General features: G+C 58.9%; 48 protein-coding genes. 24 read left to right on the top strand and 24 right to left on the bottom strand.

What is annotated here, in order from left to right; translation table 11 throughout:
- Positions 1-145: 145 nt before the first annotated feature.
- The 9 genes from G8764_RS15330 to G8764_RS15290 all read left to right on the top strand — a co-directional run bounded on the left by G8764_RS15330 (position 146) and on the right by G8764_RS15290 (position 8,514).
- Complete coding sequence (locus G8764_RS15330) at positions 146-556, top strand: rhodanese-like domain-containing protein (RefSeq protein ID WP_166165550.1); 411 nt, start codon at positions 146-148, stop codon at positions 554-556.
- A 7-nt stretch (positions 557-563) separates the two neighbouring features.
- On the top strand, positions 564-839 hold the full coding sequence (gene grxC, locus G8764_RS15325; RefSeq protein ID WP_481859750.1) for a glutaredoxin 3: 276 nt from the start codon (positions 564-566) through the stop codon (positions 837-839).
- 319 nt (positions 840-1,158) lie between these two features.
- Positions 1,159-1,662, top strand: a complete 504-nt coding sequence (gene secB / locus G8764_RS15320; RefSeq protein WP_166165549.1) for a protein-export chaperone SecB — start codon at positions 1,159-1,161, stop codon at positions 1,660-1,662.
- A 149-nt stretch (positions 1,663-1,811) separates the two neighbouring features.
- Complete coding sequence (locus G8764_RS15315) at positions 1,812-2,360, top strand: fused DSP-PTPase phosphatase/NAD kinase-like protein (protein WP_207951916.1); 549 nt, start codon at positions 1,812-1,814, stop codon at positions 2,358-2,360.
- A gap of 58 nt (positions 2,361-2,418) precedes the next feature.
- Positions 2,419-4,092 carry a peptide ABC transporter substrate-binding protein gene (locus G8764_RS15310; RefSeq protein ID WP_166165547.1) on the top strand — a complete coding sequence of 558 codons (1,674 nt, stop codon included), beginning with the start codon at positions 2,419-2,421 and terminating at the stop codon, positions 4,090-4,092.
- A 13-nt stretch (positions 4,093-4,105) separates the two neighbouring features.
- On the top strand, positions 4,106-5,053 hold the full coding sequence (locus G8764_RS15305) for an ABC transporter permease subunit (protein WP_166165546.1): 948 nt from the start codon (positions 4,106-4,108) through the stop codon (positions 5,051-5,053).
- Between the two features lie 2 nt (positions 5,054-5,055).
- Complete coding sequence (locus G8764_RS15300; RefSeq protein ID WP_166165545.1) at positions 5,056-6,480, top strand: ABC transporter permease; 1,425 nt, start codon at positions 5,056-5,058, stop codon at positions 6,478-6,480.
- A 1-nt stretch (position 6,481) separates the two neighbouring features.
- The gene (locus G8764_RS15295; RefSeq protein WP_166165544.1) at positions 6,482-7,510 is read left to right on the top strand and encodes an ABC transporter ATP-binding protein; all 1,029 of its coding nucleotides are present in this window, start codon (positions 6,482-6,484) and stop codon (positions 7,508-7,510) included.
- Positions 7,507-8,514: an ABC transporter ATP-binding protein gene (locus tag G8764_RS15290; RefSeq protein ID WP_166165543.1), complete on the top strand. Its 1,008-nt coding sequence runs from the start codon at positions 7,507-7,509 to the stop codon at positions 8,512-8,514. The genes G8764_RS15295 and G8764_RS15290 overlap by 4 nt, the downstream gene beginning before the upstream one ends.
- A 30-nt stretch (positions 8,515-8,544) precedes the next feature.
- Here the strand turns inward: G8764_RS15290 and glnG are convergent, their stop codons facing one another.
- The 4 genes from glnG to glnA form a co-directional block, all read right to left on the bottom strand.
- On the bottom strand, positions 8,545-9,963 hold the full coding sequence (glnG, locus tag G8764_RS15285; RefSeq protein ID WP_166165542.1) for a nitrogen regulation protein NR(I): 1,419 nt from the start codon (positions 9,961-9,963) through the stop codon (positions 8,545-8,547).
- Positions 9,953-11,026, bottom strand: a complete 1,074-nt coding sequence (gene glnL, locus G8764_RS15280; RefSeq protein ID WP_166165541.1) for a nitrogen regulation protein NR(II) — start codon at positions 11,024-11,026, stop codon at positions 9,953-9,955. Before glnL ends, glnG begins: the two co-directional genes overlap by 11 nt.
- A gap of 327 nt (positions 11,027-11,353) precedes the next feature.
- Complete coding sequence (locus G8764_RS15275) at positions 11,354-11,893, bottom strand: DUF4124 domain-containing protein (RefSeq protein ID WP_166165540.1); 540 nt, start codon at positions 11,891-11,893, stop codon at positions 11,354-11,356.
- A 187-nt stretch (positions 11,894-12,080) separates the two neighbouring features.
- Entirely contained in the window at positions 12,081-13,487 is a 1,407-nt protein-coding gene (gene glnA / locus G8764_RS15270) for a glutamate--ammonia ligase (protein WP_166165539.1), read from the bottom strand.
- Positions 13,488-13,887: 400 nt separating this feature from the next.
- Between glnA and thiI the strand changes: the two genes are divergently transcribed.
- The 5 genes from thiI (at position 13,888) to G8764_RS15245 (ending at position 20,109) form a co-directional block, all read left to right on the top strand.
- Complete coding sequence (gene thiI / locus G8764_RS15265) at positions 13,888-15,354, top strand: tRNA uracil 4-sulfurtransferase ThiI (RefSeq protein ID WP_166165538.1); 1,467 nt, start codon at positions 13,888-13,890, stop codon at positions 15,352-15,354.
- Between the two features lie 159 nt (positions 15,355-15,513).
- Positions 15,514-15,714, top strand: coding sequence for a hypothetical protein (locus G8764_RS15260; protein WP_166165537.1), 201 nt, complete (start codon positions 15,514-15,516; stop codon positions 15,712-15,714).
- Positions 15,715-18,141, top strand: coding sequence for a bifunctional diguanylate cyclase/phosphodiesterase (locus G8764_RS15255; RefSeq protein WP_166165536.1), 2,427 nt, complete (start codon positions 15,715-15,717; stop codon positions 18,139-18,141). It begins immediately after the preceding gene.
- Positions 18,142-18,274: 133 nt separating this feature from the next.
- Positions 18,275-18,892, top strand: coding sequence for an RNA polymerase sigma factor (locus tag G8764_RS15250; protein WP_166165535.1), 618 nt, complete (start codon positions 18,275-18,277; stop codon positions 18,890-18,892).
- 98 nt (positions 18,893-18,990) lie between these two features.
- Complete coding sequence (locus G8764_RS15245) at positions 18,991-20,109, top strand: hypothetical protein (protein ID WP_166165534.1); 1,119 nt, start codon at positions 18,991-18,993, stop codon at positions 20,107-20,109.
- 1,071 nt (positions 20,110-21,180) lie between these two features.
- On the opposite strand, the gene G8764_RS15240 is transcribed toward G8764_RS15245, so the two are convergent.
- Positions 21,181-23,475: a TonB-dependent receptor plug domain-containing protein gene (locus G8764_RS15240; RefSeq protein ID WP_166165533.1), complete on the bottom strand. Its 2,295-nt coding sequence runs from the start codon at positions 23,473-23,475 to the stop codon at positions 21,181-21,183.
- 159 nt (positions 23,476-23,634) lie between these two features.
- On the opposite strand from G8764_RS15240, the gene G8764_RS15235 reads away from it, so the two are divergent.
- The 4 genes from G8764_RS15235 to G8764_RS15220 all read left to right on the top strand — a co-directional run bounded on the left by G8764_RS15235 (position 23,635) and on the right by G8764_RS15220 (position 28,945).
- Positions 23,635-24,675, top strand: coding sequence for a hypothetical protein (locus G8764_RS15235; RefSeq protein ID WP_166165532.1), 1,041 nt, complete (start codon positions 23,635-23,637; stop codon positions 24,673-24,675).
- A 253-nt stretch (positions 24,676-24,928) separates the two neighbouring features.
- Positions 24,929-26,743, top strand: a complete 1,815-nt coding sequence (gene typA / locus G8764_RS15230) for a translational GTPase TypA (RefSeq protein WP_166165531.1) — start codon at positions 24,929-24,931, stop codon at positions 26,741-26,743.
- Between the two features lie 295 nt (positions 26,744-27,038).
- Positions 27,039-27,845 (top strand): glucosaminidase domain-containing protein, encoded by an 807-nt coding sequence (locus G8764_RS15225; RefSeq protein WP_207951914.1) that lies wholly within the window; start codon positions 27,039-27,041, stop codon positions 27,843-27,845.
- A 5-nt stretch (positions 27,846-27,850) separates the two neighbouring features.
- Positions 27,851-28,945, top strand: a complete 1,095-nt coding sequence (locus G8764_RS15220; protein WP_166165529.1) for a polysaccharide deacetylase family protein — start codon at positions 27,851-27,853, stop codon at positions 28,943-28,945.
- On the opposite strand, the gene G8764_RS15215 is transcribed toward G8764_RS15220, so the two are convergent.
- Both G8764_RS15215 and G8764_RS15210 read right to left on the bottom strand, forming a co-directional pair.
- Positions 28,939-29,253 carry a VanZ family protein gene (locus G8764_RS15215; RefSeq protein ID WP_207951913.1) on the bottom strand — a complete coding sequence of 105 codons (315 nt, stop codon included), beginning with the start codon at positions 29,251-29,253 and terminating at the stop codon, positions 28,939-28,941. The genes G8764_RS15220 and G8764_RS15215 overlap by 7 nt on opposite strands.
- 96 nt (positions 29,254-29,349) lie before the next feature.
- Positions 29,350-30,084 (bottom strand): NYN domain-containing protein, encoded by a 735-nt coding sequence (locus tag G8764_RS15210; protein WP_166165527.1) that lies wholly within the window; start codon positions 30,082-30,084, stop codon positions 29,350-29,352.
- 314 nt (positions 30,085-30,398) lie between these two features.
- On the opposite strand from G8764_RS15210, the gene G8764_RS15205 reads away from it, so the two are divergent.
- The gene (locus G8764_RS15205) at positions 30,399-32,813 is read left to right on the top strand and encodes an acyl-CoA dehydrogenase (RefSeq protein ID WP_166165526.1); all 2,415 of its coding nucleotides are present in this window, start codon (positions 30,399-30,401) and stop codon (positions 32,811-32,813) included.
- A gap of 28 nt (positions 32,814-32,841) precedes the next feature.
- Positions 32,842-33,453 carry a hypothetical protein gene (locus tag G8764_RS15200; protein WP_166165525.1) on the top strand — a complete coding sequence of 204 codons (612 nt, stop codon included), beginning with the start codon at positions 32,842-32,844 and terminating at the stop codon, positions 33,451-33,453.
- A gap of 12 nt (positions 33,454-33,465) precedes the next feature.
- On the opposite strand, the gene G8764_RS15195 is transcribed toward G8764_RS15200, so the two are convergent.
- The 11 genes from G8764_RS15195 to G8764_RS15145 form a co-directional block, all read right to left on the bottom strand.
- Positions 33,466-34,158 (bottom strand): nucleoside deaminase, encoded by a 693-nt coding sequence (locus G8764_RS15195; RefSeq protein ID WP_166165524.1) that lies wholly within the window; start codon positions 34,156-34,158, stop codon positions 33,466-33,468.
- A 2-nt stretch (positions 34,159-34,160) separates the two neighbouring features.
- The gene (locus G8764_RS15190) at positions 34,161-34,421 is read right to left on the bottom strand and encodes a CDGSH iron-sulfur domain-containing protein (protein WP_166165523.1); all 261 of its coding nucleotides are present in this window, start codon (positions 34,419-34,421) and stop codon (positions 34,161-34,163) included.
- A gap of 170 nt (positions 34,422-34,591) precedes the next feature.
- The gene (locus G8764_RS15185; RefSeq protein WP_166165522.1) at positions 34,592-35,590 is read right to left on the bottom strand and encodes an LLM class flavin-dependent oxidoreductase; all 999 of its coding nucleotides are present in this window, start codon (positions 35,588-35,590) and stop codon (positions 34,592-34,594) included.
- Positions 35,591-35,733: 143 nt separating this feature from the next.
- Positions 35,734-36,828 (bottom strand): CNNM domain-containing protein, encoded by a 1,095-nt coding sequence (locus G8764_RS15180; protein WP_166165521.1) that lies wholly within the window; start codon positions 36,826-36,828, stop codon positions 35,734-35,736.
- A gap of 11 nt (positions 36,829-36,839) precedes the next feature.
- Positions 36,840-38,171, bottom strand: a complete 1,332-nt coding sequence (locus tag G8764_RS15175; RefSeq protein ID WP_166165520.1) for an alpha/beta hydrolase — start codon at positions 38,169-38,171, stop codon at positions 36,840-36,842.
- A gap of 111 nt (positions 38,172-38,282) precedes the next feature.
- Entirely contained in the window at positions 38,283-38,855 is a 573-nt protein-coding gene (locus G8764_RS15170) for a TetR/AcrR family transcriptional regulator (protein ID WP_166165519.1), read from the bottom strand.
- Positions 38,856-38,888: 33 nt separating this feature from the next.
- A complete protein-coding gene (locus G8764_RS15165) occupies positions 38,889-41,975 on the bottom strand; it encodes an efflux RND transporter permease subunit (protein WP_166165518.1) in 3,087 nt (1,028 codons plus the stop codon).
- A complete protein-coding gene (locus G8764_RS15160; protein WP_166165517.1) occupies positions 41,972-42,955 on the bottom strand; it encodes an efflux RND transporter periplasmic adaptor subunit in 984 nt (327 codons plus the stop codon). The genes G8764_RS15165 and G8764_RS15160 overlap by 4 nt, the downstream gene beginning before the upstream one ends.
- Positions 42,956-43,316: 361 nt before the next feature.
- A complete protein-coding gene (locus G8764_RS15155) occupies positions 43,317-43,946 on the bottom strand; it encodes a trimeric intracellular cation channel family protein (RefSeq protein WP_166165516.1) in 630 nt (209 codons plus the stop codon).
- Between the two features lie 186 nt (positions 43,947-44,132).
- Positions 44,133-45,161: a patatin-like phospholipase family protein gene (locus G8764_RS15150; protein ID WP_166165515.1), complete on the bottom strand. Its 1,029-nt coding sequence runs from the start codon at positions 45,159-45,161 to the stop codon at positions 44,133-44,135.
- A gap of 127 nt (positions 45,162-45,288) precedes the next feature.
- Positions 45,289-47,361 (bottom strand): hypothetical protein, encoded by a 2,073-nt coding sequence (locus G8764_RS15145; RefSeq protein ID WP_166165514.1) that lies wholly within the window; start codon positions 47,359-47,361, stop codon positions 45,289-45,291.
- Positions 47,362-47,603: 242 nt separating this feature from the next.
- On the opposite strand from G8764_RS15145, the gene G8764_RS15140 reads away from it, so the two are divergent.
- Together G8764_RS15140 and G8764_RS15135 are read left to right on the top strand one after the other, a co-directional pair.
- On the top strand, positions 47,604-48,167 hold the full coding sequence (locus tag G8764_RS15140; RefSeq protein ID WP_207951912.1) for a lipid-binding SYLF domain-containing protein: 564 nt from the start codon (positions 47,604-47,606) through the stop codon (positions 48,165-48,167).
- A gap of 138 nt (positions 48,168-48,305) precedes the next feature.
- Positions 48,306-49,061, top strand: a complete 756-nt coding sequence (locus G8764_RS15135) for a hypothetical protein (protein ID WP_166165513.1) — start codon at positions 48,306-48,308, stop codon at positions 49,059-49,061.
- A 39-nt stretch (positions 49,062-49,100) separates the two neighbouring features.
- Here G8764_RS15135 and G8764_RS15130 read toward each other — a convergent pair whose 3' ends face one another.
- The 6 genes from G8764_RS15130 to G8764_RS15105 all read right to left on the bottom strand — a co-directional run bounded on the left by G8764_RS15130 (position 49,101) and on the right by G8764_RS15105 (position 52,994).
- The gene (locus G8764_RS15130; protein WP_166165512.1) at positions 49,101-50,063 is read right to left on the bottom strand and encodes a calcium/sodium antiporter; all 963 of its coding nucleotides are present in this window, start codon (positions 50,061-50,063) and stop codon (positions 49,101-49,103) included.
- Positions 50,064-50,159: 96 nt separating this feature from the next.
- Positions 50,160-50,621 carry a methyltransferase family protein gene (locus G8764_RS15125; RefSeq protein ID WP_166165511.1) on the bottom strand — a complete coding sequence of 154 codons (462 nt, stop codon included), beginning with the start codon at positions 50,619-50,621 and terminating at the stop codon, positions 50,160-50,162.
- A gap of 18 nt (positions 50,622-50,639) precedes the next feature.
- Positions 50,640-50,945, bottom strand: a complete 306-nt coding sequence (locus G8764_RS15120) for a putative signal transducing protein (RefSeq protein WP_166165510.1) — start codon at positions 50,943-50,945, stop codon at positions 50,640-50,642.
- Positions 50,946-51,158: 213 nt separating this feature from the next.
- Positions 51,159-51,647, bottom strand: a complete 489-nt coding sequence (locus tag G8764_RS15115; RefSeq protein ID WP_166165509.1) for a P-loop NTPase family protein — start codon at positions 51,645-51,647, stop codon at positions 51,159-51,161.
- Between the two features lie 305 nt (positions 51,648-51,952).
- The gene (locus G8764_RS15110) at positions 51,953-52,402 is read right to left on the bottom strand and encodes a DUF1294 domain-containing protein (protein WP_166165508.1); all 450 of its coding nucleotides are present in this window, start codon (positions 52,400-52,402) and stop codon (positions 51,953-51,955) included.
- Positions 52,403-52,487: 85 nt separating this feature from the next.
- Positions 52,488-52,994 carry a GNAT family N-acetyltransferase gene (locus tag G8764_RS15105; RefSeq protein ID WP_166165507.1) on the bottom strand — a complete coding sequence of 169 codons (507 nt, stop codon included), beginning with the start codon at positions 52,992-52,994 and terminating at the stop codon, positions 52,488-52,490.
- A gap of 874 nt (positions 52,995-53,868) precedes the next feature.
- On the opposite strand from G8764_RS15105, the gene G8764_RS15100 reads away from it, so the two are divergent.
- The gene (locus G8764_RS15100) at positions 53,869-55,188 is read left to right on the top strand and encodes an ABC transporter substrate-binding protein (RefSeq protein ID WP_166165506.1); all 1,320 of its coding nucleotides are present in this window, start codon (positions 53,869-53,871) and stop codon (positions 55,186-55,188) included.
- A gap of 95 nt (positions 55,189-55,283) precedes the next feature.
- Positions 55,284-57,047, top strand: a complete 1,764-nt coding sequence (locus tag G8764_RS15095) for a purine-cytosine permease family protein (RefSeq protein ID WP_166165505.1) — start codon at positions 55,284-55,286, stop codon at positions 57,045-57,047.
- The last annotated feature ends 624 nt before the right edge of the window (positions 57,048-57,671 follow it).

The raw sequence follows: 57,671 nt of genomic DNA, 5'->3' as shown, positions 1-57,671 counted from the left end.
TACTGCCCCGCTTTGTCGCTGTGCACTTGGCCCGGGCGTGATTTTGGTGCGCCTCCGCTCTCATTAGTGCCCAGCGTTATGACTGAAATTACCCAATTAACCCGCTGCCGACGTGCAGCACGCCAATACCTGGATAGCCTACACCGTGGAATTTTTTACTTTTGTCAGTGAACAGTGGCTGCTGGTCAGCCTGCTGCTGGTACTTTTATACCTCTATGCCTGGAACGAGAAGCGCAAGAGCGGCAGCAGCCTGTCGATTCATACCGCCACCCGCATGATCAATGATGGCTCCGCCGTGGTCGTGGATGTGCGCGACAGCAAGGAGTTCAAGCAGGGTCATATCGTCGATGCCATTAACATCCCCTACAACCAGATCGAGGACAAGGCGGGGCAGTTGGCCAGTCACCAGGAAAAAACCCTGGTGTTAGTGGATAAAATTGGCCAGCACGTCGGCAGCGCCGGACGCCTGCTGAGAGCCAAGGGCTACAAGGTCAGCCGCCTGGAAGGCGGCATGGCCGAGTGGCAGAACCAGAATTTACCGGTGGTCAAGAAGTAGCACGGCTATGAAAGAGAAGAAGAGCCCAATGGTTCCGGTGGTTATTTACACCACGCGTTTCTGCCCTTATTGCATTCAGGCAAAAATGTTACTCGATAAAAAATCAGTGCCCTACACGGAAATTGCCGTCGACGGTAACCGCGAGTTGCGCCACGAAATGATGGCTAAAAGTGGTCGCCACACGGTGCCGCAAATCTGGGTGGGGGAAACCCACGTCGGCGGCTGCGACGATTTGATGCGACTGGAATACAACGACCAGCTGGACCAATTGCTGGCGGGATGAAAGAGATTCTGGTCGCCGGGATTGTCAACGGCGTACCGCTTCTGCCAAACTTCGGCGCGGGGCCGGGCGCGTATCAACCGGTGGCAGCTGCTGACCCTTGCAATTCCCGGCGTCGAAAGGCCCAATGTTGCAGGATCCAATGTTGCAGGATCCAAAGTTGCAGGGCCCATATTTCAAGGCCCAAATTTGATCGGCCAACAATTGAAGTGCAAGCCCAGGAAAAGTTTAGCGTTGAAATAGCCCGGATTGTCCCAATATAGGCTCTTTCACCTTCACCCCCAATAACCGATAACCGCAAAGAGATAAACAAGGCATTATTATGGCAGACGAACAGATCACCGACAGCAATGAAGCGGCCACCGACAAGCCGGCGCAGCAATTCGCCATGCAGCGCATCTACCTGAAAGACTTGTCCTTCGAGTCGCCGATGGGTGTCGAGGCGTTTCGCAAAACCTGGAAACCACAGGTAAACCAGGAACTCAATACCAAGGCCAGCAAAGCCGCTGATGATCTGTACGAGGTGGTGTTAACCCTCACGGTCACCGTCAAGCTGGAAGATGAAACCGCGTTTTTGATCGAGGTGCACCAGGCAGGCCTGTTCGCCATCAAGGGTATTGAAGGCCAGCAACTGGCCCAGGTGTTGAACAGCACTTGCCCCAATATCCTGTTCCCCTATGCCCGTGAGTCGATCGATAGCACCCTGACCAAGGGCAGCTTTCCGGCGCTGATGTTGCCGCCGATCAACTTTGATGCGCTTTTCGCCCAGGCGGTTGCCCAGGCCAAGCAAAAAGCCGAAAACGGCGAAAACTCGACCGTTAACTAGTAGCGGCCAGCGCCACAGCAGCACAACAAGGTTACCCGGAGCCACACAGGCCCGGGTGCATTTATTCGGCGCACCAGTGCGCTGTGCTAAAGCCTCCCTCGCGGAGGCTTTTCAGGTTAGGGGTCAAACAAATGATATCCAGGGTTACTGTGGCTGTATCTTCTGCGCGCCGAGCGCTGCTGGGGTTGTTACTGGTTGCCGTACAGGCGACGCTGCTGTTAGCCTGTGCGCCAGTGGAAACGGCCCGGGTCAACCCGGCGCTGGTGGAGCAGGCAGGTATCGTCAATCTGCGCACCACTGGCGAGGCTGAATTTGCCAGTGGCCAGCCCACCGCCGAGCAGTTGCAGACCCTGGCCGCCGCCGGCATCAAGCACGTCATCAACCTGCGTCCGAGCAGTGAACAGGAGTGGGATGAGGCGAAGGCGGTGCGAGCGCTGGGTATGCACTATCACAGTATCACCGTCGCCGGGCCGGCCGGAGTGACCTTTGAAAATGCCGCGGCGCTGGACAAATTGTTGCACAGCTTGCAGGGCGAGCCACTCCTGTTGCACTGCTCCAGCGGCAATCGGGTGGGCGCCTTGATTGCCCTGGCCGCACAGCAGCACCACGGCGCCGACCTCGAGGCGGCAATTGCCGAGGGCCAGCGCTGGGGCTTGACCCGGCTGGAACCTTTGGTGCGCGCAAAGCTGGCGCAGTAGCTAAGCCGGCGTAAAAACAAATTCTCGCTGTGCGCGGTTACAGGTAGTATGTTGCGCCATGATCAAAACTGCTTCTATCTACTGCCGGTTGGGATTCCGGGCCTGGCTGGGGCTCGCGCTGCTGGGTCTCACGCTACCGGGTCTCGGGTTAATAGCGCCGCAGGCTGGCGCCGAGGCGCTGGATTTCGAGGCCCGGCGCATCAACCTGGCCATGAGCCAGGAGCCGCCGGATCTCAACAGCATTACCAGCACTGACGCGGTCAGTGGCCTGGTGCTCGACCACGTGCTGCAGGGCTTGATGACCTACAACCAGCAGCGTCAGCTGGTGGGCGGAGTGGCGGAGCGCTGGCAACTGCGCGATGACGGCGCCACCTTCTGGCTGCGGCCACAGGCCCGCTGGAGTGACGGGCGACCGGTCACCGCCGCCGATTTTGTGTTTGCCTGGCAGCAGGCGGTGGCCCCCGGAAGCGGCTCTGAGTACGCCTTTATCCTGTTTCCTATTCGCAATGCCCAGGCCATCAACCGGGGTCAAATGCCAGTGACGGAGCTGGGGGTGAAAGCCATCGATGCCCACACCCTGGAAGTCCAGCTGCACCAGCCCTGCCCCTATTTTCTCGATCTCACCGCGTTCAGGACCTACTACCCGTTGCGGTCGGATTTCTACCAGGCGCAGCAGGGCAAGTACGGGGCCGAAGCGGCGAACCTGCTGTTCAACGGCCCCTTTATGCTCACCGAGTGGATTCACGGTGCCTCCCTGAAAATGCAGAAAAACCCGCACTACTGGGATCGGGCGTCGATCTGGCTCGAGCACATTGATGTGCCCTATATCACCGAAGACCCCAACGCCCACATGAACCTCTACCGGGACCAAAAGATCGCCATGGTGGACGGGCTCGGCAGCGACAGCCTGGAGGGGGCGCTGCAGTCGCGTATGCAGATCAAATCGTTTCTCGACGGCGCCATCTTCTACCTCGAGTTCAACCATGTGCCTGGCCGGGTGACCGCCAATCGCCACCTGCGCAAGGCCATTCAATCGGTACTGAACACCGATGACCTGGTCTACAAGGTCATCGGCAGCCCGGGCACCCATCCCGCCTACACCATTTTCCCGCGCTGGATGCAGGGCCACCGGGACCTGTTTACTCGCGAATATCCGCCGTCAAGACCCGTTCTCGATGCCGCCCGCGGTCGCCATTATATGGAGCTGGCACGGCAGGAGCTGGGCCTCGCGCAATTGCCGGCCATCAATCTGCTAGCCGACGACAGCCCCGGCGGGCAAAAGGTGACCCAGTTCCTGCAGACCCTGTTGCAGCAGAGCCTGGGGCTGGAAGTACGGGTCGATATGCAGATTTTCAAGCAGCGGCTGGCAAAAATGAGCGCCGGCGATTTCGACCTGGTGATCGCCGGCTGGGGTCCCGATTACAACGATCTGCTCACCTATGGCGATCTGTTCTACAGTGAAAATATGAACAACCGCGGCCGTTACAACAGCGCCGACTACGATCACTGGGTGCGGGTCGCCCAGGCGTCTCTGCAACCGGAGCTGCGCATGCAGGCGTTCGCCGCCATGCAAGACCTGTTATTTGAGGATGTGATCGTGGTGCCGCTGTACGAGCGCGGCCGCACCTACGTGCAGCACCCGCGCTTGCAGGGGGTGGTCCGGCGCGCCATTGGCGGCGATCCGAATTTCAATTACGCGCGCATCGTCGCCCCCCTCGATGGCCAGCCCTGATGGAGATTCCGTTGTGCTAGTGTTTATCCTCAAGCGCCTGCTGTCCGGTGTTATCACCATCTGGTTTATTGCCAGCGCGACCTTCCTGGCCATGCACGCGGTGCCCGGCGACCCGCTCGCCAATCCCAAGGCGGTGAGCGAGGAAATCCGCCAGAACCTCGCCAGCCGCTACGGCCTCGACCAACCGCTGCCCAAACAATACCTGGTGTTTATGGGCAACTTGCTGCAGGGCGATTTCGGTATCTCCTTCACCCAGAAAAACCGCCGGGTCAATGACATCATTCGCGAGCACTTCCCCGTGTCGGCCCTGCTCGGGGTGCTGGCGCTGGTGATTGCCACCGCCGGCGGCATTCTCTGGGGTGCGCTGACCGCCATCTATCGCGATAAATGGCCCGATAGCCTGATCATGCTGTTGGTGGTGATCTCCATTTCGGTGCCGAGTTTCGTGTTCGCCCTGCTCGGGCAGCTGGCGATTCTCAAGCTCAACAGCTGGCTCGGCTTCTCCCTGCTGCCGGTGGCGGGCTGGGGCAGCCTGGCGCATATGTGGATGCCGGCGCTGGTGCTGGGCCTCGGCACCATGGCCTACCTGACCCGCCTGATGCGCTCCTCCATGCTGGAGGTGGCGGCAGCGGATTACCTGCGCACCGCCCGGGCCAAGGGCCTGCCCGGGCGACGTATTTTTTTCCGCCACCAGTTGCGCAATGCCATCCTGCCGGTGGTGACGGTGTTGGGCCCGGCCATTGCCGCCATCACCACCGGTGGCTTTGTGGTGGAGCTGGTGTTCGCGATTCCGGGGCTGGGGCGCTATTTTGTCCAGGCTGTGCAGCAGCTGGACTACACGGTCATTATGGGCACCACGGTGTTCTACGGTGCGTTTCTGGTGTTTATGGTGCTGGCGGTGGACATTCTCTACGGGGTTATTGACCCGCGCATCCGCCTGGTCGGCGCGGGCGGGGAGTGACTATGAGCGAGATGGCTGGCCGGCAAAGCCTCGACCTGCAGCTCAGTGCCGACGACCTGGCGCCGCTGCCGCGCAGCGCTGCGGTGGAGACGGTGGTGCGGCCCTCACTCTCCTATTGGCAGGGCGCCTGGCGCCAGCTGCGCGGCAACACGCGCAGTATGCTGTCGCTGCTCACCATCCTCACGCTGCTGGTCTTTTGCTTTGTCACGCCGCTGTTTATCGATTTCGACACCAGCAGCCAGGACCTCACCCAGATATCCCAGAGCCCGGGTCTCGCTCGGCGTTCGCTGGTGGTGGACACGGCCCCCTGGGGCGGGGTGGCGGCGCAGTATCGCGAGGCAGCGCCGGCGGCAGAGGTGTTTGCCCGCAGCCGGGTGGATGACCTGCGCTTGCAGGAGGCGCCCCACACCGAGTTTGTGCGGCTGGCCTGGTCAGCCCTGCCGGGGGCCGTGTCCTATCGTGTCTACCGCCATATCCTCGAACCCTCGGCGGCCACGGATCTGGGCTTGCCGCTGGGGGAGACCGAGCGCCGGGGCCAGGTCTGGTTCGAGGATCGGCTGAAGCTGAAAACCCGCACCTATTACTACTCCGTGGTGGCCGTGTCCGCCACTGGCGCTGAGTCCGCCTACAGCACCCTGGCGGCTACACCGCGGCACGCCATCAGTGTGCTGGACGCCGGCCTGCGCGGCCTGGTGGACAGCGGCGATCCGGAGGTGGCGGGCACCGAGGTGGACTTGCCGCGCCACCTGCTGGGCACTGACTATCTCGGCCGCGACCTGCTGGCGCGACTGGTGGTAGGGGGGCAGACCTCGTTGTTTATTGGCTTGGCGGCGCCGCTGATCTGCGCCGTTTTTGCCATTCTCTACGGCGGTCTTTCCGGTTACCTGGGCGGCCGTATCGACGAACTGTTGATGCGCTTTGCAGATTTTGTGATTGCCCTGCCATTTTTGCTGTTTATGATCCTGATTCGGGTGGCCATGGGGATCGGGCCGGGCCAGAGCGGGGTGGTGCCGCTGCTGGTAGCACTGGTGGCGCTGGGCTGGCCGTCGGCGGCCAAGCTGGTGCGCGGGCAGGTGTTGCAGCTGCGGGAACAGCCGTTTATCGCCGCTGCGCAACTGCTGGGGGCGGGGCCCAACTACCTGATCTGGCGGCACATGTTGCCCAATGTCATGGGGGTGGTGCTGGTGTCCCTGACCTTTGCCATACCCTCGGCCATTTTCACCGAGGCGTTCCTGTCGTTTATCGGCATGGGCGTGGCGCCGCCGACCCCCAGTTGGGGCGCCATGTGCAACGACGGCGTGGCCTCGTTTCTCAGTCATCCGCACGAATTGCTGTTGCCGGCGGCGTTTATCAGCGTCACCGTGCTGGCGTTTAATATGCTCGGGGATGGTTTGCGCGATGCCCTCGATGCGAAATTGCGAGATTGATATGACAACAGCACAGGCCCCGGCGCTGAATGTGGAAAACCTGCAAGTAGAATTCGCCGTGCGCGGTGGCCGGGTGCAGGCGGTGCGCGGGGTGTCAATGGCGGTGCAGGCCGGGCAAACCCTGGCCATCGTCGGTGAATCCGGCTGCGGCAAGTCGGTGGCGATGATGAGTTTGCTGGGCCTGATTCCAACCCCGCCGGGCCGTGTGGTGGCGGGCTCGGCGCAGTTGCAGGGACGCCAGTTGCTGGGCTTGCCCGAGCAGCAGTTGAACCGCCTGCGCGGCGCGGAAATCGCCATGATCTTCCAGGACCCCATGAGTGCGCTCAACCCGACCATGAAAATAGGCGACCAGATCGCCGAAACCCTGCGCGTCCACGTCGGCATGCCGCGGCGCGAGGCCTGGCGTCGGGCGGTGGCCCTGCTCGACCGGGTGGGGGTGCCAGCGGCGGCGGAGCGGGCCAACCAGTATCCGTTCGAATTCTCCGGCGGTATGCTGCAGCGAGCCATGATCGCCATGAGTCTGGCCTGCAAACCGGCGGTGCTGATTGCCGATGAGCCCACCACCGCGTTGGATGTGACCATTCAAAACCAGGTGCTGGATTTGATGCAGGAGTTGCAACGTGAAATGGGCATGGCGATCGTGTTGATCACCCACGACCTGGGGGTGGTGGCGCGCATGGCCGACCAGGTGGCGGTGATGTACGCCGGCCAGATCGTCGAGTATGGCTCGGTGGAGGATATTTTCGCCCGCAGCGCCCACCCCTACACGCTCGGCTTGAAACAGGCCATGCCGGCGGTGGCCGGCAGCGGCGAGCGGCTCGCCGCCATTGCCGGCAGTCCACCGGACCTGTTCGCACCGCCGCCAGGCTGTGGCTTCTGTGAACGCTGCCCCTACGCTATGAGTATCTGCCAGCGCACGGGGCCGCAATTACTGGCCCTCGATGCCGGGCACAGCGCCCGCTGCTGGCTGCAGCACCCGCAGGCCGCAGGGCAGCCGGCCCCGGTCTATCGGAGCGAAGTACAGCCATGAGCGATAAGTCTGTTAATGCCCCAGATAGCGCAAAGTCGGCACCGGAAGCGGCGCCGCTGCTGCGTATCGAGCACCTGAGCAAGGCGTTCCGGGTCGGCAAGCAGCAGCGTATGCTGGCGGTAGACGACGTCAGTTTCGATATTCCGGCCCATAGCGTCGTCGGCCTGGTGGGGGAGAGTGGCTCCGGTAAAACCACCCTGGGTAAATTGCTTATGGGGCTGCACAGCAAAACAGCCGGAGCTGTTTACTTGCATGGGGAGCGGTTGCCGAACCGCTATCGGGGGGCGGATTTTCGCCGTTACGGTCGCCATATGCAGATGATCTTCCAGGACCCCTACGGCTCCCTCAACCCGCGCATGACCGTGGAGGAAATCCTCACCGAACCGCTGCGCCTGTTGCAGCTGGGGGCCGCCCGCGAGCGCCGCGATAAAGTGGTGGAGTGGCTGCTCAAGGTCAACCTGCATCCGTCCCACCTGTCCCGTTACCCGCACGAGTTTTCCGGTGGCCAGCGCCAGCGCATTGGCATTGCCCGGGCCCTGATTACGGCGCCGGACTTTGTGGTCTGCGATGAACCGGTGTCGGCCCTGGATGTGTCGGTGCAGGCGCAGATCATCAACCTGCTGGGCGACTTGCAGGCCAGTATGGGTTTGACCCTGCTGTTTATCGCCCACGACCTGTCCATGGTGCGGCATATCTCCGCTACCATGGTGGTGATGTATATGGGGTCGATTGTGGAGCAGGGGCCGGCGGAGCAGGTTTTTACGTCCCCGAGGCACCCCTATACCCGGGCCTTGATCGAGGCCATTCCGATCCCGGATCCAGAGCTGGAGCGCCAGCGCGGCCATCGCCTGTTGCCCGGTGAAGTGCCCTCGCCACTGGCGCTGGGGCCGGGTTGTCGCTTTGCTGGCCGCTGCAGCCAGGTTATGCCGCACTGTCGCCAGCAGCGGCCACCGCTGCTGGACCAGACTGACGGCAGCCGGGTGGCCTGCTTTCTGTACGATTGAGTCTGGCCCCGCCAGGCTCAGTCGCGGTGGTTAGTCGCCGTCGCCGCCGGCGTCCACCATGCCCAGCTCCTTGAGCTTGCGGGTCAGGGTGTTGCGGCCCCAGCCGAGCAGATTGGCGGCGTCGCGTTTGCGCCCGGCGGTGTGTTTGAGGGCGGTTTCAATCAAGGCCTTCTCAAAGGTCGGCACGGCATCGGAGAGAATGTCATTCTGGCCTCGGGCCAGAGCCTGGTCGGCCCAGTGGCGCAGGGCTTTTTCCCAATCCCCGGCCGGGGCATCCTCACTCTTGCTGACGATCAGTTCCGGCGGCAGGTCCTCCAGGTGCACCTCGCGGCCGGAGGCCATCACCGTAATCCAGCGACAGGTGTTTTCCAGCTGGCGCACGTTACCCGGCCAGTCCAGGTTGCACAGGTAGCTCTCGGTCTCCGGCAGCAGGATTTTCGGTTCTACTTCCAGTTCGCGCGCGGCCTTGAGGAAAAAGTGCTGGGCCAGCTTGGCCACATCCTCGCGCCGGTTGGCGAGCTTGGGGATATGGATACGAATCACATTGAGGCGGTGAAATAAATCTTCCCGAAAGCGGTTTTGCTCCACCAGCTTTTCCAGATTCTGGTGGGTGGCGGCAATGATGCGTACATCCACTTTCACCGGGGTGTGGCCGCCGACCCGATAGAATTCGCCATCCGCCAGTACCCGCAGCAGTCGGGTCTGGGTTTCCGCCGGCATATCACCGATTTCATCGAGAAACAGGGTGCCGCCGTTGGCCTGCTCAAAGCGGCCCTGGCGCTGGCCTCCGGCACCGGTAAAGGCGCCCTTTTCGTGACCGAACAGTTCCGACTCGATCAGGTCGCGGGGGATGGCCGCCATATTGAGGGCGATAAAGGTGTGATTGCGGCGCGGGCTGTGGCGATGCAGGGCCCGGGCGACCAGCTCCTTGCCGGTGCCGGATTCACCGTTGATCAGCACCGTGATATTGGATTGGGACAGGCGACCAATGGCCCGGAAGACCTCCTGCATGGCCGGGGCTTCACCGATAATTTCCGTAGCCGCCTCGGCCTGGGCCGGCGCGCTCTCCTGCTGCTGTTCGTTGGCGTGGGCGAGGGCGCGCTTGATGACCGCCACCGCCTCGTCGACATCGAAGGGCTTGGGCAGGTACTCGAAGGCGCCGCCCTGGTAGGCCGACACTGCACTCTCCAGGTCGGAGTGGGCGGTCATAATGATCACTGGTACGCCAATCGCTTCCTCAGCGAGGATCTTCAGCAGTGACAGGCCGTCCGTACCGGGCATGCGGATATCGGTGATGATGGCATCCGGGAGGCCATTCTTCAGCGCGGCCAGGGCGCGGTCGCCACTCTCAAAAGCCGTGCAGGGAATGCTCTCCTGCTGCAGGGCACGCTCCAGTACCCAGCGAATCGAGCGGTCGTCGTCAATGATCCAAACATGGTTAGACTGCATGGTTTTGTTCCAGTGGTAAATAAATGGAGAAAATCGTTTGGCCGGGCTGGCTCTCGCACTCGATCAGGCCCTGGTGCTGCTGCACCAGGTGCTGGGAGATGGCCAGCCCGAGACCGGTGCCTTCGGCTCTGCCGCTGATCATGGGATAGAAAATATCACTGACAATAGCCGCCGGTATGCCCGGACCGTTGTCTTCGATGTCGATACGACAGACCAGGTGGTGGTACTGCCGATTGATGGTGAACTGGCGCTGCACCCGGGTGCGCAGGGTGATCATGCTGTCCTGCTCGCCACCGGCTTCCAACAGCGCCTGCATGGCGTTGCGAGCAATGTTGAGCAGCGCCTGGATAATCAGTTCGGCGTCCATGGTGAATTCGGGAATACTGGGGTCGTAGTCCCGCTGGATCTGGATCTTTGAGCCGCACTCGGCCACCATCACCCGGGCGATGTGCTCCAGAACCTCGTGTATATTGGTGGGCTTGAAGTTGGGCAGCTGGCGCGGTCCGAGCATGCGGTCTACCAGGTTGCAGAGCCGATCGGTCTCTTCGATGATGATCTGGGTGAATTCCTCGTGGTGCGGCGACGCCAGTTCCCGAGCCAGCAGCTGCGCCGCGCCCCTGATACCGCCCAGCGGATTCTTGATTTCGTGGGCGAGGCTGCGCACCAGGTGGCGCGTGGTCTCCTGGGAGGAGATCAGGGTCTCCTCGCGGCTGATGCGCAACAGTCGGTCCAGGGGCATGATCTCGATGATCATGCCATCGCCTTCCGGCAGTGGGGTAACGCTGTAATCAACGGTCAGTTTTTGGCCGTTGTGCAATACCCATTGGGCCTGGCGCTTGGTGAACTGGGAGTTGGTCCGGGCCGCCTGGAAGATGACCTCGGCCGGTGTTCCACCGTCGCGGAAGTGGCTCAGGAAAGGCTTGTTAATGGCTTTCGAACCGCTGATGGCGAGCAGCATTTCGGCCGAGGGATTCAGGTACAGGATACGCAGGTTGCAGTCGACGGTGACCAGTGACACGTTCAGGTGATCAAAAATGGTTTTGTAATGCTCGTCAATAGCCATGACTACTCAGTGTGCGTGTTATTTATTCAAACAGTGGGGCCGGTGCCGGTGCCAGCAGGGGCCGCGGACAGGCCGATGTCGCCGCTTTGTGCTATGCACAGCAAGAAGCGAACCAATACGGCGCACTCGCCCTGTTTCGGTGAATGACGGGCATATTGGACGATTTCTGGCAGAAAGCGGATTTTATTATGCACCATTATCGAGCATAAGGGCCGGGTTGGCGCGATTTTACGACCTGTTTTATGGCTTTATACAGGGCGCTGCAGCGTCATCCGGAAAATGACAGGGGTCAGTTTCCAATGACAGGAGTCAGTTTCCGGATGTGAACTAGTTAGCCGCTTTGGGTTTCGGTCTGGCCACCCGGGGCCTGTGCACATAAATGGTAACCGCCGGCGAGGTAGTTACCTGGTTGTCGGCCTGGTCGATCACGGCCACGCTTAACTGGTGCTCGCCGCGATACAGTTCCTGCAGCAGCAGGCGTGTCTCCGCCAGCGCCGGCCCCATGGCAGTGCCATTGATATAGGCCTGCAGCCGATGGCCGGATTGCAGCTCTGGTTGCAGCTGCACCACCACCTCCAGTTGCCGTTGTCCGGGGGGAATATGGGCGCCCGAGAGCGGGCTGTCGATGCTGATTTGGTAGCGCAGGGCAGCGCCCTGGGCCGGCTTCACTGGTGCCGACTGCCGGGGCATAACCGGCGGCGCGGGCTGGGTATTGATGCGGGGCAAGTCCAGCCGTTCAACCTGTTTCGATGTGGGTTTGTCGCTGTAGGTAACCTTGCCGTCCTGATCTACCTCTTTGTAAATTGCCGCGCTGGCTGGCAAGCCGATGCAAAGGGTCAGCAGCAGGGGTAGCAGGGGTAATCTCATCGTCGCGTCCCGGGTTCAAACCAGTCTTGATCATAGCCTATCCGGCAATTTGCTGGCAAAGAGTTACTCCGGCCATAAAAAAAGGGCGGCCCGGTGTCAATTTCCGGGTCGCCCTTGTCTGCGTTAGCGCTGCAGTTGCCGGGGCGGCGACTGCAGCGATGGCGCGGCGTTTACACGCTGTACTTACTTACACGCTGTAGTAGAGGTCGAATTCAACCGGGTGAGTGGTGTGCTCAACGCGGTAGACGTCTTCCATTTTCAGCTCGATGTAGGCATCGATCATGTCGTCGGTAAACACGCCACCGGCGGTGAGGAACTCACGGTCGGTGTCGAGGCAGCCCAGGGCTTCGCGCAGGGAGCCGGCAACCTGGGGAATGGCTTTGGCTTCTTCCGCTGGCAGGTCGTACAAGTCCTTGTCCGCGGCATCGCCAGGGTGGATCTTGTTCTTCACGCCGTCGAGGCCAGCCATCAGCAGGGCCGCAAAGCACAGGTAAGGGTTGGCAATCGGGTCCGGGAAGCGGGCTTCGAGACGTACGGCTTTCGGTGATGAAACGTACGGAATACGCAGTGACGCGGAGCGGTTGCGGGCGGAGTAAGCCAGCATAACCGGTGCTTCAAAGCCCGGGATCAGGCGCTTGTAGGAGTTGGTGCCAGGGTTGGTAAAGGCGTTCAGGGCCTTGGCGTGCTTGATGATACCGCCGATGTAGAACAGGGCGGTTTCACTCAGGCCGGCATAGCCGTCGCCGGAGAACTGGTTGACGCCATCTTTCCAGAAAGACTGGTGCACGTGCATGCCGGAACCGTTGTCACCCACCATTGGCTTGGGCATAAAGGTAGCGGTCTTGCCGTAGGCGTGGGCAACGTTGTGGACGCAGTACTTGAGGATCTGCACTTCGTCGGCTTTCTTCACCAGGGTGTTGAACTTGACACCGATCTCACACTGGCCGGCGTTGGCCACTTCGTGGTGATGCACTTCAACGTCCAGGCCCATTTGCTCCATGGCATTACACATGGCAGCGCGCAGGTCGTGCAGTGAATCGACCGGGGGAACCGGGAAGTAGCCACCCTTGACACGTGGGCGGTGACCCATGTTGCCATCGGCGTATTCAGTGCCAGTGGACCAGGCTGCTTCTTCGGAGTTGATTTTGATGAAGCTGCCGCTCATGTCGCAGCCCCACTTGATGTCGTCGAAGACAAAGAACTCTGGCTCCGGGCCGAAGAAGGCGGTGTCGCCCAGACCGGTAGACTTCAGGTACTCTTCCGCGCGCTTGGCAACGGAGCGGGGGTCGCGCTCGTAGCCCATCATGGTAGAAGGCTCGACGATATCCATACGCAGGATGACGGTAGGCTCGTCGGTGAAAGGATCGAGGATAGCAGTGCTATCATCGGGCATCAGGATCATGTCAGATTCATTAATGCCTTTCCATCCGGAGATCGACGAACCGTCAAACATCTGGCCGTTTTCGAAAAAATCTTCGTCCACTTCTTTGGCGGGGATGGTTACGTGTTGCTCTTTACCTTTGGTGTCAGTGAAGCGCAGGTCTACCCAGCGAGCTTCGCTTTCTTTGATCAAATTCAGAGTTTTCTCTGACATGTGGATGCCTCCAGAATGGCCTTACCAAGTGAGTTGTTTTAAACGCGCTTTCCTTGTGCCCTGTTTAGCGTGAAGTTGCGGAAAGTCGATACGCATTCTTCACTTTTTATACAGCCGGCGCAAGAGAGAGTGAGCAATAACAGGGCAAATTGTATGCCAGCTGTTTTTGGCGCAATAAATTTCTGAAAATCAATAACTTAGCTGTTGTTCGACGGCTTTAACGAGCGCTTGATGGTCCAATTTGGGGCAATAATACGGTTTATGCTCTATGTTGGTGCGGAAATGGTGGCGCGGGACCCGCTGCGGATTCCCGGATCTTGCGGGTGTAACGGAACCGGGCATGTTTTATAATGCCGCGCCCCGGATTACAGCGCCCTTAAATTGGGGCCGGTCTAATACTATGCAGTTTATCGTCAAGCTTTTCCCCGAGATCACCATTAAAAGTGCACCCGTGCGCAAACGGTTTATCCGTGTGTTGCGGGATAACCTGAAGGAGCTGGTTCGCGGCCTCGACTTTTCGGTCAGGGTTGTTCGCGACTGGGATAAAATCGATGTGTTTGCCGACGGCAGCGAACCTGCCCAGGTGGCCCAGGTGGCAGATATCCTGGCCCGCACCCCGGGCATTGCACACTTTTCCCAGGTGCAGGCGTTCCCGCTGGGCGATATGGACGATATTTTCCAGCGCACCCTGGCGATCTGGGGGTCAGCCCTGGCCGAGAAGACCTTCTGTGTGCGGGTCAAGCGCATGGGCGATCACGACTTTACCTCCATCGAGGTGGAGCGCTATGTCGGTGGTGGCCTCAATCAGCACACGGCGGCTCGGGGGGTAAAGCTGAAGGACCCGGACGTGACGGTGAAGCTGGAAATCAAGCGCGATCGGTTGTTTGTGGTCGAAAACCAGAGGCCGGGGCTCGGCGGCTTTCCCCTGGGTACCCAGGAGCCAGTGCTGTCGCTTATTTCCGGCGGTTTTGATTCAACCGTGTCCAGTTACCTGACCATCAAGCGCGGCATTCGCACCCACTACTGCTTTTTCAATTTGGGTGGGCGGGCGCACGAGGTGGGGGTCAAGGAAGTGGCCTACTACCTGTGGAACAAATTTGCGGCATCCCACCGGGTGATGTTTGTGGCGGTACCCTTCGAAGGGGTGGTGTCTGAAATCCTGGAAAAAGTCGACAACACCCAGATGGGGGTGGTGCTCAAGCGCATGATGTTGAGGGCGGCCACAAATATCGCCAGGGAAATGGAAATAGGCGCGCTGGTCACCGGTGAGGCGGTGGCCCAGGTGTCCAGCCAGACCCTGACCAATCTGTCGGTGATCGACAGTGTTTCCAATACGCTGGTCCTGCGGCCGCTGATTACCATGGACAAGGGCGACATTATCGATATTGCCCGCCGTATCGGCACCGAGGAGTTTGCTGCGGCGATGCCCGAGTACTGTGGTGTGATCTCGCGCAAACCCACCACTCGGGCACGGGAGGAGCGGGTGGCTGCCGAGGAGAGTAATTTTGACTTTGCGGTGCTCGACGCAGCAGTGGCTAACCGGCGCACACTGCCGATTGACCAGGTGGTGGATGATCTGCTGAGTGATAGCGAGGCGCCAGCGGCGCAGGATTTCACCCGCCAGGTAGTCATTGATGTGCGCCACCCGGACGAACAGGAGTTGCGTCCCCTGTCGCTGCCGGATTTGGAAGTGCAGCACATACCTTTCTATCGGCTCGACTCGGCAATGCCCGGGCTGGAGGCAGAGGTGGAATACCTGTTGTACTGCGAAAAAGGCGTAATGAGCCAATTGCACGCCGCCAATTTGCGCGCTGCCGGCTTCCAGAATGTGGGCGTTTACCGGCCCGGCTCGAATCGCGAGGATTGAGGCGGTTAAATTGCTTAATTCCTCTCACTGAGGCTGTCGCCGGTCGCGTAATGTCCTATACTGGCGGGCAGTTGCTCACTTCAGGCCGGCAGTTACTTGCTCCCGGCCAGTGATTTCTCACTCGGGTTAGAGATCGCTCAGTAGCTTCAGGGAGGAACTGTGGTTTACTGGCACAAGGTCACCGATATCATCACGATCTACGGCGCGGGTTCCCTGCTGGCTGGCGCTGCGCACACTTTGGTGCTGTGCCCCCGACAGCGCCCCTTGCCTGACCTGGAAATGGCCACTGGTTGCGGTTGTACCAGTATCAACTATGCCGGTATCAACTATGCCGGTATCAACTACAGTGGTGCTGGCTAGATGGGGCTGCGCAGCAAGATCCTGCTTCTTCTCTTTGTCCTGCTGGTGGTACCGCTGTCTATATTGGGCAGCGGCGGCTACTGGCTACTGAAGAACAAGTTTCATGCCGACGCGCTCGAAGACCAGTACGCAATAACCTCCCGCATCAGCACCAGCGCACAATTTGAGTTGTCCCGCAACCAGGCCTATGTCGATTTGCTGGCCGGCAGCTCGGCGCTGATGCTCAGTTTGCAGCGCTACACTGATGCCCCTGCTGCGGCGAGTGCCAGTGCCATCAACGCGGTGCTGGAAGAGAGCCTGGCGCTCAACTTCGATATTGTGGCCGCAGCGGCCTATGACAGGGACGGCTTGTTGATTGAAGCCAGCCAGGTCAGGACCGCCCAGTACCAGGATGTTTTCCCGTTTAAAAAAACCTTTGATGCCAGCGCCTGGAAAGCGAAACAATTGTCGTACCAATTGTTGGAGGTTATGGATAATTCCAGCCTGTTTCTGGTGATGCGGCCGATTGCAGGCCCCGACAACCAAGTGCTGGGCTATCTGGGTTTGCACATCAGTACCCTCGCCTTGACCCGGGCCATTGAAGGCCGGTTACTGGCCAATATGCAGCTTTTCTACTGCGATGACGCCGGCAAAATATTGGCCCAAAGCCAGCCACTGGCTTTTGACCAGGTGCCTGCTGATGCTATGGAACAACTTGCCACGGCGGCACCGGAGGCAAAGTTTGTTGAGCTGACGTTGGAGGGTAAAACTTACCAGCTCACCCTGCAGCCTGTGGGTGTGTCGATCTGGCTGGGGTCGCTGGTGGATATAGAAAAGCGCCTGCAGAATATTCGCCGTATTATCAGCACCGCGCTGGTAGTGACTGCAATCCTGGTGACCCTGGTCTCGTTTTTCCTGTATTTTCAGCTGGCGCGGATGGTCATTCGCCCACTGGATCATCTCAACCGGGCCACCCGCAAAATTTCTGCCGGCGAGTACTTGCCGGATATCGCCATTACCAGCAGCGACGAGATTGGCGAGCTGGCCGCCTCCTTCCGCACCATGGGCAGCCGCCTGAAGGAGTCCAACGATCGGGTGACCCAGCTGGCATTTTTTGACCCCCTGACCAAGTTGCCCAATCGGGAGACCTTGCGCCGCTCGCTGGCGCAGATGATCGAGGTTGCAGCGCGCAACAACAGCTTGCTGAGCGTGTTGTTTATCGACCTGGATGACTTCAAGAAAGTCAATGACCGGCTCGGCCACGCCGCCGGTGACCAATTGCTGGTGGTCATAGGCGAGCGCCTGAGTGACTCCCTGCGCAGCGGCGACCTGGTGGTGGGCAGCCCGGATAGGGAGACGGATGAAGGTGGCTTGATGATCAGCCGCCGCGGCGGTGACGAATTCAATGCCATCCTCAATAACCTCAAGAGTGCCCGCGATATCGCGCTGATTGCCGAGCGCCTGATTACCGATATCAATGAGCCGGTGATACTGGATGACAGCCCGGTGAGCGTGGGCGCCAGTATTGGTATCGCCATCTACCCGTTTGATGGTGCCGATGCCGATACCCTGCTGCGCAATGCCGACCTGGCCATGTACGAGGCCAAGAGCCTCGGCAAAAACAAGTATTACCTGTTTACCGAGGCCATCAATAGCCAGGTACACGAGCGCCTGGAGCTGGAACAGCGCATCGCCTCCGGGTTGAAGCGCTCCGAGTTTGAGTTGTATTTTCAGCCGAAAATCACTCTCGCCAGTCGCTCGATTGCGGGTTTTGAGGCGCTGATTCGCTGGCGCGATCCGGCCAGCGGCCTGGTTTCTCCGGTAGACTTTATCCCGCTGGCGGAAGAGTCGCAGCTTATTCACGATATTGGTCGCTGGGTTATTGCCGAGGCCTTCCATCACATTCGCGAGTGGGACGAGATGCTGCCTGCCAGCATCCGTATCGCCATCAATGTTTCCGCCCGGCAAATGGTGCAGGAGAGCTTTGCGGAAAACTTTATCTCCCTGGCCAGCCAGTTCCGGATTCCCCTGTCGCGGCTGGAGATTGAACTGACCGAAACCAGTATTCTCACCGACGAATTACTGGTCAAGCGCCACCTGCAAAAGCTGCGTGCGGTGGGTGTCAAAATCAGTCTCGATGACTTTGGTACCGGTTACTCCTCGCTGACTTTTTTGCGCAACCTGCCCATTGATGCGGTGAAAATTGATCGCAGTTTTACCGCCCAGCTGGGCAGCAACAGTCAATCCACCGCTATCGTCGCATCCCTGCTGGATCTGTGCCGACGACTCTCATTGACCACTGTAGCGGAAGGTATAGAAACCCAGGCCCAGCTGGATTATTTGACCGCCCAGGGCTGCGGCGAGGGCCAGGGCTATTACTTCGCCAAACCCATGCCGGCCGAAGAAATGCTGGAGTTCTTGCGCTCGCCCGAATACCTCTCCATGTAGGCGGCGGCAATAGCGCGACCCCTGGCCAGGCACGCCACAACCAGAGTATCTGCAATAATCAAACTTGTGGCAGCGAAGAATTTTACCGCAGCCGCGATAGATTTTTGCGCCATCGCCCCTCTAATAGAGTGATATGAGCGAAAATAACCCTGAGGTCAGCGCAATTCAACTGCTCCGTGATCGGCGCCTGGCGGCCAACGTGCTGGCTGGCGACGAGCGCGCGTTACGGGCATTCATGGATGAATATTTTCCCAAGTTGTTCCGCTACGCCCGCCACCGGCTGGATATCGAAGCAGACGTCGACGAAGTGGTGCAGAAAACCCTGGCCCAGGCGGCGCGGCGGCTGGAAACCTATCGCGGCGAGGCGACCCTGTTGGCCTGGTTGATTCGCATCTGTCGCCACGAGATCTCTCGCCAATTGGCGGAAGTCCATCGCCACGGAGATATGATGACGCCGTACCTGAATGACGAAATTCTGCGCAGCGTGGTCGAAACCATAGAATTGGACGAGCGCCTGCAGCCGGAGGCGCTCAACCAGCGTCGCGAACTGATCGGCCTGATTCAGTTTGCCCTCGATCAACTGCCGGAGCACTACGCCCGGGCGCTGGAACTCAAATACATAGAGGGGCTAAATTCAAAGGAGATCGCCGCGCAGATGCAAACCAGTGACGAAGCAACCCAATCGCTGTTAGCGCGAGCGCGCCGGGCCTTTCGGGAAGTGTGCGATGTGGCTTTGCAGGTAGTTAAATGACAGATAGTTAAATGACAGATAGTTAAATGACAGGTAGTTAAATGAGGTGGCGAGCGAAATAAGGCAGTGAGCGCAATGAGGTAGCAAGTGAGAAGTTTATGAACAACGACGAAAACAAACCCGACTCCCCCGGGCCGCTGGACGAAGAGCAGCGGCTGGCACGCCTGCTGCGTGCCGTGGGCAAGCGTGAAGATCTGCCCGCTCACCTCAGTCAAAGCTGGGAGGCGGGCTTTCGCCGGGAGTTGGCCCAGGCCCGAAGCGCGCGCCGCCAGCGCCGCTGGCGCCAGTTTGCCTACAGCGCCTGCCTGCTGGTGCTTGTCGGCGCCGGCTTGCTGCTGACACTGCCAGGGGACAACGACCCGCTGCCAGAGGTCCGAGTGGTCAGTGTTCACGGTAATGGTGTAACCCTGCAAGCCGGGGCAGCCAGCGCCGGCGCTGCAGCCCTGGGCCAGGGCGTAACGCTACCGAGCACCGTTGCCACCGGCAGCGATGGCTTGCTGGCCCTGCGCTACGGCCAATACGATGTGCGCCTCAATCACCAAACTCGCCTGCGCCTCCAGCGGGACAAGCTGGAGCTGCTGGCGGGCGAGATCTACGTCAGCGACTTCAGTGGCTACAGCTACAGCAACAGCAATAGCAACAGCACTGCCACTAGCGCTAGCCCCGGCAATAGTATCGCCAGTACCAACAAGTCAAGCAGTAACCCCGGCACCGCCACCGGTTTGCTGGTGACAACCCCATTTGGCGAGGTTCGCGACGTGGGCACCCAATTCACCCTCGGCCTGGAGCCGGAGCGCATGGTGGCCCGGGTGCGGCGCGGGGCCATCGCCCTGGCTGCAGGCCGCAACCAGTACCGTGCCGACGCCAGCGACGGCGGTGCCCGGCAACTGGTGATCAATCAAGCCAGCGAAGTGCGGGTAACCGACATCGCCCCCAGTGGTGAACCCTGGCAGTGGATCTATCAATCCGGCCCGCAATTTGAGCTGGAGGGCAACACCGCCTTCGGCTTTCTGCAATGGGTGGCCCAAGAGAGCGGCCTGCAACTGAAGTTCGCCAGCGACAGTGCAAAAGTCTACGCCCACACCACCATGCTGCACGGCGATATCAACGGCATCGACCCCCTCGAAGCTCTGCAACCAGTACTGGCGGCCACCGACTTGTCGGCCGCACTCGTAGACCAGCGCCAACTGCAAGTGTCCCTGCTACCCCGCTACTAACACACCTGTGCCGAGCACCAATCCGCATCGGCCATACCCTTAGCTGGACACTCATGCTTGTACCTTTGCATGGATACCCACACTTGCAGCCGGAGCTAATTGTCGAGCGCGGTGCTGAGTGAATAGAAATGCACATTCGAGATATGAGTGGACTGCCCGTCATCGGTGGGGGGAGCCCATTGCGGATCGGCTGCTTACATGGACACCTATGTTTTCAGGGATGCTTACATCGACTCTTACATGGCTCTTGCATGGACACCCACACTTGCAGCCGGAGCTAATTGTCGAGCGCGGTGCTGAGTGAATAGAAATGCACATTCGAGATATGAGTGGACTGCCCGTCATCGGTGGGGGGAGCCCATTGCGGATCGGCCATATCCCCCCGACCACATTTGGCGGCTGTGAAACTCAACCATTTTTTGCGCAAAAAGACGCGCAAAAAATTGGGATTCAGACAGTCCTCGCCGACTACCCCAAATGTGGTCGGGGGGATAAGCATGGCCTGATTGATCCGCAACGGGCTCCCCCCACCGCTGACTACATTGTGGTATCTAAGAGCAGTGTAATTTGATTTCCAACTTACAGAACTGAGGTCTGGTCAAGACCTCAACGGTATGCCCTTCATATCCACCAGAACTCGCAGATGATCGAGATAATTTATTCTTGCGAGGACCTCAATATCTTTATTTTTATTATTGTCTTTTCCCAGAATCTCGCTCGATGCCTGGTCAAGGCTCGGTGGGTGTGCCCTGCCAGACCAATCAGGTCGCGTTTAGGCTCTCCGCGCTTTTCGGGTTTTCGCGGACGGATGTTTGAGCGCTAGCGAGTTTCCGGGAGCGCGAAAAGCGCGGAGAGCCTGCGGCCGGTCTGGCAGGGCACACCCACCGGGCCGCCGCGCCATACCATGTTTTGCTACCAACAAATATCCAAGTAAAACGAAGAGAAGCAACGACTAAGACGTTCACAAGAGGCCGGGAGCGCGAAAAGCGCGGAGAGTCTGCGGCCGGTCTGGCGGGGCACACCCACCGGGCCGCCGCGCTAAACCACGCTCTTCATATTCAAACCAACACATCAAAACGAGAAAATAATACCCAGCGATACCACCCGTCCAAGCAGGGTTTCGAAATCGGGCACCAGCTCGAACACATCCTCCTCGTCGGTCTCCTCCAGGTCAAAGTCGATACCGGCGATATTTTTGCGATCAGTGAGGTTGCTGATATCGGCGAAAACCTCGATCTGGTTGGCGCCCACAGGCCAGCGCTTGCGGATATTGATATCCAGCGAAGCGTAGCTGCGCAACTCGGTATTATTGAGATAATCCGCCAATACCAGCGTGTCATCAACCAGTGTCGGCAGGCGGGTGCTGCGCCAACCCGAGTGCCAGGTGGCGACCACCGCGGCTGTGAAACTGTCGCTCTGCCAGGTCAGGCCGGCGTGCACCGTGTGGCGCTGCGACCAGCGACGGTCGATTTTGCGATCGTCGATGCGATCCCAGGCGTCCATAAAACTGTAACGCAACTGGCCACTCCAGATTGCGCTCCACTCGTAGTGAACTTCCAGGTCCAGGCCTTGGGTCTCAGCGCGGCGGGGCGCGATAGCGATCCGGTCCGGCTCCATTTCAGGCAGCAACACAAACGGATTAAAGACATTTTCGAAGCGCCCCTTCTGGTTGGCGTAGCGCTTGTAATAGATATCCGCGCTGATCGACAACTGGCGCCAGTTGCGAATCAGGCCGACGATGTATTGGTCGGAGCGCTGGGGTGCATAGAATTCGGTCACCCCGTCCAGCACCTGCAACTCCTGCACACCTTCCGGTTGATAGAAGCGGCCCAGGCTGAGGCGCAGGAAAGTCTCGGGCTGGAACTCGTAGGCCAGGCCAATGCGGGGTGCTAACTGCTGGCGACTGCCGCTGGCCAGGTAGTAATCCTGGAAATCCCAGCGCAGGCTGGGCTGCACGACCAGTTCGGGTGACAGCGACCACTCAGCCTGCACATAGGCGCCGCCCGACCATCCCCGCGGGCGCAGGTCCAGGTCGCGCTCGACTTCGCGCTCGGTATCCAGCAAGTCAGCCAGGTCGCCACGATTGATGCGGCTGTGGTGCTGATAGTGGGCGCGGCTGCGCTCTGCCTGCCAGCCAAATTCCAGCAGCAGGTCGTTGCGCAACAGCGACAGGTCGTGGCGCAGGGACCAGCGCTCAATATCCTGCTGGTGATTCAATTCGCCGCCCTTGTCCTCGGCCTCCTCCTCAAAACTGGTGAGCCGCTTGTCCCGGCCCAGGTCCAGCCAGGACAGGGTCAGGTTACTGCGCAGCTGGCCCTGCTGCCACTGCAGGCCGGCCCAGAGCAAATGGGTTGCAACCCGCGCCCGGGCGGCCTCCTCGGCGTCGATAAAATGGATGTCATCCTTGGCGTAACTGCCCCCCAGAGTCAGTTGCAGCTGTTTGTTGAGCTGCATCGTCAACCTGGTCGCGGCGTCCTGGTATTCCGGTTGCCCGGACCGGCTTTGGATGTAATCGGTGAGGTCGCTGAGATCGCCCTGGCGCAGGGACAGTTGCCAGTTACCGGTGTCCGCATCCACCAGTTCGCCGTGGGCGCTGTAAAAATTGGCGAAGGTGGAAATGCCCAAATGCTGCCGGTGCTCCCGTTCACCCCAGTCGTTGCGAATATCCATGACCCCGCTCATACGATTGCCGTAACGGGATGGAAAGCCGCCGGTGTAGAAGTCGATGGACTCGATGGCGTAGTAATCGATGGTGCTGTAAGCGCTGTGGTAGTCGGCCAGGTGAAAGGGTTCGAGCAATTCCACGCCGTCCTGGATGACCAGCAACTCATCTTGCAAACCGCCGCGAATGCGCGGCTTGGCCGACACCCCAACCGACGAAACACCGGGCAGGCGCAGGCTGGCGCGCAGTGGGTCGGAGGCGGCGGAAGGGGTTATCGCCAGCTCGTTGCTGCTCAAGCGATGCATGGAGCCGGCCAGGTTGGCTTCGGTGATGCGGTGCAGGGTGCCGGTCACAATAATGTTTTCCAGCGCCTGTTCCGGGGCCGGCTTCGCTGGCAGTTGATCTTTGACCCGCGGTTGTTCGCTGCGGCGAATGGTCCATACCTTACCGTGCTGCTGCAGTTGCAACTGGCGTTGGTCCAGTAGCCTGGTCAGTTCCTCGAGATCGGGTGTGGCCGGGTCGAGGGACTCCGGGATGGGCTCTGCGGGGCTCAGCAGGCTGTTGCTGTAGATGATGACGTAACCCTGGCGCCGCAGGCTGTCGATAAGGTCGCCAAAGGTGTGTATGGCGGGCTGGGCCGCGACAACAGCGGCGAGCAGCAACAGAGTCGTCGCAGCGGCTGTTAGATTTATAACCTTTGGCATCCCGGCGCTTTACCTTGTTTTTTTAAAATAATTCGGAGTTTGGCGACAGAAAAATCGCGCTACCCGGCTCTCTTAGGGTATCGGCACCGGCCAAGCGATTATGCCGGTGCCGCAAGCAGGTTATTAGCAAATCCGTTATCAACGATTCGGAGAAGGACAATGAAACTCTACCTAACCTCAGGCCTGATGGCCATCATGTTTTTATTGGGATCTGCCGATCTCTGGGCCGCCCAGGCCTGTACACGCACGGCAGATATTATGCGCCGGGCCTGTTCCTTTGATGTTCGCGACGACCTAAACGAGGCCATCGCCGTTTGTATCAATATGCGTGACCGTGACGAGCGCGCCGAGTGCCTGGCAGAAGCGCGGGAAGAGCGCCTCGAGGGGCTCGACGAATGCAAGGCGCAGCGGCGTGCGCGACGCCAGCTGTGCAACATTATTGGCGAGGCCCCTTACGACATGGCGGATATCTGGGCGGCAGAAAACTTTGTCCACCCCGATGACATCAACAGTGGCAACGCCAACCCCTGGTTTGATCTCACCCCCGGCAGTTCGCAGACCTACTTCGGCGACGGTGAGACCATCACCGTGCTGGTTACCGATGAAATCAAGCTGATCAACGGCGTTCACTGCCGCACCGTCAATGACCTGGTCACCGAAGACGGCCTCGATGTGGAAGACACCGATGACTGGTATGCCCAGGATACGGACGGAAACGTCTGGTATTGTGGTGAAATATCGGAGAACTTCGAGTTCTATGAAGGCGACGAACCGGAGGCGGCCGAACTGGTGGACATCGACGGTTCCTGGAAGGCGTTTCGTGACGGCGCCCAGCCCGGCATCCTGTTCTTTGCCGATGGCGCCGCCAACGTAGGGCGCACCTACCGCCAGGAAGTGGCCTGGGGAGACGCTGAGGATGTGGGCAAAATCCTTACTGTCAGCGCTCCCGGCATGTTGCCTGACGATGAGTGCGAGGATGAAGACGTTACTGCCGCAGTGGCGGAGTTCCTGTCCGAGCGTTGTGTCGAGGAGGGGGCTGAAGCAGGCCACTGTATGGTGACCCTGGAGTACACACCCATAGAGCCCGATGCCTCGGCTCACAAGTACTACGCCCCCGGCGTCGGCCTGCTGGCGGAAGTGGAGGATGGCGCCTGCATCGCGCTGCAAGGGGTTATCGACGAGGACGATGGCGACGACTAGTCCCTGGTCCAGTATCAACCCTTAATCCTGCTGCTGTTTTGACCCCGTCCCTGGTGGCGGGGTCTTTTTATTAAGCCCGGTTATTGGGCCCGGGGGCTGGAAAACCTCTCATATTGGCGGCGGCAATGGGCCGCTGCCGCGATATTCCGCAATTGGTTATTTTATCATCGCCTCGACACGGGTATAATGCCGCACCCAAATTTTTCGGCCACTCCTCCTTCGCGGGTAGTCGCCCCGCTGCAGAGACTCCCCTGTGATAGAAAATCTACGAAATATCGCCATTATTGCTCACGTTGACCACGGTAAAACCACCCTGGTCGACAAGCTCCTCAGCCAGTCCGGTACCCTCGATCGCAAAGACGTCGGTGCGGAACGGGTTATGGACTCCAACGACCAGGAGAAGGAGCGCGGCATCACCATCCTCGCCAAGAACACCGCCATCCGCTGGAACGATTACCGCATCAACATCGTCGACACCCCCGGCCACGCCGACTTTGGCGGTGAAGTGGAGCGGGTTCTGTCCATGGTGGACTCGGTGTTGCTGCTGGTGGACGCCGTCGACGGTCCCATGCCGCAGACGCGTTTTGTTACCTCGAAGGCGTTTGAAAAAGGCCTGAAACCAATTGTGGTGATCAACAAAATCGACCGCCCCGGCGCCCGTCCGGACTGGGTCATGGACCAGGTGTTTGACCTGTTCGACAACCTCGGCGCCAGCGACGAGCAACTGGATTTCCCGGTGATCTACGCCTCCGCCCTGAACGGTATTGCCGGTCTCGACCCGGAGGATTTGGCCGAGGACATGACCCCACTGTACCAGATGATCGTCGACCGGGTGCCGACCCCGAATGTGGACCGTGAAGGCCCGTTCCAGATGCAAATATCTGCCCTCGACTACGACAGCTACGTCGGTGTTATTGGCGTCGGTCGCATTACCCGGGGCAGCCTCAAGCCCAACCAGCAAGTGGTGGTGAAATCCGCCAATGGTAAAGAGCGCAAGGGCAAGATCCTGAATGTAAAAGGTTACCTGGGGCTGGAGCGCATCGACACTGACTCCGCTGCCGCCGGTGACATCGTCTGCATTACCGGTATCGACGGCCTCAGTATTTCCGACACCCTGTGCGACCCGCTCAAGGTGGAGGCGCTGCCGCCGCTGAGCGTCGACCAGCCCACCGTCAGCATGACCTTTATGGTCAATGACTCACCCTTTGCCGGGCTCGAGGGCAAGTTTGTCACTTCGCGCAATATCAAGGAGCGGCTCGAGCAGGAGTTGATTCACAACGTCGCCCTGCGGGTCGAGCAGGGTGACACAGCGGACAAATTCAAGGTCTCCGGTCGCGGCGAGCTGCATTTGTCGGTGCTGATCGAAACCATGCGTCGCGAAGGTTTCGAAATGGGCGTATCCCGTCCGGAAGTGGTGCAGAAAGAGGTGGACGGTGAAATCCACGAGCCCTTCGAGCAGGTGGTGATCGACGTCGAAGAGCAGCACCAGGGCGCCATTATGGAAGAGCTGGGTCTGCGCAAGGGCGAGCTGCGCAATATGGAGCCCGATGGCAAGGGCCGGGTGCGGCTGGAATTCCTGGTGCCGTCCCGGGGCCTGATTGGCTTCCGCGGCCAGTTCCTGACCCTGACTTCCGGCTCCGGCATCATGACCAGTATTTTTGACCACTACGGCCCGGTCAAAGAGGGTGAAGTCGTGCATCGCCAAAACGGTGTGCTGGTGAGCATGGTCAAAGGCAAGACCCTGGCCTACGGCCTGTTTAACTTGCAGGAACGCGGTCGCTTGTTCCTCGGGCATGCGGCCGAGGTGTATGAAGGCCAGGTGATCGGCATTCACTCCCGCGCCAATGACCTGGTGGTCAACCCCACCAAGGGCAAGCAGCTGACCAACGTGCGCGCTTCCGGCACCGACGAAGCCCTGACCCTGACGCCGCCGATCAAGCACACGCTGGAGCAGGCGCTGGAGTTTATCGAGGACGATGAACTGGTGGAAGTGACCCCGAAAAGCATTCGTATTCGTAAGAAATTGCTGACCGAAAACGAGCGCAAGCGGGCTAAAAACGCCAAGTAAATTGCCGCCACGGGCAGCGGCCGGGTACGCCAGCAGTGCGTCCCGCCGCCGCCCGGCATTACTTGCACATTTTGCTACCGCCGTAACCTGGCGTACCCGGCCCGACTAGCGCGCCACTGCCCTTGCAGTTTCCTCTCTTTAGTTGTTTTCTTTTCAAAAGCTGGTAGCCCGGCCAGGGGCCGTCAGTTGAGCGCAAGCCTTCACGTTATACCAGCCGGGCTGTCGCGCTGGGCGCCATGGGATATTTATTGCAAAAGCCTTGCTGAAATCGACGCATACGGGCAAGCTTCCGCTGATGAAACACTTATTGGATACAGTGACAGGTCGGCGCAGAGTGCTGGCAGTGGGTCTGTTGTGTGCGGGCCTGGTTTTGTTGGTTATCTGGTCTTTACGGCAGCCAGTGCCGCCGCCGGAGGTAGTGGAGCCGCTGCCGGATTTCAAGCAATTTGAAGACGTGCAGGCCATGAAGGCGGCCTTCTTCGAGTATCTGCAGCCCATGGTCGAACGCCAGAATGCCGTTATTGCCGCCCAGCGCCAGCGCCTGCAGGAGTTGGCCGCCAGCTACGCCGACGACAAGCAGATGTCCTCCAGTGAAGCGCAGGCATTGCAGGAACTGAGTGAACAATACCGGGTGGATACAGACCTGAGCCCAGCCAGGCAGTTGGAAGCTCTGTTGCTGCGGGTGGATACCATTCCGCTGGAGCTGGCCCTGGTGCAAGCCGCCAAGGAGTCGGGCTGGGGTCGCTCCCGCTTTGCCCTGACCGGCAACAACCTGTTTGGCCAGTGGTGCTACGAACCCGGCTGCGGGGTGGTGCCGGCGAAGCGCAAGAAGGGGGCGAAACACGAGCTGAAATCCTTTGCCACGGTGGAAGACGCCATTGCCGATTACTTGCTCAACCTCAACAGTCACCCGCGCTACAAGCCCATGCGCGCTATCCGCGCCAAACTGCGCCAGCAAAATGCCGCAGTGAACGGTCTGGCGTTGGCCGATGGCCTGCTGCACTATTCAGAGCGCCGCCACGCTTATGTGACGGAGTTAAAGTCCATGATTCGCCAGTACCGCAGGTTTGCCCTCAGCCTGCAGGCGGCGCAGGAGCATTGAGACCGATGCTGTGCCATTCCAGGTTTGTGCAATCCAGGTTTAAACTGTCCAGACTTAAACAGTTCAGCCTTAAACAGTGTTTGCGGCTGCTGGCGTTATTGCTCTGTGGTTTTGCCGGGGCGCTGCCGGCGGCGGACGATCACGCCGTGATCTTGCTCTATCACCATGTCAGCGCCAGCACACCGCCCAGCACCAGCGTTACCCCCGACCAGTTTCGCCAGCACCTCGATTACCTGCACAGCAACGGCTACCAGGTGCTGGCTCTGGACGACCTGCTCGACCGCCTTATGGCGGGCAAAACGGTGCCGGAGAACAGTGTTGTAATCACTTTCGACGACGCCTATGAGTCCATCTACAGCCAGGCGGCGCCGCTGCTGGAAGAGCTGGGGTGGCCCTACACGGTCTTCCTGGCCAGTGAGCCGCTGGATAACAAAACGCGCGGCTACCTGAGCTGGCAGCAGGCCCGTGAACTGCGCGGGCGCGGCGCCAGTTTTGCCCCGCACTCGGTCACCCACGCCTATTTGGCACGGCGCCAGAAAGAGGAGTCCGAGGCCGCTTGGCAGCGGCGCATCAGCTGGGAGATCGACGAGAATCGGGCGCGTCTCAAGGCTGAACTGGGGGCGGCGGGCAACAGCTTCGCCTACCCGTTTGGGGAATACAATGCCGCCATGAAAGCACTGCTGCAGGCGCGCAAGCTGTACGGTCTGGCGCAGCAGTCGGGCGCGGTGGGTCACCACACCGACCCGCGGCAGATTCCGCGCTTTCCCATGGCCACGGGCTATGCGGATATGGAGCGCTTCAAAGTCGCCATCAACAGTCGGCCCCTGCCAGTGCTGGAAGAAACCCTGGCGGCGCCAGGTGCGGCGTCCTCGGGATCAGTGTTGACCCTGCGCCTGGCGGCCGGGGATTATCGCGAGCAGGGGCTCGGCTGCTTTACCGCTGCCGGGGAGCCACTGCAGCTGGTCGCCCAGGCGGCGCTGACCTACCAATTGCAACTGCCGCCGAGTCAGCCGGGCCGCAATAAAATCAACTGTACCGCCCCGGCCCTGTCCGGGCGCAGCGAGTTCTTCTGGCACTCCTACCTGTGGCTGGATTATTGATCGACCTGTGGCGCCGGCAAGCAGTATCGCCGCGCCACTATTGCCACTAGCAGGCCCAGGCCCAGGCCGAGCCCGTTAGCGAACAGGTCTGACCACTGGGCGTAGCGATTTACCAGTGGCTGCAGCAATTCAATCGCACCGCTTAGGGCCAAAAATAACAGGCCTATCCAGACCCAGTGCGCGGGTTTGCGCAGGGCCACGGGAAACATCAGGGCGCAGTAGGCCAGCAGGTGATGCAGCTTGTCACCGCCGGACACCTCTGGCAGTTGACTCAGGGGCAGCAGTGACAAAGTGGTAATCAGTGTCAATTGCGCTGCACTCAGCGGCAACCAAAATCGCGTTACAAATAACAGTAATCCTGTCATGGGCTCTCGGGGTTAATGCTCACCAGCGGTGAGCCGGGTTTATTTTTTGCGCTTGTCGCGCACGTAGACGGCCTTTGAATTGGTGTCACCAATCTGGCGCTGTTCAATTTCAAACAGTTTGGTGGCGGCAACCAGTTCGCCGAGCTTGCCGTAGCCGTAATTGCGCGGGTCGAAATCCGGCGACTGCTTGGCGATATTGCTGCCCACCGGGCCGAGCTGGGCCCAGCCACTTTCGTCGGAGGAGGCCTCCACCGCATTGCGCAACAAGTTCACCAGCTTGGCGTCCTGCTTCAGCTCATTGGCGCTTTTCTTTGCGATCTTCACGCTTTCATCGGTCTTGCCGCGCAACACCTCGGTGTAGATAAATTTGTCACAGGCGGAGACGAAGGCAGCCGGGGTTTTCTTCTCGCCGAAGCCGTACACCACCAGCCCCGACTCGCGAATACGCGAGGCCAGCTTGGTGAAGTCGCTGTCACTGGAGACGATGCAAAAGCCGGTGAAGTTACCGGTGTAGAGCAGGTCCATGGCATCGATAATCAGGGCGCTGTCGGTGGAATTCTTGCCGCGGGTGTAGCCGAACTGTTGAATCGGCTGGATGGAATACTCCAGCAGCACATCTTTCCAGCCCTTCAGGCCGGGCCCGGTCCAGTCGCCGTAACTGCGCTTGACGTTGGCGGTGCCGTAGTTGGCAATTTCACCGAGCAGGCCCTCGACGATACTGGGTTGGGCATTGTCGGCATCGATTAGAACCGCGAGTTTTTGTGTCTGTTCCATGTCTGGGGGTCACCTTACAGGGGCGCGCCGCGACGGTTGCCGCGCGGTTGGCTGAATTGGCGTACTTGATACTACGTTTATTGACCCAGTGCAAACCACTGTCGCCACTTCCCCGTATGCTTGTTAGTTGGAGATGCTGTCGCCCATTTGCTCAACAGCTGCGCTGCACAATGGTTATGCAAACTGTGCGGCAGTGATACTATGCAGGGGAAAGCAGCTTCAGGGTCAAAATAACAGCTACCGGCGCCACTAAGGCACCTGCTTTGGGTGACGGCGGCTGAACCAACAATCACTGTTACCCGGAGATTGAACTTATGTTCGCGTTTTGCGTTTTACTGGCGGTTTTGCTGGCCCTGGGGTTTTACCAGGTGCGTTTGATCAGTGCCGCCATCGGCCTGGCAACCCTGTTATTGGCCTTTGTCGTACTGGGTGGAGTGTCTGGCTGGTTGCTGTTACTGACCGCCGTGGCTGCTATTACCTGCTACTTGCTCTCTCGCAACTCACTGCGCGTTGCGCTGGTTAGTGGCCCGGTGTTCGCCTGGTTTCGCAAGATTGCCCCGCGCCTGTCGGACACTGAGCGCGAGGCGCTGGAAGCCGGTACGGTTTGGTGGGATGCGGAGCTGTTTTCCGGCAGCCCCGACTGGGACAAGTTGCTGCACACTCCCGCGCCGACCCTGCGCGAGGCGGAGCAGGCCTTTATCGACGGCCCGCTGGAAGAACTCTGCGCCATGCTCGACAGCTGGAAAATTGAGAAGCAGCAGGATCTGCCGGCGCCGGTTTGGCAGTTCCTGCGCGACAATGGCTTTTTCAGCCTGATCATCGAAAAGAAATACGGCGGACTGGAGTTCAGCCCCTACGGCAACTCTGCCATCGTCACCAAAATCGCCAGCCGTGATCTCACGGCCGCGGTCACGGTCATGGTGCCCAACTCCCTCGGCCCGGGCGAGTTGCTGCGCGACTTCGGCACCGAAGAGCAGCAGCAGTATTACCTGCCGCGGCTGGCCAGCGGCGAGGACATCCCCTGTTTTGCCCTCACCGGGCCCACCGCAGGCTCCGATGCAGCCTCCATGCCGGACCGGGGCGTCGTCTGCAAGGGCGACTGGCAGGGGGAGGAGGTACTGGGGCTGCGGGTCAGCTGGAACAAGCGCTATATCACCCTGGCGCCGGTGGCCACGGTGCTAGGGCTGGCCTTTCAAACCTATGACCCGGATGGCCTGCTGGGGGAAGAGCAGGAGCTGGGCATTACCTGCGCGCTGATTCCCACCGACACCGCCGGGGTCTGGACCGGCAATCGCCACTTCCCGGTGGGCTCGGTGTTTATGAACGGCCCCACCCGGGGAGACAATGTTTTTATCCCCATGAGTTACGTGATTGGCGGGCAGGCGCGCATCGGCCAGGGCTGGCGGATGTTGATGCACAGCCTGGCGGCCGGGCGCGCCATTTCCCTGCCGGCGCTGGGCACCGCCGGGGTCAAGCTAAGTGCCATTTACAGCGGCGAGTACGCCCGTATTCGCAAGCAGTTCGGCATGCCCATCGGCTACTTCGAGGGCATCGAGGAGCCGCTGGCGCGCATGGCCGGTGAAGCCTATCGCCTCGACGCCGCCCGCTTGCTGACCTTGAGCGCACTGGAGCTCGGCGAGAAGCCCGGGGTGCTGTCGGCCATGCTCAAGTATCACGCCACGGAGGCCAACCGGCGCTGTGTCAACGACGCCATGGATATCCACGCCGGCAAGGGCATCATCACCGGCCCGGGCAACTATATGGCCGCCATTTACCAGGCGCTGCCCATCGCCATCACCGTGGAAGGCGCCAATATTCTCACCCGCAGCCTGATTATTTTTGGCCAGGGTGCCATTCGCAATCACCCCTACCTGCAGCGTGAGATGCAGCTGGCCGGGGAGCAAAACTCCGACCAGGCGCTGGCCAAATTTGACCAGGCGCTGTTCAGCCACATCGGCTTTGTGCTGCGCAATCTGGCGCGCACCCTGGTCTATGGCGTCACCGGCGCGCGTTTTATTCGCGCTCCGGTACAGGGCAAAACTGCCCACTACTACCGCCAGATTACCCGCATGAGCAGTGCCTTTGCGCTGGTGGCCGATACCATCCTGTTGAGCATGGGCGGCGCCTTTAAATTCCGCGAGAAAATCTCCGGGCGTATGGCTGATGTGTTTATTCACCTGTACCTGGCATCGGCGGTGCTGAAGCAGTTCGAGGACAGTGGCTGCCCGAAGGAAGACCGGCCGCTGGTGCACTGGGCCATGCGCGACAGTCTCTATCAAATCCAGACGTCGCTGGTGAACGCGCTGCGCAATTTGCCGTCGCCGCTGCTGGGGGCCGTTATCCGCTGGCTGGTGTTCCCGCTGGGGCGCCCCTATAGAGTGCCCTCCGATCGGCTCGGCAAGTACACTGCCCGCATCCTGCTCAGCGATAACCCGGCGCGGGAGCGCATCAAGCAGGGCCTGTACCAGCCCCGGGGTGAGGAGGTGACCGCCAAACTGGCGGCGGCGTTTGCCGGCATCCAGGAAATTGCGAGCACGGAAAAGCTGATCAACAAACAGCTGCACACGGTATTGAGCATCAATAACTACGAGGAGTTGAGCGCCCAGGCGCTGGAGCAGGGCCTGATTGATAGCGCCCAGGTCGAGCGCATCCGGGAGGTGATGGAACTGATCCGCGACGTCATCAACGTGGATGATTTTGCCCCGGCGCCCGGTGCAGCGGCCGGTTGAATATTTGATTCGCGATTCGGGAGGTTGTATGTGGCAGAACACGCGTTATTACGGTGGTAGAACCGTGCGCTGGATAAGCCTGTGGCTGTTGCTGGGCACCGGCTTGCTCGGTTGCAGTGGCGACGACCCCAATTTGCCGGAGGTGCTGAGCAGCTCGGCCCAGGGTGAACACCTGCTGCTGCACAGCGACCCGCGGGGGCCGTGGCAACCGGGCTTTGTGGCGGTGTCGTCTATCAAGCGGGAGCAGGTGTTGCAGTCGCTGGGGGTGCTGCAGGCGAAATACAAGCAGTTGCGGCCCGAGCTCAGGGTGTGGGCGCAGCCGGGGTTACCCAGCCGCACCCGGGTCGCCCGGCAACTGGCGGAGGTACTGGGGCAAAATAATCTCGGCCGCTGGCTGGATTCAGCCGAGCCACCGGCGCTGGCCGGAGAGCTGGAGGGCGCGGTCATTTTGCGCTGTGCCGAGGCGGACCGGGAGATTGCGCGGCAACTGCTGGGGGCGTTGAGCCCCTATTTGACCGGCCGCGTGTACCTGACCTTTACCGAGTCCACCGCGGCCCATGAAATGGAGCTGTACCTGCTCGGCACTCCCTATTTTGATGAGCAGGGCTTGGTCACCTTTGACCCCCCACAGCAACTTTAATGCGGGGGGCGCTTAGCCTGGGCCGGGCCCGTTGAGTTTGCGACCGATATAAATATGGCCCTGGGTTTGCTCGTAGAGCTCGAGCACGGCGCGGGCCTGCTCGCGGCCGATACCGGCGATGACTTCAATTCCGCGCTCGTTCAGTGAGCGAATCCAGTCGTCGGGCTTGGGGCCCTCGTCAAAACCTATCTTGCGCGCGTCGCCGTCGGCCGCAGCAGCGATTACCCGCCGCAGTCCGGACCAGAGGATGCCCCCCAGGCACATGGTGCAGGGCTCGGTGGAGGTGACCAGTTCCAGCCTCGGCAACTTCTGTTGCGAGGATTCCTGCCCCTCTAATCCCTGTCCGGACAACTCTTGCCCTGATAACTCTTGCCTCGATAACTCTTGCCCTGATAACTCTTGCCCTGATAAGTAGTAACTGCCAAATTTTCTCTGCGCCAGGCTGATGGCCACCATTTCGGCGTGCAGCATGGACAGGCCTTCGCTGGTGACCAGGTTGGCGCCGAGGGCGATCAGTTCACCGCTGTCGCTGTCGAAGATGCCGGCGCCAAAAGGGCCGCCGGTTTGCATTTCGACACTGCGGCGGGAGGCGGCGATGACCAGCGCCATGCGCTGTTCAATATCGGTGGACGGCTCATAGCTGCGCGCCAGCGTGTTGAGCCAGGGTGGCAACTGAAAGCGAACGCTGTCGGGTTGTTGAAACAAGGTCAATCTCCTGCGCTGATTTGGGCACCCCGCTTGTGACTGCCATCGCAGAGCGGGGGAGTAGCGCAGCTCTTGCAGCCGCAAAAGAAGATTTTTTTCGATTCCGTCGCCTCATACTTGACTGGTGTGAAGCCGGTATCCTTATGGGAGCCATCGCAAAAAGGCTGCCGCTTGCTGCGCCCGCAAGCGCACCAGAAATAGCTTTTGCCGGCCACAGTGTCGACCGCATAAGGTGTGTCAGAGGCTCTAACCGCTTTACTCATCACCATGTCTCCTTGCTCTTTATTACCGCCTTTAGTGGGCGGGCTGAATTTCGATTAAACCCCTATCGCGGTACAGTCGCAAGGGGCAGCCGGCTGTGACAATATTGCTGCGGCCAGGTTAGTGACAGTTGTTAGTGATCGTTGTCAGTGGCCATGGCTAGTGGTCATAGTTAACGACCGTTGATTTTCTGCATCACATCGGCGGCGATCTCAAACGAGCGCAAGCGCGCCCGGTGGTCGAAAATATTGCCGTTGAGCATCAGTTCGTCGGCGCCGGTTTGCTCCAGGAAGGCGCGGATTCCGGTTTCCACGGTGGCGGCTGAACCGATGGCGGAACAGCTCAGGACTTGTTGCAAGGTGTGGCGCTCGGCTGGGCCAAGCGTTGGCAGATAATTCGCTTGCGGTGGCTGCAGGCGCAGAGGCTTGCCCTGGCGCAGGCTGACAAAGGATTTCTGCATGGAGCTGCTGAGCAGTTCGGCCTCCTCATCACTGTCGGCGGCAATCACATTAAAGCCCAGGGTGACATAGGGTTTGTCCAGGTATTGCGATGGTTGGAAGTAGTGGCGGTAGGTCTTCAGGGCCACTTGCAAATCACCCGGAGCAAAGTGCGAGGCAAAGGCGTAGGGCAGACCCAGGGCAGCGGCCAGTTGCGCGCCGAAGGTGCTGGAACCGAGTATCCACAGTGGTACTTTGGAGCCGCTGCCCGGCGTGGCCAGCAAGCCCTGGCCGGGTTGCGGGTCGCCGAGCAGGGCCTGTAAATCCATCACATCCTGGGGAAAGCGCTCGGCATTGCTCTGCAGATCGCGCCGCAGCGCCCTGGCGGTGGCCTGGTCGGTTCCCGGTGCCCGCCCCAGCCCCAGGTCGATACGGCCGGGAAACAGCGCCTCCAGGGTACCGAACTGTTCAGCGATAATCAGCGGCGAGTGGTTGGGTAGCATGATGCCGCCGGCGCCGACCCGAATGCGCGAGGTGCCAGCGGCGATATGGCCGATCACCACCGCAGTGGCGGCGCTGGCAATGCCGGGCATGTTGTGGTGTTCGGCCAACCAGTAGCGGTTGTAGCCCCAGCGCTCGGCGTGTTGGGCGAGGTCCAGGGAGCGCTGGAAAGTTTCGGCCGGATTGCTGCCTTCGACTACCGGGCAGAGGTCGAGCAGGGAGTAGTTGATCATGGGGGGTCGCCTTGCAGACAAAGGCTATACAGTAGCGGATTGCGTGGCGGTCGTCAGTCGCTGCCAGGGGCGCCTGATTATTCTTAACACTTTAATCCTATCGCTTTGTCACCGGCCCGACTGGACAGCGGCTAAGGACAAGCCTACTCCAGCTCATCGGTATCCGTGGTGTCGATACCCAGTTTTCTGGCGCGCTTTTTCCACAGCTTGCGCGCCAGCACTTGCATGTCCTCGATCTTGTCGCGCTCATCGATAATTTCCACGCCCATCAGGGTTTCCAGCAGGTCTTCCAGGGTGACCAGGCCCTTGGTGCCGCCAAACTCGTCCACCACCAGTGCGATATGACGCTGCTCCTGCAGCAGGCGCTCCAGCAGCAGTGACAGGCGCGCTTTGGCGGGGACCGCCATCAAGTCGCGCTTGAGTGACACCAGCGGCAGGGTTTCGTTGTTGAGGATGTGCTGGAGCAGGATGTCGTCGCGCAACACAAAGCCGCTGATGTTGTCAGTATCCCCGCAGTAGAGGGGCAGACGGGAGAAGGGTTTTTTGACCAGGTAACGCACCGCCTCCAGAACGGTCGTGTCCTCCGGCAGGGCCGAGATGACCGTGCGCGGCGTCATAATATCCTGGGCAGTAAGAGTGTTCAGCTGCAAGAGGTTGTGAATGACCCGCGACTCGTTGTCTTTAATGTGCCCGCTCTCTTCACCCACCCGAGTCATGGCCATCAGCTCGTGGCGACTGATAAAGTGACCGTTTTGGCCGTGGGAGATAAATTTGGTCAGCCGTTCCGAAGCCCACACCAGCGGCAGCAGCAAGGTCACCAGCGCGCGCACGAAAAACGCGGTGGGTTTGGCCAGTTTTTTCCAGTAAATTGCGCCTATGGTTTTTGGGATAATCTCGGAAAAAAACAGGATCATCAGGGTCATCACGGCGGAAAACAGGCCAAACCAGGCACTGCCAAACACCTCGCTGGCCTTGGCGCCAGCGGCCACCGCACCAGCGGTGTGAGCGATGGTGTTGAGGGTCAGGATCGCCGCCAGCGAACGGTCGACATTGTCCATTTTTAGCTGCTGCAATAACGCTGCGTAATTCGGGCGCTTGGCTTTTTGCCCTTCGATATAAGACGGCGTGATGCTCAGCAGCACCGCTTCGGCGATGGAGCACAGAAAGGAGAACCCCAGCGCCAGCAGCACATAGGCAGTGAGCAGCGCGATATCGGTACTGGCGTCGTTGGTCGGCATAGTGGCGGTGCTCAGGATAGTCGTTGTGAGGGCAGCGTTGGGGAGGGGGCCCTGCCGGTGGAGGTACCTCGGTTGCCGGTTTCAGTCGTGGTCTGTGGCTTGGCGGCGCGGCCGGCCAGTACCCATTCCAGGAAGCGGTGCACCCCATCGATAGAATGCTCGGTGCGCAGCGAGTGAAACAGCTCCCAGGCGTGTTCAGCACCTTCCAATTCTGCGTAAACCACCGGATTGCCGGATACCGCTTGCAGCTGCTCGCGGAAGACCCGCGCTTCCTTGACCGAAACCAGGCTGTCGAGGGTGCCGTGCAGAATCATAAATGGCGGCGCCGCGGGGCTGATGTGATCGATGGGCGAGGCGAGGCGCCACAGGTCGGGGTTGCTGGTCGCGCTCTGGTGCAGCACCCGGTCGGTGAGGAACTCCTGGTAGCCGCTGGGGTTCTTGCTTTGCTGGTGGCGGGTGAGGAAGTCGTAGACCCCGTAAAAGGGCACCACTGCCTGCACGCTGGTATCGATGTTGGGGTGGTCCGGTTGCAGTTCGGGCAGATTGGCGGTGAGCCCCATCAGCGCAGTCAGGTGGCCGCCGGCGGAGCCGCCGGTTACGGCGACAAAGTCGGGGTTCATGCCGTACTCGCGGCCGTGCTTGCGGATCCAGCAGAGAGCCGATTTGCAGTCGTGGAGATGGGTGGGGAAACCGACACTGGGGCTCAGGCGGTAGTTCACCGCTACACAGATCCAGCCCTTGCTGGCCAGGTGGTACATCAGTGGCAGGGCTTGCCCGCCCTTGTCACCCATGACCCAGCCGCCACCGTGAATTTGCAATAGCACCGGGCAGCCGTCCGCAGGCAAGTTGACGGGGCGGTAGATATCGAGTTGCTGGCGAATGCCGGCGGGACCGTAGGGAATGTGGCGGATCACTTCCACCCCGGGGCGGGCGAAAGAAAGGGGTTTGCACCAGTCGGAAAAACGCACAGCGTGGCGCAGGCGGGCCTGCGCCTGGGGCGGAATCTGGCTGCGGTAATTGGGCCCCAGGCCCTCCACCAGCCCGTCTTCAATGGCCGCTTCGGCTTTCGTGCTGAGCCAGATGTTCCAGCCCAGCCCGGGCCAGGTGGCCAGCAATACCAGCAGTGCCAGAGCGCCGAGGCCGGAATCCAGTGCCCCAACCGAAATCAGCACCATGGCGAGCAGCGCCTGCAGCGGCAGCCAGACCCAGGCCAGCTCCGTGGCGATCAGGGAAATGCCGAAAACCGCCCAGGGGATGGATCTGTGAGCCGCGTCCCGCGGCAAGTAAACCACTGCCATGGCAACGAGGTTGATCAGTGCCAGTAGTGCCAATAACCAATCCATAGTAATTCATGCCTGTGTATGTTTGACGGGTTGCACTTTAGCTGGCGCATACCCTGATGGCAATTCATAGTATTACGCTACGCGGTGGAAGGCTATCAGCGCAGGGCGGCATTAATCCGCCGCCGCCAGCAGCTTGTCAAAACCCTTGCCGACGATGCGCGATGCCCGGTCCTTGGCCTCCTCAGTGCCGATGTGAAGGGCCTGCAAGCTGGCGCCGATCATGCACACATGAAACAGTTCTCGCTCTTCCTCCGCCGCGCTGATGCTGGCCCTGGCGAGGATCTCGCCCAGGGTTGATAAAAGATCTTTATGAAACTGTGCAAACCAGCGGCGCAATTCCGGTTCCTGCTGGGAGGCGTGCATGGCCGACAACAACAGGCGGGTGCGCGCCGAGTTGCGCACCTGGCTGGTAAAAAAGTGGCGCAGGTCGGCTTCGCGCAGTCGCTCGGGGTCGCTATTGCTGTTCGGCAAACTGTGGGCTTCTTCCATGATCTGGGCGTGAATTGCAGACAGGGTGGCCTTGATCAGGTCGGTGCGCACCGGGAAGTAGTAGGTCAGGTGGCTCTGGCGCAGGCCGGCCCGGGCCGCCACTCGCGCCTGGCTGAGACCCTGGATACCCACGGTTTGGGCCAGCTCCAGGGCGGCGTCGAGAATGCGTTGGCGCACGGGTTGAGTATTGCTCATCGATCGGTACCGGACAATTCGCTGTGGTTAGGGTCAGGCGGGCAACTGCTCGTCAGTGGCTGGCGCCGCCGCGTGCGGCCTGGCCAGCCGCGCTACCATCCAGGTCTCCAGCCGGCGGGTATAGAGGAACACCACCGGCACCACCAGCAGGCTCAGGGCGGTCGATGTGATCAGGCCGCCAATTACCGCCATGGCCATGGGCTGGCGCAGCGCAGCACCGCCGCCAAAGCCCAGTGCCAGCGGCGTCAAGCCGGCGAGCATGGCGACGGTGGTCATCACGATGGGGCGGGCGCGTTTGCGACAGGCGTCGGTGATGGCGTCTTGCAGCGACAGGCCTTCGCGCTGGGCGATCAGGGCAAAGTCCACCAGCAGGATGGAGTTTTTGGTAACAATGCCGAGCAGCATAATCAGGCCGATCATCACCGGCATTCCCAAACTGTGGCCCCCCAGCATCACGGCACAAAAGGCACCGCCGATGGACAGGGGCACCGCCGACAGGATGGTAATCGGCTGAAACCAGTCGCGAAACAGCAGCACCAGCACGGCGTAGATCAAAAGCAGCCCCAGCGCCAGCGCGACGCTGAAGCCCGCGATCATCTCCTGGGCTAGCTCGGCATCACCGGCCTCGATCAGTTTGACACTGGCGGGCAGAGCCTGCACCGACGGCAGCGCGTCGCGGGCCTGCACCGCCGCGCCGATGGGGTAGCCGCCGAGATCCGCACTGATGGTGACCTGGCGCTGGCGGTTGTAGCGCTCGATTTGTGAGGGCCCGCTTTCCAGTTCCAGCTCGGCAATACTGGCCAGTGGCACCAGGCCGTCGCGGCCGTGCAGCCGCAGTTGACCAATGGCCTCGATGTCCTGGCGCAGCTGCAGTGGCATTTTCACCCGAATATCAAGCTGGCGGTTTTCCAGGTTGAGCTTGGCCAGGGCCGGCTCAAAGTCGCCGGACATGGCGATGCGCAGGGTCTCGCCGATCTGCTCGGTACTGATACCCTGTTCCGCGGCCCGCACCGGGTCCGGTCGCACCGTGACCTCGGCGCGATCGAGGCTGGCGCTGGAGACGATCCCGGACAGAAACGGCAGGCTGCGCAGGTCCCGCTCGATGGCCTGGGCGCTGAGCTTGAGGGCCTCGGCGTCGTTACCAATGAGGATGATCTGCAGTTTTTCACCGGGATGCATGCTCATCAGGCTCAGCCGCGCGCCGGGAATGTCGTTCAGGCGCGCGCGTACGATCTTCTCGATTTTTTGCTGGCTGATGCGCTGCGGCCGCGGTGCCAGCACCAGGCTGATGGTGCCCTTGCGCACCTGGCCGGCGTTGGTACCACCGCTGCTCATGTTTTGCGAGGCGCTGCCAATGGCGGTGAACATGGCATCGATGCCCTCGATATCGGTCAGTGCCAGCCGCACCTCTTCCGCCACCGCAAGGCTGCGCTGCAGGTTGCTGCCGGGGGGCAGCTCCATGTTGACCGTAATCAGGCCATTGTCTTCCGGTGGGATAAACGACGTGGGCATCAGTGGAATCAGGGCCAGCGAGCCGAGAAAAAACAACAGGCCGGCAGCCACCGTGATGCGGCGGTGGCGGATACACCAGGCCACGCAGCGGAGATAGTTATTCATGACGCGCCCGGGCGGCGGGTCGTGATCGATGGGTTTCAGGATCCAAAGTGCCAGCACCGGGGTCACCATGCGCGCCACCAGCAGCGAGGCGATAATGGCCGCCACTATGGTCCAGCCAAACTGTTTGAACACCATGCCGGGAATGCCGCTCATAAACGCCGTGGGCAGGAACACGGCCACGAGGGTGGCAGTCGTGCCCAGCACCGCTACGGCAATTTCGTTGACGGCTTCAATGGTCGCCGTGCGCACGGATTTGCCCTGCTGCATATGGCGGGCGATATTTTCCACCTCCACCACCGCATCGTCTACCAGGATCCCCACCACCACCGCCAGGGCCAGCAGGGTAATGGTATTGAGGGAGTAATCCATCCAGTACATCACCGCAAAGGTGGGCAGAATGGAAAGCGGCAGGGCCACCGCACCGATCACCGTGGTGCGCCAGTCGCGCAGGAACCACCAGATCACCAGCACCGCCAGCAGGCCCCCCTCCAGCAGCATATCCATGGAGCCGCTGTACTGATCCAGGGTGTTGTGCACCGAGGTTTTCACCAGCCGGATTTGCAGTTGCGGGTGTTGTTGCTGCAGTTTCGCCATGGCCGCGGCCACGGCTGTAGCCAGTTGGGTCTCGTCGTAGCCTTTGCTGCGCTGCACCTTGAAACCCACCGCCGGGCGGCCGTCCAGGCGCGCCGCCAGGCTGCGCTCGGCAATGGTGTCCTCGACCCTGGCGACCTGGTCGAGGCGCAGGGAGCGGCCATCGGCCAGGGCGATGGGCAGGGCGCGCAAGTCCGCCGGGCGCTGGACATTGGCCAGGGTCCGCACGCCCTGCTCGAGGCCGGCGATCTTCGCCACCCCGCCGGAGGTGTCCTGATGCACACGGCCGAGCGCGCGGGAAATATCAGTGGCTGTGACGCCCAGGGAGGTCGCCCGCACCGGGTCGATGGTGACCTGGATCTCGCGGCTGACACCGCCGAGGCGCTCAAAACTGCCGACCCCGGCCACGCCCAGCACCGCCTGCTCCACTGTGTCATCCACAAACCAGGACAGGGCCTCCTCGTCCATATCCGGGTGGGACAGGGCGTAGACCGCCAGCGCGTCCCCCGGGCCCACCGTGACCCTGGAAATCTGCGGGTCTTCCAGGTCGGCCGGCAGTTCGTTGCGCACCCGGTCGATAGCGTCCTTCACGTCCAGCAGGGCCTCGGTCAGTGCTGTGCCGATCTCGAATTCCACCGCGATCGAGACCGAGCCATCGGTGATACTGGTATTCAGGTACTTGACGCCGTTGAGGCTGGCGAGGGACGGCTCGACTTTGAGCGCCACCTCGGTTTCCAGTTGCGCGGGAGCGGCTCCCGGCTGGGTCAGGATCACGTTGACCATGGGAAAGTCCATATCCGGAAAACTCTGGATATGCAGGTGCTTGAAGCCCCAGATGCCGGCGATGGTCAAAAAGAAAAACACCAGCACCGTGGGGGTGGGGTTGCGAACGGACCAGGTGGCCAGACTCATGGTGCGGGTACCTGTGCCATGGTGCGAAATTGCACCCGGTCGCCATCGGCGAGAAAGCCGGCACCGGCCACCGCCACTACATCGCCCGCCTGCAGACCGGCGAGAATTTCTACCCGCTCAGCCTGGCGGGCCCCGGTTTCAACCCGGCGTGCGCGCACCTCGCCATCCTCGCTCACCAGGAACACCATGCTGTGGCCGTCGCGCAGGACGATGGACTCGGCCGGCACCACCAGCGCGTCGTACTCCTGCTGCCGTATCTGCCCGGACAGGAACATGCCCGCCCGTGCGCCACTGCCGACCGGCAGGTCGACGTAAGCGATGCCGAGGCGCGACCCCAGGCCCAGGGCCGGCGCCAGTTGCCGCACCCGTCCCTCAGCCTGGCCACCACCGGGAAGATCGATCAATACCTGCTGGCCGGGCTGCACCCTGGCCATCTGCTCGGGCAATAATTCCGCCCGCCACTCCAGCCGGTTCTGGCGAATCAGGCGGAACAGGTCGCTGTCCGGCACCGGGATCTGGCCCAGCACTGCCTGCCGCGCCGAGATCACACCGTCGTCCGGGGCCACAATGCGGCAATCCGCCAGGCGCAGGCGCTGCTGTTGCAGCAAAGCGGCGGCGCTTTGTTGCCGGGCCAGGGCGGTGGCGGCTCGGGTCTTGGCCAGCAGCAGATCCTGCTCGCTGACATTCTGCGCTGCGCTCAGTTGTCGCACCCGGGCGTAGTTGGCGTCCGCCTCTATGCGGGCGGCCTCCGCTTCCGCCAGGCCGGCTTCCGCCTGGGCCAGGTCCACCCGCACGGTGCGCTCATCCAGCCGGGCCAGCAGCTGGCCTTTTTGTACCTGGTCACCGACATTGGCCAGGACTTCAACCAGGGGAATAGCGCCGATACGACTGCTCACTTGCGCCTCTTGCCAGGCCACCACATTGCCCTGGGCCAGTAACTGGTGCAGCAGGCGGGCTTGCTGGATACGGCTGGTAGTCACTGTCAGGGCAGTGGCCGGGTCCGTGCTTTGGTGCTCTGCCTCTGTGCCACATGCCGAGAGGAATACGCACAAGAGCAAAATGAAAAGCCGGTGGTTGTACATCGCGGTTCCTGTTTGGGCGCTGGAAGGTTAGTGGTCAGGGGAAAAATGTGTGAATTTGGTTAACCAACCAAGAACCGGAAAGTATAGGGTTCAGGCGGTGCAACCGCAAGCTGGCCGCGGCGACTGAGGTGCCAAAATTGGAGCCCTCAGCGCTGAAAAGCTGAAAAGGAGCCCTCAGCGCCTCAGCGCATAACAGGAGCCCTCAGCGCCTCAGCGCATAACAGGAGCCCCCAGCGCATTGGTAGGTGGCAGGCCGGGTCTACTCCTTCTTTTCCTCACTGAGCAAAAATGCCGGCAGGGAAAGCCCCAGGAATATTCCGGTCAAGCGTAGCGTGAGTATGGTCAACATACCGATGAGCATGGCGATGTCGGGGTCGACCTGAAAGTGCCGCAACACCAGAAACAGGGTTCCCCCGGCGATAGCCGCCGTGGCGTAGATTTCCTTATGAAAAATCAGCGGGATTTCATTGCAGACGATATCCCGCATTATTCCCCCGGCCACTCCGGTCATCAGCCCCATGACCAGGGCGATCTCCGGGCTGTGGCCCAGCGACAGCGCTTTTTGCAGACCGGTCATGACAAAGAACGCCAGCCCGATCGCATCACACACTTCCAGCACACGCACCGGTATGCGATAGAGTCGATCCACAAAAAACGTCGACAATGCCGCCAGTATGCCGGCCAGTAAATAGCTGGTGTGTTCAAACCAGACAACCGGGTGGGCATCGAGAATCAAATCCCGCAGGGTGCCGCCGCCGAGGCAGGTGATCAGGGCGACCACCATGACCCCGAATATGTCCAGTCTCTTGTGGCCCGCGGTCAGTGCGCCGGAGATGGCGAACACGGTAATGCCGAAAAAATCGAGAAAGGTGATGACCGAGGGCGACATAAGCGATTCAATACCGTTGCACCGGGGAGGGGGTGGCGCAAGTATACCAGCCCCGGGGCGAAACAATTTCTGCGGTTCGAACTGCTACGACGATCGAACCTCTAAAACGATCGAATCGCTACTGCAGTCGAACCGCTACTGCAGTCGAACCGCTACTGCAGTCGAACCGCTACTTCAGATGAACTGCTACGAGGTCTGCGGCCAGGGCTGCCCGGTGGCGGGGTCGATTCGGTCCAGTGATGGCCCCTGGTAGGTGTTGAGCAGCAGTTGCACCGTGCTCGCGCCGTAGCGCTCAAACCAGAACTCTCCCATCGCTTTCAGGCGGTTGATGTTCTTGCGACTGATATCATCCATGGCATCATCGGGCGGGTTGGGCAGCCCGGGTTGACGGCACATGTCGGCATTGACGCGAATGTAACTGCCCGGCCGGGAGATGGCCATGGCCTGGTAGGCGACCACGCGCTCGTCGGTGAGTACCTCGAGGATACGACCCTGGGTGAACCACTGCACCGCTCCCCAGCCGCGGGAATCGGGCCCGTTGATCTTGCGAGTGCGATAACCGGTACCGATGGAGAGCACGCGAACGTCGTCCAGTGAGGTATCGCTCCAGGCATGGCGGATTTCGGCAATGGCGCACATGGTGGGGTTGTTGGCGGTCACCCCGCCGTCCACCAGCCAGTTTTGCTCGCGGGGGGTTCCCATCTCGATGGACTGGGTCGGAAAGTAGGTGGGCGCCGCGCTGGAGGCATCGGCCACCTTGTAGGACGCCAGGCCACGAAACTCCGCCGTGGTGGACTTGATCACCTCCGGCTTGCGTTTCTCGATGGCGTAACCGACCACCAGTACATGCTTGCCGGCGGCCACATCGCCAACCTTTGCACTGCCAAAATTGTCCCTCAGCACTTTGGTTTTACCCTTGCCTTCGTACTTGGGCGCGTTCAAGCCATCGATCTCAAAAAGCCCCCTGTTTTCCTTGAAGATCTTACGCGCAGTGTCCACATTGTAGAGATCGCTGATGGCCTCGACCGAGAGGTCGGTGGTGGCCAGCGCCAGGGCAATGATGCTGCCGGTGCTGGTGCCGGCGTATAAGTCTACGCAGTCGCGCAGGGACCTGGCGTGATTTCTCTGCAGCTCATCTTCAACAAGGGTCAGGAAACGGGCACTGGCAGCGCCGCGAACGCCGCCACCGTCGAGAGAAAGGATTAACTTGGCCATGATTTACTCCCTCAAATCGTTTTTGTTGTGACCCTACTATACTCCTCAATTCCGGATGCGCCCACCGGGAGCGGCAGCTGCCTGGTCGACGTCTAAAGCCCTGCAAACCATTGCTGTGGTGTTAGCTCTATTGGGCAATCCTGGCGTCTTCTATGGCGTCATAACACCAATTGCACGAGGGCGAATGACGCCATTCATGGCCCCAGCGTCGCACCGAGAGCTTTAGCTCCGGGTCTGTGCCGCTGCGAATTATTAGTTTGCCGCCAACGCCGGCGTCGTACTGATACAGCCCCAGCTCCTTGATGCCATCGCCATTCATATCGCTAAAAAAATGCAAGTCCGCTTCTACTGCGTCGAAGCCGCGCCAGCTGAAGGTTCTCATGCGAGTGCCGGTGGCGCTATCGAAGGCCACCAGAGCGGCGTAGCTGTTGCTGTCATGATTCCCCAGCAGCGCGAACTCCTCCAGCCCGTCACCGGTCAAATCCGGTAGCATCACCACCCGCCCGTTTTTCCAGCTGCTGCTCCAGGCCGGTCGCTCAATGGTTTGGCCGGTTTTGCCGCTCTTGATAATCAACTGGGTTTTGCCGGTATCGAGCCGGCGGCCCCAGACCCCCAGTTCATCCACCCCGTCTGCGTCGCGGTCCGGCACCGCCAGGAAGCGGGTGGCGATCGCCAGCTCAGCGGGAAAGCCATAGGAGCCGAGTATCTGGCCCGGGTTGGCACCGTCTTTCACCACCACCTGAGAGCGCCCGTCATCCCTGCGCTTGCCGAACAGGGCCACCTCGTCGACGCCGTCACCGTTCATATCCCTGAGCACGAATAACTGCGCGCCACGCCAGTTATCGGGCCAGGTATAGCTGGGGTAGGTAACGTCGGAGAAATAGCCATCCTTGACCAGCAGCTGGTTGTGGCCGTTGTCCTTGCGCGCGCCGAAGATGGCGACCTCGGCAATACCATCGACATTGATATCGCCGATTTGTTTCAGTTGCGGGTTGTTGAGGCTGGCCGGCCAGACATAGGTGCGCATCTTGTGGCCGATTCTGGCGCCATTGAAAACCCACAGCTGAGGCTGGCGATCTTCGGACAGGCCGAACAGTCCCACTTCGGCAGCGCCGTCCCGATTGCGATCCTGCAGGGTGACCATTTCCGAGTTCTTCAAATTGGTGGTGGGCCAACTGCGGTAGTTGAATCTGGTATTGTTCAGGCGCCGAATGGGGTAAAACGACGACCCGGAAAGGATGCTGCGTCTACTGATACCATTCTGGATGTAATCGAAGGCAATCTCATCGATGTCATTACCGTTGATGTCAGGCAGGGTTGTGAAGTTTTGTAGCCAGCGGCCGGTCGTATAAGTGCCTAAATTCTGTGATCTAAGCAAGTTGCCGGTAACCGGGTCGGTAACAACCATATTCCAGAGCACCCGTGAGTGGAGAACATTGCCGATCTGCACAATGTCTTCGATGCCATCGCCGTTGTAATCCGAGCTCACCAGTGAATGGACGCGGTTGTTTCCCAGCCAGAAATTGTCAGGGGTGGCGGTCAGGTTTCCGTTACTGTCGTATTGTTCGACCGTGAGGTTGGTCAGGTTGTAGGTGTGATTGCTAACCCCGGTTTCAAGCCAGCCTGGCTGGCCAATAAACAGCTGGGTTGCGGATGTTTTTCTGGACTGGTCACCGGTGCTGCTGACCGCAACGCTACTGATCTCGATAACATCCTGTGCTCCGGCAAAATACGGATAGTTGGAAAACCTGAAGTCGTCCAGGTTTGTGCGCTTGTGCATGGCAAACTGCAGGGAGTTAGTTGCCAGAATTTCTGTGTCCTGCTCGATAGGCTCCTGCCGCGGCGCACAGTAGGTGTGATGGGCCGTGAGCGCGCTGTAGACAGAGTCACCGCTGTATAACCAGCGCTGGTAATTTTCACCGTCGCCCTCAACACGTGCCGCAGTCGCCAGGTTGCGGTCGAAGGAATATTCCTGTTGCAGAGAGTTTTCGCAAAGGCGGAAGCTGTTGGACAGGTCTTCTCGGGTCGCTGGGTCACCGCGCAGTAAGAGCATGTTTAATGCGCCAAACACTGATGCCTGAAACCCCAGTTGCTGATCGAGTATCATCGGTTGGCCGACTGAGGTCCGGGGTTGTGACATGGCGTATAAGCTGTGACAGGCGATTGCGACGCAACAGAGTGCGCGCTGATATCCATTCATGATTGTTCTTCCTTCGGTTTCTGTATTGCTCGCCCTGGCCTAGCAAGGCGAGGGGCATTATCTATGGGTCGGCTCTGAAACGAAAGGCCCAAGCAGCTTGCGCAAGGTTCGATGATTCACTCCGGAGTGAATTAATCCGGCTTTCATTGGTCAATAAGCAGGTCTCAAGTTTCTCACAGTGACCCTCGCTCGCGAACTGCGGTATGCTGGTCCTCACTTTTCAACAATGAACAGGTCAAACCATGTCAACTTTTCGCCTATTTACCTGCCTGATGCTAAGTCTTTTGTTGACCGCTTGCGCGTCGATGGGAGAGGGCACCGTCGCCCAGAAACAAGCCGACATTCTCAGCATGCAAAACCAGGTGCTGCAACAACTCTACCAAAGCAAACCCGATACCCGGGCGCAGATCAACTCGGCAGCGGGTTACGCAGTATTCAGCAATGCCAACCTCAATCTGTTGGTAGTGTCCGCCGGCACCGGCTACGGAGTAGTCACCAACAATATTAGCGGTAAAGTTACCTATATGAATATGGCTGAGGGTGGCGTCGGCCTGGGGATTGGTGCCAAGGATTACCGCATCGTTATGGTCTTCCACAATGTTGAGGCGATCAATCATTTTATCGATAACGGCTGGACCTTCGGCGGCAACGCGGACGCTACCGCCAAGGCCTCCAAGCGCGGCATGTCGGTTGAGGGAGAGGGCTATTTCGGTGACGTAACTGTCTACACCTTTACCGAAAGTGGCCTGGCTTTGCAGGCCACCATCAAGGGCGTGAAATTCTGGAAAGACTCAGAACTGAACTAACCGCACACTGCAGCGTTTTTTGCGATGCCTTAGCGCGCCGGCGAGGGCAGGTTTGGGGTAGTTTTTTTTGTCCGGATAGGGGTATGATTGTCGCAGGGCCACTGCAAGAATAATTAATACGAGGCACGACACCAGGCTATGGATACGCTCGACTACTTTATCGTTGTCATAGGTGCCGTGCTGATTGTTATTGGCCTGTACCTTTTTATCGCGGGTAAAAGTGGTGATGCCAGCAACAATGTTGAGGGCTTTGGCATTAAGCTCAATGTCAGTAACCCCTCGATTATCCTGATTGTCCTGGGTATCGGGCTGGTGCTGGTGCCACGTTTTTTACCCCAGAAAGCCTCCCCCACGCTTGGCCAGACTCCAATCGTTGCAGTGGAGTCGCCCGTCAATAAGCCAGCCTCATCCGACGAACAAACGGTCCGCCAGCAACTGCCACCGGTTACGGCAACGCAGCTGCCGCCGGTCACTCAAACTCCATCGCCGGCAACCGCTACCACCCAAGTGCCGCCGTCTGTATCAGCGCCACCACCATCGGCCGCTTTTCTGCCTTCCGGCAACTGGTACATGAACAGCTACGAAGAAAACGGTGTTGATCTATCGGCCACGGTCAATGGCAATATTGCCTTTGACAAGGCAACTCAATCCCAGCTCTCGTGGCGCGCCAACCTGACCGCCATAGATATGTGGGGTAACGGTGGTAGCTATTTCTATCAGGGCAAAATCAGCGCCGTTGGAGCAGGCCACCAGATGAGCGTATTGAACAGCAACGACCCCTCCTTTACGCCGCAGTCGGGACTGCCCCTGACACTGAAGATGGATCCCAGCGGCCTCCTGCATATGGAGTATCCGTATCAGGGCAGCTACATCATTATTCACTGGCGCCAATAGAGCTGACCAATCCGCCCATGTCTGTTTAATGCTGGAAAATTAGCTACTATATACCGTAAAACTCAGGCCGATATATACTCCGTAGCCAGCCAGGAGTATGCCACCCTCGAATCTGTTTAGGCGGCGCCCTGTGTACAAAAAAAGTAGCAGCAGCAGGGACGATCCGAGCATGATCCATTGGTCGAATTGCAGGATTCTTGCGTGGACTGGCAGTGGCTGCAGGAGCGCGGATACACCTAGAATCCCCAATAAATTGAAAATATTGCTGCCCAGAATATTGCCTACGGCGACATCTGCGTGCCGACGCAGCGCTGCAATCACCGAAATTGAAAGCTCCGGCAGGGATGTGCCAACTGCTACCAGCGTCAGGCCGATAACGGCTTCGGAAACCCCGAAGTATTCTGCAATTCCTACCGCCCCCGCAAGTAGCACTTGTGACCCAAAAATTAATAGCAGCAGACCGGCGATCACTGTCGTAGCAATCCAAACCACTGACTTTGGCAGAGCGGTCAACTCTTCGGCCTCGGCCTTGTGAAGCTCCGCAGAAGGGGCGGCGTGAAACCTCTCGCTCCAATATGCCCACGCTAAATAAGCCACTAAGGCCGCCAGGAAAATTACTGCGTCCCCAGGACCCAGCGCACTTCCGCCGACCAAAACCAGGAATAATATCGTTGCCGCTACCACCGTAACTGCGTCCCGGCGAAGCGCCAGCGGCTTGACGGCTAGCGGCGAGATCAGGGCACACACTCCCAAAATCAGCAATATATTACTGATATTGCTCCCCACAACGTTGCCAACCGCGATATCCGGTCGCTGATTTAATGCGGCATCTACCGAGACCACCAACTCCGGTGCAGAAGTGCCGAAACCTACGATAACGAGGCCGCTGAGCAATGGCGATACACCGAGACGCCTTGCGCTGGCTAGTGCGCCGCGAATCAGGGCTTCACCACCCACGGTAAGTAAACCCACGCCGAGTATTAAAAATAAAAAATTAATCATTATTGAGACTCAAGCTTTTTCTTCACCAGGATTGGGTGCCACCACATTTGCAATAGTTTTGAAAAACCGAAAGCCTTTGTAGTGAATCCTTGTGCACTACAGCCAACGATTCACTCTTTGCATATAATCTGAAAACTCGATACCGAATATTTTCTCCAGTGCTTTTTCTTCAGGCTTTATCTGGAATCGGTTCATATACCAAATAAAACCTACTATCCCAATGGTGGATAATGGTGCCGATAAATAAATCGAAAATGCCAGAAGAAAAAAGGCAAAGCCAACATACATTGGATTTCTGGAAATACGATACACACCGGAGATAACAAGGGAAGTCGCGGCTTCAGGCGTTAGGGGGTTCACCGTTGTTTTCGCACGCCGAAAAGAAACAACCCCAAAAAGACAAAACAACAAACCTGTTATAAATAGTATTGTCGATGCAGAAATTCTGTAATTGAAGCTGATATCTACTGCTGGTGATATACGTGAAATCCACCACATAAGCAAAGCAAATGCCAGTGCAACTAATGGCGGTGGTATTTTGTTTTCAAGTGCGTTCATACAACTTTTGGTGACGTGTTATGAGTTTTCATTTTGACATTTCCAGCATGAATCAAACGAGGCATCGTTACTTTCACCACAGGTGCTGCAAACCCATTCGGGATCAGATTCTTTACTTTTATAATTTTCAATGACCTTAACCGCTTTCTCGTAATCAGAATCCATCAAAATCCACAGCTCTGGCCATGAATCAAAGACTGATAACTCACCCACAGCTCCCTGTGAATACTCATTTTTTAAAATGACTTCTATGTTATGTGCTTCCAAAATGTTCTGCACATTACCAACCAGCAGTCGATTTTCATTGGTATAAATCAACTTCATAACAGAATACTCACAGGCATAAAAATTTTCTCGGATGCACGCCCTGAACTCGATGATTGGCCAAAGCCAGCACCATAATATAGGTGCCACCCCTAAACATCTGGAAGCTGGCTTACGATAGCATGGTTTTCATCACAGTCGCGGGTGGTTGACCAGGCAAGTATAAGCGGTAAGGATATTGGGGCTGGCTGATCCACTATATACCCTTGTCTGTTATGTGAGGACCTGATTCTCGGTAAAAACACATTTTTTTCCTTGAAAGGAATCGTAAAACTGCTGATGAGATTCATAAGAAAAAGAGTCTGATCTGGTTTTATAATCCTTTATCCAGCTCAAGAGCATATCCAAATTCGAATCCTGAGCTGCTTTAGACTCGTACTTGTGCGGTTCCCAGGGGCGATTCCTGGCATTGACCAGGCACTGCTCAACACTGAGATTCATAAATATTGCTTCCGAGGCCTCGCTGGCCACCAACTCCAGCAGATCGGTGTAGCACCCCTCAATTACCCAACACTCGTTCTGTTCCAGAAAGGTTTGTATCCTTGCCTCTGATTTATCAATGGGCATTCTTTCTGGAGGCGAAACCGGAAGCCATGCTAAGGTATCCAAATCCAGGTGGGCTAAGCCTTGCTTGGCTGAGAGATGCTTTGCCAGAGTCGATTTGCCGGAGCTGGAGTTGCCAAAAATTAATAACTTTCTCAATGCTTTTCCTTACCTGTAGATCACATATCCTGCTTGTAGGAAAATCTAAAAACGGATTTATTTATATGTGAATTTTAATTGTCGTCGGCAGCTGTCCTGATTAGCCCAGAGAGCCCGCGAAATACTGTAACCAATTGCACACATTCTCTCATTATTGTCCAGCCTGACTTGTTTTCGAGATTCCATGATCATATCTGAGGGGCAACGTTCCGCTGGAGTATTGGCGCGAAACGTCGGAACGGAGATCCGCCGCCGACTTGCTGGCTGGGTACATTGCCATCTGCTTGGCGACGAATTCCGAATTCCTATGCACGATAACTCGTTAGAAAACGCACGGTTGAATTAATGGCGTCTGATTTTACATAGTTCGACGCAAAATTTTTGAGTGTGTTTAAACCCGTCCGAAAATGAAACTCGCCTTGTGGCGTATGAATCCATACCAGGCTGGCGATATTTATAAATACCGTGCACCAGAATACGACGCGAAAGCCTGATTTCTTTGTTTTATGTCGTAATTTCTCTTGCGCCATTAGTGCACCAGGCCAGCCACAGCATAGCGCTAATAAGTGTAGCTTGTTTTCCGGCACTCTCCAGGAACTGTTTATTGCCGCTTTTTTATCTTTGGCGTAATAGTAATAAGCCAAAAGGCTCGCCAGGAAAAACACTACTCCAACTAAAGGCGGTGTATAGCCGAAACAGTATGAAGCAACGACGAATGCCACAAATGCCATAATAACAAGACGTTGGTAATTCATTTATTAGAACTCGGTTTTAATCTCTAACAGCCAGAGCATAGGTAAATCTGTCCAGTAGCGGAATTACTTTCTGAGCTTGTGCTGGTTAACCCTGGACTGAGAATGCCTGATGGTACGACACCTCACCTCTGGGAAAACTGCCGTTAAAAGATAGTGCCTGAAAGTATTCGGCAGGCGCGCCGGGAAAGACTAACCCCTCAACCGCCTTGAATCCGAAACGACAATAATAATCAGGGTCCCCCAGTACAACGCAACCAGCCGCCCCCATTGCTTGAAGAGCGGCAAGGGAGCTTTTCATTAGTTTTGACCCAACACCTTGCCTTTGATACTCAGGCAGAACAGAAATTGGTCCAAGGCCAAACCAACCTGTTGCGCCACCTGAGATGGAGACAGGCGAGATCGCAACATGACCAATTATCTTGTCGTCAACTTTGGCTACCTGGGCGGTCGTTAGGGCCCCTGAGCGGCGAAGAGCATCAACAATTAACTGCTCATTGTGTTGGGTGTGGGGAGCATGCAAAAATGCCTGCTCTGTAACCCGTTGTATGTGCGTGATATCGGCGGAGCTTTCGTTGCTAATCTGGATATCCAATCTCGACCTCTTGGAAAAGTTAACAGCTGTATTCGGGCTGGTTACTGGATTTCGTTTCCATATCTATCGATCCGTGCTTTCTTTAATTCAACTATTTGCGTTTTCGGATCTAACACCCTCCGGTATGGCTGTTCGAGGATTTACTCGTGAACACAGCACAGTAGAAGAAGCTTAATTCACTGTACAGTAAACATGTTAGCGCAGTGCGCCGGCAGGGCAAAGTGGAGCGGGCGATCGGCTCCCATTCATTCGCACTTACCTAGAGCCGAATTTCCGGATGTCTGCCCCAATATACTGACCGAGGACCAGCTCGAAGCCAACTTCTCGACCTTGTGGAGGCGCACTCCCGGTTCATCGTCAAGGTGGATCGCAACGGATTGCCGCTCTTTTGCCAGCAGGTCGTTAGAAAGGACCGGATCTGGGTAGAGACGGTTAAACCGACCGCAAACCAGGTTTTACCAGACATTTTACCGTTAAAAGGAGATCGAGCGGCTGATAAATGGAGTGCTACCGGGCGTTTGTTCCGGTCGCCTTCAGCATGGAACTGCGCCTGACAGAGTCTCCGAAACTTGCAACGGTATTGGGTTGGCCACCACAATTTGAAGCCGCGTCGTTGCAATGGCGCCCACTCCGTCGAGGCTGGTGTGAACTTGCGTGCCAACATGTACAAAATGAAATTCACGTGCCGGTATCACTTGGCGCCTATTGTTTTTTGGTTTGTACCAGTGGTTCATTGGCATTGATGTCATCGGGGCGCACCTGCTACCCAGGCATATAATCAGTATCATGTCCGATCTCGCTTGACTTGCTATGAACTATTGATGCAGTCTGAAAAGCCGCTTTACGTCAATAAACAAAAACAAGTGGTGGAAGAATGCAGATAAAGCTTTGCCAGTCACTCCTGGTTGCCATCACCCTGGCCGTCGCAACGCCCTCAATCGCTGCAACAACACTCCGAATTGCTACGGTGAGCAACCCGGATATGGAGCGGATGCAAGGGCTGTCAGCTGCCTTCACTTCCGCCAATCCGGATATAAAGTTCGAGTGGATAGTCCTCGATGAGAACACTCTGCGTCAACGGGTCACTACCGACATAGCGACCAGTACGGGGCGGTTCGATATCGTCACGATTGGAAGCTACGAGGCTCCGATCTGGGCGGAGCGAGGCTGGCTATCAGCGCTGGACAAGATGCCCGAAGGCTACGACGTCGATGACCTTCTGCCCACGATCAGGGAGGGCCTTTCCTTCAATGGAAAGCTCTATGCGGCTCCGTTCTACGGCGAATCCTCGTTCACGATGTATCGAACCGACCTGTTCGACGAAGCCGGACTCGAAATGCCAGCCGCCCCCACCTGGGACTTTATCCGCAAAGCCGCCTCTGCAATCAGTAAAAAGCGTTCCGATACCTATGGTGTTTGTCTGCGCGGGAAGCCAGGCTGGGGAGAAAACGTCGCCCTGATCACGGCGATGGCAAACTCCTATGGTGCGCGCTGGTTCGATAATGAATGGCGGCCCCAGTTCGATAGCGAAGCCTGGGCGGGCGCCGTCAGTGAATATGTCAGCTTGATCAAGGACTTCGGACCGCCGGACGCTGTGTCGAATGGCTACTCCGAGACACTTCAGTTATTCAAGCACGGAAAGTGCGCGATCTGGATTGACGCGACGGTGGCCGCGTCGTCCATCACCGACCCCAAAGAGTCGAGCGTGGCAGGCAGTGTAGGCTTCGCCCTCGCACCGGACAAGGGGCGGGAGAAAGGTAGCAACTGGTTGTGGGCCTGGGCGCTGGCGATTTCCTCGGGGTCAGAGCACCAGGAAGCTGCCAGGCGCTTTGTGGCATGGGCTACATCGAGGCAGTATGCCGAACTCGTAGCCGCAAGAGAAGGCTGGGTGAATGCGCCTCCGGGAACGAGAAAGTCACTCTACCAGAACCCGGCTTACCTGGAGGCAGCGCCTTTCGCAACTATGGTGCTCGCCAGCATCGAGGCGGCAGATCCGGAGCATCCAACGGTGGACGAGGTTCCTTATACCGGAATCCAGTACGTCGCGATCCCCGAGTTTCCCGGTATGGCGACAGCGGTCGGTGCCCAGATTGCCAAAGCCGCAGCCGGTAAGATATCACCCAGTGAAGCTTTGAAAAATGCACAGTGGGTGACGGGCAAGGTCATCAAACGCGCCCGCTTTCTAAAGGAATAGTGATCGCGATTCTCCACGCGCTCGATGTCCGAAGTTTGTGCATATACAGATCGCGCAAAGATTGGCTGGAAATAAAATTTGCTGGGGGATAAAAAATGACTGACAACATCCGCGATCATCAAGGCGCCATAGCGGAAATAGATGACGAACAACTGCCCGTACCCAGACATCGCCTGCATGGCGCCACTCACTTCCTGGGCCTTTATGGTTCGGAACACGTCGCTGCGACCGAATTTGTTATAGGCGCCGCGTTCGTGGCGATGGGCGCTACCATCCAGGACATCCTGGTCGGGCTCCTCATCGGCAACACCCTTGCCGCGATAAGCTTCTGGCTGATCACTGCGCCGATCGCGGTCAAGACCCGACTCAGTCTCTATACTTATATCGAACACAACATGGGCGATATGGTTTCGCGGCTCTACAACGGTGCAAACGTACTGATCTTCGTGGCCATCTCTGCGGCGATGATCACCGTGTCGGCGACCGCGGTTCGGGCGCTGTTTGATATTCCTCCGCAGACCGATCCGTATCCCACCAGTTTGTACTTTGTCATCATTGCCGCCTCGGCGAGCGTGATCGCGGTGCTGGTGGCCTATCACGGTTTCAACTTGGTGGCCGAGTTTGCCACCATTTGCACGCCCTGGCTGATGGTGATGTTCACCGCCGGTGGCATGGTGCTGATACCGTCGTTGAACGAAACCTTGACCGGGTATACGACGCTGGCCAGTTTTTCCGACTTCATCAGCCTGGCGGGCACAACCGTGTTTACCGGCATCAATGCTGAAGGGGAGCCCGGGATCGGCTTGGTGGAAGTGATAGGCTTCGCCTGGGCGGCGAACACGTTCGCGCATTTTGGCCTTGTCGATATGGCGCTCCTGCGCTACGCGAAAAAATCTATCTACGGCCTTTGTACCGCAACCGGCATGATGTTCGGCCACTACATCGCCTGGATCTCTGCGGCACTGATGGGGGCAGCGACGGCGTCGATCATGAAGTTGAGCATCGCTGTGGTGTCACCCGGGGATGTTGCCTACTACGCGCTCGGCGCCACCGGTTTTGTGATCGTTGTCATTGCGGGGTGGACAACAGCCAACCCCAACCTCTATCGCGCAGGCCTGGCGGCCCAGGCCGTATTCCCAACAATCGCCCGCCAGAAGGTAACGCTTGCGGTTGGGGCGGTGGTCGTAATCGGAAGCTGTTTCCCGTTTATCTACCGCCAAATCCTGCCCATTCTTGCCTACGCGGGGCTCGTCCTGGTGCCGATAGGCGGCATCGTATTCGCCGAGCAGCACATCTTCCCGCGGCTCGGTTACAAGACTAACTGGCACCGCTTGAAGGGCCTCAAGGACAACAAGCCAGCGCTGCTCACCTGGGCGATCTGCCTGGTATTCGGTTTTGGGTTGGATGCCCTTGGCATCATATACTTCGTGTACCTGTTCCTGCCGACCTGGGTGGTCGCGATTGTCTGTTACACCTTGTTGGCGAAAGCGGCCGGCGCCGACAAGAGCTACCCGGAAGCGGAGCAGCGTGAGCAAGAATTTGATAACAGAGTCAAACAGTACCATGCCCGGCTGGCAGCGGAGGAAAACCAGGTGCCCGTTAAGGATTCCTCTGCCCTCACCAAGATCATCCGGGCGGTCTGGATCATCATCGGCCTTATAGTGCCTGCCGTGCTCGCGTGGCGGGTGCTCTTTAATAGCCCCGATCTCTACGAGTACTATGTGAACCGGGAAGTTTTCTACGACGTGACCATCTGGTGTACGCTCGTCTACTTCGTATTCGCCTGGTGGGATCTGCAGCGCTCTAAAGCACTGCAGCGTGCGGGCCAGCCAGCAGATGTAGCTGTGGCTGCCAAGTAGTTGTTGGGGGCGCGCCTGAGCCGCGCCATACATACATACGTATTCCTAATTACCACCTAAGCTAAGCGTCGTGCAGCCGGCACTGTGTTAGGTCTGGCTGCGGGGGCTTGCTTTCAAGACCCTCGACAGCAGGGATGCTGTCGTGGAGCCTCCATGGATGGAACCTCGGCGAGTCTTGAAAGCAAGTCCCTGGAGCCAGGCCGGGAGCAAAGCTGCTGTCCCAAGGGCTACAGGGTATATGTTTACTATCGCCGATAGCTGGCTTATTCATAGGCGTAATTAGGTACATATTTATCAGGCTATTTGGTATTTTATTAAACAGTCTAATTAGTGCTATAAATCCAAAGACTCCTGATTACGTTTAAGATAGAAAATGGTTCTCTGACAGTGTGTACATTGACAATTAACTTTTGGGTCCCGCCTGTTGTTAACGCCGGAGTAAAAGCGCGGTTATTTGCCGCCGTTTGATTTCACGCAACACCGCCATTACACCGCCTCGTAATTCGCCCTATTTTGCTTACGGGCGCTCAGAAATCGATGTTGTCGTCAAACGGCAGGTCTGCCTGGTTGTTATCCGATTCACCGCCAGCCTTCGCGTTGCGGCGCAGTTCGATGATCTGCTCG

It is taken from the genome of Pseudomaricurvus alcaniphilus, assembly GCF_011440395.1.
Taxonomy (GTDB): Bacteria; Pseudomonadota; Gammaproteobacteria; order Pseudomonadales; family Cellvibrionaceae; genus Pseudomaricurvus; species Pseudomaricurvus alcaniphilus.
This window is presented reverse-complemented; position numbering and strand designations above follow the sequence as displayed.

Coding starts and splice junctions, on each gene's coding strand:
- grxC (WP_481859750.1), top strand. CDS start 564: ATGAAAGAGAAGAAGAGCCCAATGGTTCCGGTGGTTATTTACACCACG.
- secB (WP_166165549.1), top strand. CDS start 1,159: ATGGCAGACGAACAGATCACCGACAGCAATGAAGCGGCCACCGACAAG.
- G8764_RS15310 (WP_166165547.1), top strand. CDS start 2,419: ATGATCAAAACTGCTTCTATCTACTGCCGGTTGGGATTCCGGGCCTGG.
- G8764_RS15300 (WP_166165545.1), top strand. CDS start 5,056: ATGAGCGAGATGGCTGGCCGGCAAAGCCTCGACCTGCAGCTCAGTGCC.
- G8764_RS15295 (WP_166165544.1), top strand. CDS start 6,482: ATGACAACAGCACAGGCCCCGGCGCTGAATGTGGAAAACCTGCAAGTA.
- G8764_RS15290 (WP_166165543.1), top strand. CDS start 7,507: ATGAGCGATAAGTCTGTTAATGCCCCAGATAGCGCAAAGTCGGCACCG.
- glnG (WP_166165542.1), bottom strand. CDS start 9,963: ATGCAGTCTAACCATGTTTGGATCATTGACGACGACCGCTCGATTCGC.
- glnL (WP_166165541.1), bottom strand. CDS start 11,026: ATGGCTATTGACGAGCATTACAAAACCATTTTTGATCACCTGAACGTG.
- G8764_RS15275 (WP_166165540.1), bottom strand. CDS start 11,893: ATGAGATTACCCCTGCTACCCCTGCTGCTGACCCTTTGCATCGGCTTG.
- glnA (WP_166165539.1), bottom strand. CDS start 13,487: ATGTCAGAGAAAACTCTGAATTTGATCAAAGAAAGCGAAGCTCGCTGG.
- thiI (WP_166165538.1), top strand. CDS start 13,888: ATGCAGTTTATCGTCAAGCTTTTCCCCGAGATCACCATTAAAAGTGCA.
- G8764_RS15255 (WP_166165536.1), top strand. CDS start 15,715: ATGGGGCTGCGCAGCAAGATCCTGCTTCTTCTCTTTGTCCTGCTGGTG.
- G8764_RS15250 (WP_166165535.1), top strand. CDS start 18,275: ATGAGCGAAAATAACCCTGAGGTCAGCGCAATTCAACTGCTCCGTGAT.
- G8764_RS15245 (WP_166165534.1), top strand. CDS start 18,991: ATGAACAACGACGAAAACAAACCCGACTCCCCCGGGCCGCTGGACGAA.
- G8764_RS15240 (WP_166165533.1), bottom strand. CDS start 23,475: ATGCCAAAGGTTATAAATCTAACAGCCGCTGCGACGACTCTGTTGCTG.
- G8764_RS15235 (WP_166165532.1), top strand. CDS start 23,635: ATGAAACTCTACCTAACCTCAGGCCTGATGGCCATCATGTTTTTATTG.
- G8764_RS15225 (WP_207951914.1), top strand. CDS start 27,039: ATGAAACACTTATTGGATACAGTGACAGGTCGGCGCAGAGTGCTGGCA.
- G8764_RS15220 (WP_166165529.1), top strand. CDS start 27,851: ATGCTGTGCCATTCCAGGTTTGTGCAATCCAGGTTTAAACTGTCCAGA.
- G8764_RS15210 (WP_166165527.1), bottom strand. CDS start 30,084: ATGGAACAGACACAAAAACTCGCGGTTCTAATCGATGCCGACAATGCC.
- G8764_RS15205 (WP_166165526.1), top strand. CDS start 30,399: ATGTTCGCGTTTTGCGTTTTACTGGCGGTTTTGCTGGCCCTGGGGTTT.
- G8764_RS15200 (WP_166165525.1), top strand. CDS start 32,842: ATGTGGCAGAACACGCGTTATTACGGTGGTAGAACCGTGCGCTGGATA.
- G8764_RS15190 (WP_166165523.1), bottom strand. CDS start 34,421: ATGAGTAAAGCGGTTAGAGCCTCTGACACACCTTATGCGGTCGACACT.
- G8764_RS15185 (WP_166165522.1), bottom strand. CDS start 35,590: ATGATCAACTACTCCCTGCTCGACCTCTGCCCGGTAGTCGAAGGCAGC.
- G8764_RS15180 (WP_166165521.1), bottom strand. CDS start 36,828: ATGCCGACCAACGACGCCAGTACCGATATCGCGCTGCTCACTGCCTAT.
- G8764_RS15175 (WP_166165520.1), bottom strand. CDS start 38,171: ATGGATTGGTTATTGGCACTACTGGCACTGATCAACCTCGTTGCCATG.
- G8764_RS15170 (WP_166165519.1), bottom strand. CDS start 38,855: ATGAGCAATACTCAACCCGTGCGCCAACGCATTCTCGACGCCGCCCTG.
- G8764_RS15165 (WP_166165518.1), bottom strand. CDS start 41,975: ATGAGTCTGGCCACCTGGTCCGTTCGCAACCCCACCCCCACGGTGCTG.
- G8764_RS15155 (WP_166165516.1), bottom strand. CDS start 43,946: ATGTCGCCCTCGGTCATCACCTTTCTCGATTTTTTCGGCATTACCGTG.
- G8764_RS15150 (WP_166165515.1), bottom strand. CDS start 45,161: ATGGCCAAGTTAATCCTTTCTCTCGACGGTGGCGGCGTTCGCGGCGCT.
- G8764_RS15145 (WP_166165514.1), bottom strand. CDS start 47,361: ATGAATGGATATCAGCGCGCACTCTGTTGCGTCGCAATCGCCTGTCAC.
- G8764_RS15140 (WP_207951912.1), top strand. CDS start 47,604: ATGTCAACTTTTCGCCTATTTACCTGCCTGATGCTAAGTCTTTTGTTG.
- G8764_RS15135 (WP_166165513.1), top strand. CDS start 48,306: ATGGATACGCTCGACTACTTTATCGTTGTCATAGGTGCCGTGCTGATT.
- G8764_RS15130 (WP_166165512.1), bottom strand. CDS start 50,063: ATGATTAATTTTTTATTTTTAATACTCGGCGTGGGTTTACTTACCGTG.
- G8764_RS15125 (WP_166165511.1), bottom strand. CDS start 50,621: ATGAACGCACTTGAAAACAAAATACCACCGCCATTAGTTGCACTGGCA.
- G8764_RS15120 (WP_166165510.1), bottom strand. CDS start 50,945: ATGAAGTTGATTTATACCAATGAAAATCGACTGCTGGTTGGTAATGTG.
- G8764_RS15110 (WP_166165508.1), bottom strand. CDS start 52,402: ATGAATTACCAACGTCTTGTTATTATGGCATTTGTGGCATTCGTCGTT.
- G8764_RS15100 (WP_166165506.1), top strand. CDS start 53,869: ATGCAGATAAAGCTTTGCCAGTCACTCCTGGTTGCCATCACCCTGGCC.
- G8764_RS15095 (WP_166165505.1), top strand. CDS start 55,284: ATGACTGACAACATCCGCGATCATCAAGGCGCCATAGCGGAAATAGAT.